Origin of the sequence: Brucella pseudogrignonensis, assembly GCF_002252525.1 — a bacterium.
GTDB classification, from domain to species: domain Bacteria; phylum Pseudomonadota; class Alphaproteobacteria; order Rhizobiales; family Rhizobiaceae; genus Brucella; species Brucella pseudogrignonensis.
On the sequence record NZ_NNRM01000022.1, the window covers coordinates 112,411 to 170,081 of the forward strand.

Consider the following 57,671-nt stretch of genomic DNA (forward strand, 5'->3'; position numbering starts at 1 on the left):
GGAAAATTGAATGATATAGAGACGCGCGCTTTCGAGAGGCGGTTCAATATCTGAGGCGAATTTAGTGCGTTCGGTGGAATGCACTTCGGTTCAGAGGCGGATATGGCGAAATTGGTAGACGCACCAGATTTAGGTTCTGGCGGGAGACCGTGGGGGTTCGAGTCCCTCTATCCGCACCAACTGCCTTAAGGCAAAAGAATTTCTCTCCCGCGACGAGGCACAAACGCCGGAAACGGCGGGACAATGACAAGAAGTGAAGGTTTGAACATGCAGGTTACCGAAACGCTCAATGAAGGGCTGAAGCGCGAGATTAAAGTCGTGGTTCCGGCCGGAGATCTCGAAGCCAAGCTCTCTGAGCGGCTCGAAACTGCCCGTGGTCGCGCCAAGATCAATGGCTTCCGTCCAGGCAAGGTGCCAACGGCACACCTGCGCAAGACCTACGGCAAGTCCTTCATGGCTGAGATCGTGAACGAAATCCTCAATGATTCGTCGCGTTCGATTCTTGCTGACCGCAATGAAAAGTCGGCAACACAGCCTGTCGTTTCGATGTCGGAAGACGAAAAAGAAGCTGAACAGGTTCTGGACGGCAAGGCCGATTTCGTTTTCTCGCTGACTTACGAAGTTCTGCCAGCGATTGAAGTCAAGGACTTCTCGAAGATTGCAGTGACCCGTGAAGTCGTAGACATCTCGGACGAAGAAGTTGACGAACAGGTTAAGCGCGTTGCTGCTTCGACCCGCACTTTTGAAGCCAAGAAGGGCAAGGCAGAAAATGAAGATCGTGTAACGATCGACTATCTCGGCAAACTCGACGGCGAGCCATTTGAAGGCGGCGCAGACACCGATGCGCAGCTCGTTCTCGGTTCGGGTCAGTTCATTCCAGGCTTTGAAGAACAGCTCATTGGCCTCAAGGCTGGCGACGAAAAGGTTATCAACGTAACTTTCCCTGCTGAATACGGTGCCGCGCACCTCGCAGGTAAGGAAGCAACCTTCGACATCACCGTTAAGGGCGTTGAAAAGGCTGGCGAACTCGTTCTCGACGACGAAACCGCTAAGAAGCTCGGCATCGAGTCGCTTGAGCGTCTGCGTCAGGTTGTTCGTGAACAGATCGAAAGCCAGTACGGCCAGATCACCCGTCAGAAGGTAAAGCGTCAGATTCTCGACGCACTCGATGGCGATTACCAGTTCGAAACGCCAGAAAAGCTCGTTGAAGCAGAATTCAACAACATCTGGCAGCAGATCAACTTCGATCTGCAGCAGGCTGGCCGCACATTTGAAGACGAAGAAACCACTGAAGAAGCTGCTCGCGAAGAATACCGCAAGCTTGCTGAGCGCCGCGTTCGCCTCGGTCTGGTTCTCTCCGAAATCGGTGAAAAGGCAGGCGTAGAAGTTTCTGAAGAAGAACTGCAGCGCGCTGTTTACGACCAGGTACGTCGCTACCCAGGTCAGGAAAAGGAAATCTACGAATTCCTGCGCAAGACGCCGGATGCAGTTGCTAACCTTCGCGCACCTATCTTCGAAGAAAAGGTCGTTGACCATCTGCTCGCAAACATCAACGTGACCGACAAGAAGGTCTCGAAGGAAGAGCTGACTGCAGAAGACGAAGATGCAGCTTCGGAAGCAAAGCCAGCCAAGAAGGCTGCTGCGAAGAAGAAGGCCGCTCCTAAGAAGAAGGCAGAAGAAAAGTCCGACGAGGCTTAATTCTTCCAAGTCTGAACTATTCGAGAAGGCCGCGCACTGCGCGGCCTTTTCATTTGAAGCTTAGTTCGTCCGTTAAAGGTGTGACATGAATGGATTGCCATATCTCCATTTGGAGCTGACGATGCAGGAAGAGCCACGCCAACCCGCATGGCCAGCCGATGTCAGTGTAGTTACCTTCTCTGATGAATATGCACGAGCTGCCCATGATTTGCTGCTTCGGGGCTATGCCAGCGGCGGCGGTTCGGTCACTGATTTCGACAACTGGTACAATGGTTTGATAGCCGATAGCGAATATGATCCGGAACTGGCCGTTCTGGTTCTCGATCAGGTCCGTCGCCCTGTAGCATTTGTGCAGTGTTGGAATAGTGCTTTCATAAAGGATTTGGTTGTCGATCAAAGCAGGCGGCGGGAAGGGGTCGGCGAAGCGCTTTTGCTTTGTGTGCTTCGGCTTTTCTTTCAACGTAATCAGACAACGATTAGTTTGAAAGTGGAGCAGAATAACCCCTCTGGAGCTGAAAAGCTTTACAGGCGTATCGGCTTTAGCGAAGTTTCAGTGACGAAACTGCCTATGAAACCTTGAGCAAATTACACTGAAGGGCAGAGAAGGCTTGCCAGTCCTCGCCGTTTGTTTTAGCCAAAGTCAGATAGAATTTTTGCTGCGCATTGCGTCGCACAGGAAGAGATAGACGAGTTACTATGACCCTTATTGATACGCGTACGCCTGAACCAAAACGTTTCATCTCTGGCGCCACCGGCGACTGGGAAATCGTCATTGGCATGGAAGTCCACGCTCAGGTCACGTCCGAGTCCAAGCTATTTTCCGGCGCTTCCACATCCTTCGGTGCAGATCCGAATGCGAATGTGTCTCTGGTGGATGCCGCGATGCCGGGCATGTTGCCTGTCATTAATATTGAATGCGTCAAACAGGCTGTGCGTACCGGCATTGGCCTGAATGCTCAGATCAATCTGAAGTCGGTTTTCGATCGCAAGAACTATTTCTACCCCGATTTGCCGCAGGGCTATCAGATTTCGCAGTTCAAGCAGCCAATCGTCGGCGAAGGCAAGATCATGATCTCCGTTGGTCCTGACAATAAGGGCCAGTTCGAAGACGTAGAGATCGGTATTGAGCGTTTGCATCTGGAGCAGGATGCGGGCAAGTCGCTGCACGACCAGCATCCAACGATGTCCTATGTCGATCTCAATCGTTCCGGTGTGGCGCTTATGGAAATCGTTTCCAAGCCAGACCTGCGTTCGTCGGATGAGGCCCGCGCTTATCTGACCAAGCTGCGCACGATTGTCCGTTATCTCGGCACTTGTGATGGCAATATGGACGAAGGTTCGATGCGCGCAGACGTGAACGTTTCCGTTCGTCGTCCGGGCGGCGAATTCGGCACCCGTTGCGAAATCAAGAACGTCAACTCGATCCGCTTCGTTGGTCAGGCGATTGAATATGAAGCGCGCCGTCAGATCGCTATTCTGGAAGACGGTGGCTCTATTGATCAGGAAACGCGCCTGTTTGATCCTGTGAAGGGCGAAACCCGTTCGATGCGCTCCAAGGAAGAAGCGCATGACTATCGCTATTTCCCTGATCCAGATCTTCTGCCACTCGAATTCGATCAGGCCTTCGTTGATGCGCTTGCCGCAGATCTTCCTGAGCTACCGGATGTCAAGAAAGACCGTCTGGTCGAAAAACTCGGTATCTCGGTTTATGACGCGTCGATTCTGGTCTCGGAAAAGGCCATTGCGGACTATTACGAAGCAGTATCCGATGGTCGTGATGGCAAGCTGGCTGCAAACTGGGTCATCAACGATCTACTTGGTGCGCTGAACAAGACGGGCAAGGACATTGAAACATCGCCTGTTTCACCGGTTCAGCTCGGCGCGATCATCGATCTGATCAAAGATGGTACGATTTCCGGCAAGATCGCTAAGGAACTGTTTGAAATCGTCTGGAATGAAGGTGGCGACCCGAAAAGCCTCGTTGAAGAACGCGGCATGAAGCAGGTTACGGATACCGGTGCGATTGAAAAGGCCGTTGACGATATTATCGCAGCCAACCCGGATAAGGTCGAACAGGCCAAAGCCAAGCCAAGCATGGCTGGCTGGTTTGTCGGTCAGGTGATGAAGGCAACGGGTGGCAAGGCCAACCCGCAGGCCGTTAATGATCTGGTCAAGTCCAAGCTCGGGATTGAAGAATAATGTGGGTTCGCAGCGCCAGTGAGGCAGATCTTAAGGCCGTGCACGAATTGCTGGTCTCGACCTGGCACGCGACTTTCGACGATATTCTTGGCCGGGAAACGGTGAATGCCGTCACCGGCAAATGGCACTCGGTTGCGGCGCTGAAAGCCAATCTCAAGAAGCCGTATTCTGAATTCATCGTTGCAGATAACGGCGAGGGCGGTATCGACGGCATGGCTTTTGCGAGCCAGACCGGAGAGGGCAAGGCCTCGCTCCATCAGCTCTATGTGCGTCCTGAATCGCAGGTGCAGGGCATCGGCACAATGCTTCTGGCGGAAGTCGAAATGGCTTTTCCGGGCGTAAACACGATGCGGCTTGAAGTGATCGAACGCAATGAGAAGTCGGTGCGCTTTTACGAGCGCAAAGGCTATGCCCGCGCGGGCCGCAGTGAAGATTGGGGCGATCCCAATTGCAAGGAGCCCGTGCTGATTATGGAAAAGTCTCTCGAAGGCTGGAGTATGTAGTCTTTTGCTTTAACGCGCATCATATCCGAAAACCACTTCACACTTTTCGGGATGCGCTTCATACTCTTGTGACAGCGGCAACTTGCCCCTTGCCTTGGGCCTTTGATAGGGCCATAAGCGTTGAAAACCCGGCAGTTAATCTGCCTGTGGCAATAACGGATCTGGATAGGTCATGAAGAAATTTCTTACGCAAGTCTTCACCTGGTGGAATGGCCAAACGCTTGGCACCCGCCTTCACACCTGGCGCAAAGGCGAACGGGTCGGCGAAGATGAGTTCGGCAATGTCTACTATCAGGGTGGCAAGGACTCTGAAGGTCGCACCCGCCGCTGGGTCATTTTCAATGGCTATACGGAAGCAAGTGCTATTCCTCCGGGCTGGCATGGCTGGATGCATCACCGCGTTGATACGCCGCCAAGCAAGGAAGACTACAAGCCGCGTGACTGGCAGAAGCCACACCTGCAGAACCTGACTGGTTCGTCGCTGGCTTATCGTCCGAAGGGATCGATCGCGATTCCGGGAACCACTCCTGCCGAGCGCCCACGCGTAACCGGCGAATACGATGCCTGGACACCGGGCAGCTGATTTGAGGCTTTAAACCGGCATGGATTTCATGCCGGTTTTTCTCTTTTGCGGTATGAGAGCACAATTCGACCGGAGTGAAACGAGGGTCGATAAGATTATGCTCAACATCAAAAATTTTAGAGCGCCGATTTGATTCATTCAGATCGAAACGGCGTTTAGCGCAAAAGGTTTGAGGATAGTTGGATCGCACATACGGTAGCAAAGCATTGCTGCTTGCAGCTGGGCCACGAATCGTCACAATTGACGATTAGGAGTTGTTCCGGCTCATTATTTAACCAGATTAATACGGATATCCGTTTTGACGAAGCATTCCACCGGCACGGCTATTAACGGAAAGAACTGGTTCAAGCAGGCAGCAAAGGTGGCTTTGCTTACTCTGCTCGCCGGCACTTCAAGCTTTAATGCAGCTTATGCTGAACGTATTTCCAATCCTGTTGCAGAATTTTCGGGTCTCGACAAGATCACCGGCCGCATCACCAGTTTCGATGTTTACATCAATGAAACTGTGCAGTTCGGTGCGCTTCAGGTAACGCCGAAGGTTTGCTATTCGCGTACCGAAAACGAAGCGCCGCGCACAGACGGTTTTGTCGAAGTTGATGAAATCACCCTCGACCGCAAAATTCGCCGTATCTTTACCGGATGGATGTTTGCCGATAGTCCGGGTCTCAACGCTGTTGAACATCCGATTTATGACGTGTGGCTTAAAGACTGCAAGCAGAAGTCCGACGTTCCGCCGCCAGATCAGCGCAAATAATCTTTCATTTCAGAAAATGGCGACGCCCTGGAGTGCTTCATCGAGAAGCCCTTCATATTTTTTGCGCCTCACTTCGATTGCACCGAAGCGCTCCAGATGGGCTGTCGTGAACTGCGTATCAAGCAGTACAAATCCCTGTCGTTTCAGATGCTCGACCAGATAGGTGAGGCAGACTTTTGAAGCGTCGCGCTTACGTGTAAACATGCTCTCGCCAAAGAAGGCGCGTCCGAGCGTGACGCCATAAAGCCCACCCACGAGTTGGCCGTCATGCCATGCTTCGACTGTGTGGCAATGACCAGCGTCAAAGAGTTTCCGATAGGCTTCGCGGATCGGCGCGTTGATCCATGTCCGCGCACGTTCGCCGGTACCGCTTGCGCAGCCGTCGATAACGCCCTCAAAGTCATTATCGAGCCGGATTTCAAAAACTGCTTGTCTGATGGTTTTCTGCAGGCTTTTCGGAATGTGAAAGCCATCGAGCGGGATGATACCGCGCTTTTCAGGACGAACCCAGAAAATCTCAGGATCGTCTGCTTCTTCGGCCATCGGGAAAACCCCGGTGGCATAGGCCCGCAGGAGCAGCTCCGGTTCGATTGTATAGTCGTCCGGTGAGGCTCCTGCGGTCACTTTATCTATGCACCCATGTTCTTATGTATTTGGAGTTTCTGACTGCTTGGCCAGATACTTTTCCAGCCAATGGATGTCGTAATCACCATTGGCAATGTCCTGATTGGAAATCAGGTCCTGGAACAGGGGCAGGGTCGTCTTGACGCCATCGACCACGAACTCATCAAGCGCACGACGCAGACGCATCATGCATTCAACGCGGTTGCGGCCATGTACGATCAGCTTGCCGATGAGGCTGTCATAATATGGCGGGATGCGGTAGCCGGAATAAACACCTGAATCCACGCGAATACCAAGGCCACCTGGCGTATGGTAATGGGTGATCAGGCCCGGTGAAGGCGTGAAGTTACGCGGGTCTTCCGCATTGATGCGGCATTCAATGGCATGGCCATGGAAGCGTACATCTTCCTGCTTGACGGAAAGGCCCAAGCCTGCTGCAACACGGATCTGCTCGTGAACGAGGTCGATGCCGGTGATTGCTTCGGTAACTGGGTGCTCCACCTGAAGACGGGTGTTCATTTCGATGAAATAGAACTCGCCGTTTTCATAAAGGAACTCGATCGTGCCTGCACCGCGATAGCCCATATCAGCAACAGCATTGGCACAGATCATGCCGATCTTGTCGCGTGCTTCGGCATTCAATGCTGGAGAGTTGGCTTCTTCCCAGACCTTCTGGTGACGACGCTGCAACGAACAATCGCGCTCACCCAGATGGATTGCATTGCCTGCACCATCGCCCATGACCTGCACTTCGATGTGGCGCGGCTTTTCGAGATATTTCTCGATGTAAACGGCATCATCACCAAATGCTGCACCAGCCTCGGTACGCGCGGTAGCAAGCGCTACGGCCAGATCTTCTTCGGTCTTCGCAACCTTCATGCCGCGACCACCACCACCGGCGGATGCCTTGATGATGACCGGATAGCCGATTTCTTTTGCGATACGCTTGGCTTCGTTTTCATCGGTTACGCCACCGTCCGAACCCGGAACGACTGGAATGCCAAGGCGCTTTGCAGTGCGCTTGGCTTCAATCTTGTCGCCCATGGTGCGGATATGCGAAGAGGTCGGTCCGATGAAAGTAATGCCGTGTGCTTCAAGAATTTCAGCAAACTTGGCATTTTCCGAAAGGAAGCCGTAGCCCGGATGGATTGCATCCGCGCCGGTGATTTCGCAAGCAGCAACGATTTGATGAATATTCAGATAGCTGTCGCGTGATGGAGGCGGTCCAATGCAAACGCTTTCGTCCGCAAGGCGAACATGCATCGCATCGGCGTCGGCTGTGGAATGAACTGCGACCGTCTTGATGCCCAGTTCTTTACAAGCCCTGAGCACACGAAGAGCGATTTCGCCACGATTGGCTATGAGTATCTTTTGAAACATTGCGCTTTGCTGCCCGTTCATTGAATAAGCCTGAATTCTACTGACCAATGGGTCGTCTTATTCAATGACGACAAGCGGTTCGCCGAATTCAACAGGCGCTGCATCTTCAACCAGAATAGCCTTGACCGTACCGGCGCGAGGCGCGGAAATCTGGTTCATAGTCTTCATGGCTTCGATGATGAGAAGGGTCTGGCCTTCCTTGACCTGTGTGCCAACTTCGATGAAGTTGCGTGCGCCAGGAGCAGGGGCGAGATAGGCGGTACCGACCATTGGCGAAGGAACAGCATTTTTGCTGAGTTCTGCCTTTGTTGGTTCTGCTGCAACAGCAGCAGCCACCGGCGCTGCAACTGCGGCTGGTGCAGCCTGCATCACAGTAGCCGCAGCCTGAACCGTTACATTGCGCGAAACGCGGATACGCAATTCACCATGTTCGACTTCGATGTCGGTCAGGTCGGTTTCATTGAGAATGTTCGCGAGATCGCGAATGGTTTCTTTGTCGATGACGGAATTTTTGCTGGACATATAAAGGCCCCTTTACGCTTGCCCGTTGTTTTCTTCTTCTTTGGCAATTGCCGCGAGTGCGCGCAGGCCGAGCAGGTATCCTTCCGCGCCAAAGCCGCAGATGACGCCTTTGGCGACTGCGGAGACATAGGAGTGATGCCGGAAAGCTTCACGCGCATGAATGTTCGACAGATGCACTTCCACGACCGTAACTTTGGCCGAACGGATGGCATCGTGAATAGCAACCGAAGTGTGGCTGTAAGCTGCGGGATTGATCAGGACATAAGCGTTCTTATCGCCCGCTTCCTGAATCCAGCTAACCAGATCACCTTCGTAATTAGTCTGGCGAAAATCGACAGCAAGGCCCAATTGTTCAGCCTCGCGCTTGCAGCCCGCTTCGATATCTTCGAGCGTTGCCACACCGTAGATGCCCGGCTCGCGCTTCCCAAGAAGATTGAGATTGGGGCCGTTCAGAACAAAAACCGTTTTCACCATATTCGTCCGTGATCGATAACGGGCCTATTACGAAAATTCAATTACACTTCGCATTTCATATAGAGGGCTTGGACGCAAGTCGAAACCCTCTAATTTAATGCTAATGTTTCACCACAGCGTTTTTCCCGCTATTCTTTGTGGAATGAACGCTATTTGTGGCAAAAATAGTCATTTATCACTTCTGATTTATTGAATGTACCTTGCCAATAATCAACAAGACGCGATCTCAATCAGATCAGCTTTTTTTGGCTGAGCGCGCTGCAGCGATTCTTTCAATCAGGCCTTCTGCGCCGATTGCACCGGGAACGAGGTCGTTTCCGATGATGTAGGACGGCGTGCCGGTGATGTTGAGCTTCTGGGCGAGCTGATAGGTTTCCTGAAAGGCATTGGTGATTGCCGGGTCTTTCATCTTCTCGCGAAGTTGTGCTTCATCTGCGCCGAGCTTGACCGCATCAGCAATCGCCGAAGCTTCTGTTGCGCGTTCCTGCGCACCGAGAAGAACTTCGTGATACTCGGCATATTTCTCCGGCATAAGGGCTTTAAACGCCTGCGCTACAATGTGGGCGCGCATGGAGTCCGGTCCGAGGATCGGGAATTCCTTCATAACGAAGCGGACGTTTGGATCGTTCTTCAGGATTGCTTCCATGTCTGGAAGCGCGCGCTTGCAGTAGCCGCAATTGTAATCGAAGAACTCGTAAACGGTGACATCGCCGTTTGGATTGCCGAAGACAGCATCGTGTGACGGATTGAAAAGCTGATCCTGACTTGATGCCAGAACCTGCTTGACCTGCTCCTGAGCAGCTTCCGCCTGCTTGGTTTCAAGTGCGGTCTGCACCTCAACCATGATCTCTGGGTTCTTCAGCAGATAATTGCGAACGATTGTCTCTACCGCCTGCTGGTCCAATTGCGGCGCAGCAGCCATTTCCACAGGTGCAACTGTAGGGGCTACGGGCGCTGGCTGATGTGCGGTGCCGGCATAATAGCCGAGTGCAAGTGCAGCTGCACCGACGACGGCACCACCGATTGAACCAAGAATGACGTTCTTCATACCGATCACTTTCATACGTTCTGAAATCTCACTTAAAGTGCGGCTTGGGTAGCCTCTTAAGTGGCTTACTTTTTAGCTTTGGCGTTGATGATGTCCTGCGCACGCAGCCAGTCGGGAGTTCCTGACTTCATTTGCTTTTGCGCGCGAATGGCAAATATCTGGGCCTGCTGCAGCTTCCCGGAATAGTAGTTCATGTCGGCTGTGGCAAGGTCAGCGCGGGCCATATCGCCAGACTGGCCATAGGCTTGCGCTAGATATCCATATCCGCCGGGAAACTCTGGGTCGGCCGCAATACCTGCTTTCAGCTCCTTGATAGCATTGGGCATATTGGCCTTGGTGCCAGTAAGCATCAAGGCGCGGCCGTAGCTCATGCGCAGCAGTGGAGACTTGCGCGTATCAAGAGAAACTGCACGTTGGAAAGCTTTTGCAGCACCTTGTGGGTTGTTAGCCTTAATCAGCACTTCGCCCATCATTTCCTGGAAATATGGATTCTTTGGCTGTTCTTTGATGAGTGCCTCAAACTTCGGGAGTGCGGCACGGGCCGAGCCATTCAGATAAGTGGTGATTGCGCTGCCATAACGGGCCGGTAGGCCACCGGGATTACCGCGGAACATGCGCTGCAAAGCGCCCATATTGTTGGAGTAGGCTGCGATCTTGGCGCGTGCCATATCATGTCGGAGTTGCAGCGCTGCGGAATCCGTCTTGTTATAGTTCGGGCTTTTTTTGGCCAGTTCTTCAAGGTTGGAAATTCGCTCGCGGGGCAACGGATGGCTGATACGATACTGATCGATCTGGGTGCCGGACAGTGAAAGTGCCGACGCGAAGCGCTGGAACGTATCAAGCATTCCTTTTGTCGACTGGCCAGTGGCATTGAGATAATTAACAGCCAGACGGTCGGCGGTCATTTCTTCGGTACGCTGATAGCTGAGCAGGCTGCGCATTGCCATTTCCGTACTGCCCATTGCAATGCCGCCACCTGCACCCGCAGCAGCACCGCTGCCTGAAGCTGCACCGGCAACGCCTGCGCCGACGCCCAGAAGCATACCAATAACTGCCATGGTGCGTGCGCGGCTCAACTGTTCACGCAAGCGATCCTGATGCCCGCCAGCGATATGACCGGCTTCATGCGCAATGACGCCGATGATTTCGTTCGGTGTTTCTGCCTGCATGATGGCGCCTGTATTAATGAAAATACGACGGCCATCGACAAAGGCGTTGAAGCTCTGGGAATTGACGAGAATAACGCGGACACCACGTCCGCCTAATCCGGCGACTTTGAGGATCGGAGCTGCATAATCGGCGACAAGCGCTTCGATTTCAGCATCGCGTACGATTGGAACGCCGCCACCGCCACGCGATTGCGCCTGTGCAGGCAGGACGCCTGTAACGGCAACAGCTAGGGCTGCAAAGGCAGCAACTGAACGGCGCATCACATTCTGAAAAGAAAACGCTTTGGTCGTGAAAGTTGCAGTCATGCTCCCCATAGTGCTCCTCATCCTGCTCAAACGAAACAAAAGCGAATCTTACAAATCCGGCCTAGTTTAAGGGCTTTATATCAATCTTCATCGCTGTTTTTACTACAGCGCTGTTGCTTTACCAATCCGGCGATTATAGGGCGGGTGAGTTGCATTGCATTACCCGCTTTTCTGGAGGCTAAGTTGAATACTCTTTCCAACCGTAGCGCAGTCGAACCGTTTCACGCCATGGATGTTCTGGCAGAGGCCAATCGTCGTCGCGCTGCGGGCCATCCAATCATTTCGATGGCAGTCGGGCAACCGGCAGACCCCGCACCGCAAATCGTGCGGCTGGCTGCAGAACGCGCCCTGAAAGATGGCCGTATCGGTTATACCGATGCTCTAGGGCTGATAGAGCTGCGTGAAGCAATTGCCGCGCATTATGCTGACAACTATGGCGTAACCGTCTCGCCGGAACGCATTGCGATTACGACAGGGTCATCGGCCGCGTTCAATCTGGCGTTTCTTGTCTATTTCGATCCAGGCGATCGCGTTGCAATCACGCGCCCGGGCTATCCAGCCTATCGCAATATTCTGACAGCGCTTGGCCTCGAAGTGGTTGAAATCGCCAATGAAGGCGGCGCATCAGGTGCACTGACCGCTCAGGCATTGGCTGCCGCTCATGCCGAGAAACCGTTGAAGGGCGTACTTTTTGCAAGTCCCGCCAATCCAACCGGCGCTGTGATTGACAAGCCGGAACTCAAGGCCATCATTGAAACTGCGCGCGATCTTGGTATCCGCGTAATTTCTGACGAAATCTATCACCGTCTTTCATATGAGAGCGAAGATGTGACGGCACTGCAGATCTCGGACGATGTCACCATCATCAATTCATTCTCAAAATACTACTGCATGACCGGCTGGCGTATTGGCTGGATGGTTCTGCCAAGTGCTGATGTGCGTGCCATCGAACGCCTCGGCCAGAGCCTTTATATTTCCGCGCCTGAACTTTCGCAGCGCGCGGCAATTGAAGCGTTTCACGCCACCGCAGAGCTGGAACGCGTGAAAGACCGCTATCGGCAGAACCGACAAATCCTGCTCGAACACCTGCCGCGCATGGGGCTAAGCCTCGCCGCGCCCATGGACGGCGCGTTCTATGCCTATTGCGATGTTTCGCGCTTTACCAATGACAGCATGGAATTTGCGCGACGCATGATTGCCGAAACCAACATTGCGGCTACTCCGGGACAGGATTTTGATCCGATCGACGGGCACCGCACCATGCGCTTTTCTTATGCAGGCAGCATAGAAGAAATTGAGGAAGTGGTTCGCCGTCTTGAAGAGTGGCTTCCACAACAGCGCGCCTGATAGCTAGAGCATTTCCTGTTTTAATTGAGTCATTGGAAATGCTCTATCTATTTGTTTTTGCGCGCATCTTGTTCCGAAAACCGCTTCGCACTTTTCGGGATGCGGTCTAGAGCGGTTCCAGTTAATATTGAATCGTGGAACCGCTCTATCTTTCTGTTTTATGCATTATCCTTGCGCAGAACCGCTTCGCACTCTTGCGGGAATGCTTTAATTGCTAAAACAAAAAGAAAACCGGCGTTTCCGCCGGTTTTCTTATATTCTACATCAGAAGTGAGCAGGGCTTAGAAAAAGCCCTTCTTCTGCCACCAGCCGCCGCGCTTCGGCTTCTGCTCTTCCGTATCGCTGGAGGTGACGACAGGCTCGGTAACCTTCTGCGCTTCTGCAACAGGCGCTGCCTCTGGTTCCACCGCAACTTCCTCAACTTCCGGCTTTACAGCAGCCTTGCGTGTACGACGCTTAGGCTTTGCGGTTTCTGCATCTTCAGCTGGAGCTGCGACTTCTTCCTCAACAGCCTTCTTGCGCGAACGTGTTTTGCGAGCAGGCTTTGCAGGTTCTTCTGCTGGCTCTGCAACGACGACATCGTCATTCGCCGCTTCTTCGCTCTTTGCAGTCTTACGACCGCGTGGCTTGCGCGCTGGCTTCGCAGGCTTTTCGTCTGCAACTGTTTCAGCAGCCGGAGCAGCTTCAGTCGCTTCAACAGTGACGGTTTCAACCGCAACGGCCTCAGCAACAACCACATCAACAGGCTGTTTTTCTACCTTCGCAGGAATGACAGGCGTGTAACCGACGAATTCAGGATCAGGTATTTTGTTGAACTGAATATCGTCTTCACGACGGTTCTTGCGACCGCCACGACGACCACGACGACGCTTCTTGCGACGATCTTCATCGCTCTGCGAGGCATTGCTCGAAGATGCGTTGTCTTCTTCATCGTCTTCGTCTGAATCGTCAGAGCCTGCTTCAACCTGCTCAGTCTGTTCGCGATTGTCGCGATCACGACCACCACGACGGCGACGGCGACGACGGCGCTTGCGATCGCCTTCTTCGCTGCTTTCTTCGCGAGCAGGGGCTTCAGCCTTGATTTCTTCTTCGGCGTCGTCGTCCTCAAGTGGAATCTCAGGATCTTCGATATCGTCTTCGTAAATCATCGGCTGTACAGGCTGGATGGTTACTGGACGTGTCGAAGGCGCACCCTTGTCGATGACAAAATGCTGATGTCCGACGCTTTCATCGGCATCGATGCTGATATTGGCACCGAAACGGCCTTCCAGATCAGCAAGCAGCTGGCGCTTGTGATTGAGGACATAGAGAGCAGACGCTGCAGGCGTGCGAACGACAATGTCGTAGCCCGAATGACGCAGCAGATAATCTTCGATGCCACGAATGATATGGAGCGCCATGGACGAGTCGGAACGGATATGACCGGTGCCGCCGCAATGCTGGCAAACCTGCATCGTGCTTTCGAGAACGGATGCGCGAATACGCTGACGCGACATTTCCAGAAGGCCGAAATGCGAGATACGGCCGACCTGAATGCGAGCACGGTCGTCTTTCAGGCAGTCCTTCATCTTCTTTTCGACAGCGCGATTGTTGCGCTTTTCTTCCATGTCGATGAAGTCGACGACGATAAGACCTGCAAGGTCGCGCAGACGCAGCTGGCGTGCAACTTCTTCCGCTGCTTCCAGATTTGTCTGCAGTGCAGTGTCTTCAATCGAATGTTCACGGGTCGAACGCCCGGAGTTCACGTCGATTGCAACCAGAGCTTCGGTCTGGTTGATGATGAGATAACCGCCGGATTTCAGCGTTACCTGTGGCAGAAGCATACGATCAAGCTGTGCTTCCAGACCATAGCGCGTGAAGACTGGCACTTGTTCGCGGTAAGGCTGAACGACCTTGGCGTGGCTCGGCATGAGCATACGCATGAAGTCCTTCGCTTCGCGATAACCGGTTTCACCCGATACGAGAATCTCGGTGATGTCTTTGTTATAAAGATCGCGGATCGAGCGCTTGATCAGGCTGCCTTCTTCGTAGACGAGGGAAGGCGCTGTCGACTGCAATGTCAGCGTGCGGACATTTTCCCACATGCGCATCAGATATTCGTAGTCGCGCTTGACTTCCGCCTTGGTGCGGTTTGCGCCAGCGGTACGAAGGATCACGCCCATGCCCTGCGGCACTTCGAGTTCCTTGACGATTTCCTTCAGGCGCTTGCGATCCTGCGGATTGGTGATCTTGCGCGAAATGCCGCCACCGCGCGCGGTGTTTGGCATCAGAACCGAGTAACGGCCAGCAAGCGACAGATACGTGGTGAGAGCTGCGCCCTTATTGCCGCGCTCTTCCTTAACGACCTGAACCAGAATGATCTGGCGGCGCTTGATGACTTCCTGAATATTGTACTGACGACGGCTGGTGCGGCCATGCGAAGGAAGTTCTTCCATCGCATCTTCCGAGCCGACCGATTCAACGATGTCTTCTTCGTTCTCAACATCATTGTCGTCATCATCGTCACCATTGTCGGTGTCGATTGCTTCGGAAATGACATGTCCAGCCTGCTTCATCAATACGATGGCAGGAGTGCCAGGAACGTAATTTTCAAAAGCCGGTCCGACAGGTTCAGCTGCAGGCAAGCCGCTATTCGAACTGCCTGAATGCGAATCACCGTTCTGGCCATCACGACGTCCGCGACGGCGATGACGGCGCGAACGGTCGTTCTTTGCCTTTGGCTCTTCATCTTCATCTTCTGCGCGCGCAGCTTTTGCTTCCGCTTCGAGCAGGGCCAGACGATCAGCAACCGGGATTTGGTAATAATCCGGATGAATTTCAGAGAATGCGAGGAAGCCGTGGCGATTGCCGCCATATTCCACGAACGCAGCCTGAAGAGATGGTTCGACGCGGGTAACGCGTGCGAGATAGATATTACCCTTCAGCTGCTTCTTATGTTCCGACTCGAAGTCGAATTCTTCAATCTTGTTCCCACGCGTTACGATAACGCGCGTCTCCTCCGGGTGGGAGGCATCTATAAGCATTTTGTTGGACATTATTGTCTTTCCTGCCGGCGCTAAGACGCAAGCCGCGTGCGCCGGACGAAACCCTGAAGGCTGTCGTCCTGGCTGGGATGCGTCTGCCGGATGATAATGGGTTCGTCGGAATAAAAGCTGCTGTCCTTGCGCGCGATGGCCTCATGGCGATCACGGTCTTCAGGCTTGCGATGGTCAGTCTTGCTTGACCCATAGCTGTTCCGAACGAAACGACCTCATATATGACCCGAAAAAGCCGGGCCGACCTCTTTGCTCTTTTCAGAGCACTGGCGACAGCGCGTATCAGTACGCAGTCGGCCGATTAAAAAACGGAGGCGGCAGGGGAGCCGTATTCCGTTGAATTCTGTGCGGGCTATTGGAGCAACAAACGTATATGCCACTGTTTTCGCTGCTTTTAGTAACGGTTCAAATTGAGAACCGGCAAACGATTCTGGCAGTTGCTCCATAACCTAACTAAGCTTTTATGGCGTCAATTGAACTATGACAAGTACGAATATCAGTTGACACCTTCATCGTAATTTTGCCGAAAGATGATTATAGGGCTCAAAATGCCCTGCTAGTGGTCTGATTTCGACATTTGCGTCCCTCTGATGCAGGCGCCGAGCAAATGTCGAAATCGCAAAGACCACTAGTAACTTTAAGCATCTACTGGATTTTTCGCATTTGACGTTTGAAACAGCATCTCATTCAGCGGGGATTCAAGCGTCAAATTCAATCCAATCGAGCCATCAAATGCGAGCGGAAAAGTGTTCATTAACTATAATTTTGTACGGGTAGATTTATGAAGTGCGCGCAATCATAGGTCTTGGCTGAAATGTCAGGATTTGAGATTATTCGATAATATCTGGATCGCGATTACGGATGCATTGTCTGAGCTTTAAAAACGCAGCAAACAAAATTTCGGCAGTTCGAAGCACGCTCGCGCTTCTGGCGATGGTTTTTGCCGCTATTTTCCATGTTGGTTCGGCAGTAGCAGCTGACGAAGCGCCACTTTCTGCTCTTACATATCGTATGGCGGGGGACGATCTGCGAATGCGGGTCGTTGTGATGTTTGATCGTAAGCCCGAAGTTTCGACGTTGCTGCTCGACAATCCGCATCGCCTGGTTTTTGATCTTCCAGAAACGCGTTTCGGCTTTGATGAAAAAAGCCTGGAGGCGAGGGGGATTGTATCGCGCGTGCGCTATGGCCTGGTTGGAAAAAGCCGGTCACGTCTTATTCTCACCTTGCGTGGACCATTCAACGTCGAAAACGTTCAGGTGATCCAAAACGAAACAACGTCGGGTTATCGGCTTGTCGCGGATATCATTGCGTCCTCTGATCGCGAGTTTTCTGAAAGGCTCAAGTCGCAGCATGAGGTTACTGGCTCAACTGAGCGTAAGTCCGCAACGGCTGCTAAGGCACTTGCATCTGAATCCGGCGGGGCGCGGCCATTCATCGTGATGTTAGATCCCGGCCATGGCGGTATCGATAGCGGTGCTGAAAGCCTGAGTGGTATTAAAGAAAAAGATCTGACACTTGCCTTTGGTCAGGAGCTGCGCGATCGGTTGGGTAAGGAGAAGAATATCAAAGTCATGATGACGCGAGATGACGACACATTCCTGCGTCTCTCAGAGCGCGTGCGACTGGCTCGCCAGTACGAGGCTGATCTTTTCATTTCCATCCATGCCGATACGATCAATCAGGGCGATATACGCGGGGCGACGGTATATACAATTTCCGACAAGGCCTCTGACTCCGTTGCGCGAGCTATGGCTGAACGTGAAAATAAGTCGGATAGCGTTGCGGGCGCCGTTCCAGAAGAACTCCCGGAAGTTGCCGATATTTTGCTCGACCTGACTCGCCGGGAAACGCATACATTTTCGTTGAGCTTTGCCGAGAAGGTCATCAGTTCCCTGCAGGGTGAGGTAAACCTCATCAATAATCCGCATCGCTTTGCCGGTTTTCAGGTTCTGCGTGCGCCTGATGTGCCATCAGTGCTTATCGAAATCGGATACCTCTCCAATGCTGAAGACGAAAAACTAATCAGTAATCCTGAGTGGCGTCGCAAATTGGCTGACCGTATTGCCCGGGCGGTAAAAGCGTTCGAAATCCAAAAACATCCGGACACTTTGTCAAAAGGCTAGAATTATGTAATGTTTAGTGGGGGCTCATATTCATCCCTGCTGATAAGATGCATGGTTGCAACAGTTTCTTGGATTTTTGTCGCTGCCCGGCATTTGCATGCGTTAAATTGGTAAAAACATAGAAACGATCTTGCCTTTGACGCATTTGATGGTCACTAAACCAGCTTGTTGCCAATGCGGCATAGGTCGACGGGTGCTCGTTTTGATTGCCCCTAAATATATGCGAATGATCTGAAGGCAGGATCCCGGATTTATGGTAAGGCTTATCGGATATTTCTTCGGAATTGGTACGGTTCTGGCACTTTTGGTTGCTGGCGGCGTTGCCGTCTATATCGGTAGCGTCACAAAGGAACTGCCTGATTACGAAGTGCTCGCAAAGTACGAGCCTCCTGTCATGACGCGTGTTCATGCATCTGACGGTAGTCTGATGTCGGAATTTGCGCGTGAACGCCGAATGTATTTACCGATTCAGGCCGTGCCAAATCGCGTCAAAGCTGCTTTCATTTCTGCTGAAGACAAAACATTCTACGAACACCATGGTCTGGATTTTGGTGGTCTCGCGCGGGCAGTGCTGACGAATGTTAAGAACATGGGTTCTGGCCGTCGCCCGGTTGGCGCATCGACCATCACGCAGCAGGTCGCAAAGAACTTCCTTCTAAGCTCTAACCAGACCTATGACCGCAAGATCAAAGAAGCGATTCTTGCGATGCGCATCGAGCAGGCCTATTCCAAAGATCGTATTCTCGAGCTCTATCTCAATGAAATCTTTTTTGGTCTCGGTTCCTACGGCATCGCCAGCGCTGCACTCACTTATTTCGACAAGTCTGTTGGTGAGTTGAGCATTGCTGATAGCGCGTATCTCGCCGCACTGCCAAAAGGTCCAAACAACTATCATCCGTTCCGCTACCCAGATCGCGCGATCGAACGCCGCAACTGGGTTATCGATCGTATGGCCGAAAACGGCTACATCACGATGCAGGAAGCGGATGAAGCGAAGAAAGAACCGCTCGGCGTAAAGACCCGTACTGCTACCCATTATCTGTTTGCTTCGGAATACTTCAGTGAAGAAGTGCGTCGCCAGATCATCCAGAAATATGGCGTCGATGCCCTTTATGAGGGTGGTCTTTCGGTTCGTACAACTCTTAACCCAACCATGCAGGTCGAAGCGCGCAAGGCGCTGCAAGCAGCTCTGCTCCGTTACGACGAAGCACGCGGCTGGCGCGGCCCTGTAAAGCACGCCGAGCTTGGTAGCGACTGGGCTTCTGCCTTCGGTGATTTGCAGGCATATCCTGATGTGCCTGAATGGCAGCTCGCAGTTGTACTCAATGTATCCGCTGCAGGCGCTGATATCGGGCTTCAGCCTGAAGTCGAAGGTTCTGGTTCCCGCAGCAAGGAGCGCACGCGTGCCTTTATTGCGGCTGATGACATGAAATGGGCAATGCGGGTCACCAATATCGGTGGCAAGCGCAGCAGCGCCAAGTCGCCGGAAGGTGTGTTAAACACTGGCGATATTATCTATGTATCCAAGGTCGGTGACGGCGGTTCGCGTTTCCGTCTGCAACAGCCGCCAAAGCTACAGGGCGCGCTTGTCGCGATGGACCCTCATACCGGTCGTGTGCTGTCGATGGTTGGCGGATTCTCATTTGGTGAATCTGAATTCAACCGCGCGACACAGGCCTATCGCCAGCCAGGTTCATCGTTCAAGCCGTTCGTCTATGCTGCTGCACTCGACAATGGTTATACGCCGGCTTCCGTTGTGCTGGATGGTCCGTTGGAAGTTAATCAGGGTGGCGCACTCGGTGTGTGGGCTCCGAAAAACTACTCTGGTAAGTTCTCTGGCCCTTCGACGCTCCGCTACGGTATTGAACAGTCGCGTAACGTCATGACCGTGCGCCTCGCGCAGGACATGGGCATGAAGACAGTTGCAGAATATGCAGAACGCTTCGGTGTTTACGACAAGATGTTGCCGGTTCTGTCGATGTCGCTCGGCGCTGGTGAAACAACGGTTCTGCGGATGGTTACGGCCTATTCTGTGATCGCAAATGGCGGACAGAGCATCACACCTTCGATGATTGACCGTATTCAGGATCGCTACGGCAAGACGGTGTTCAAGCACGATGGACGCCAGTGCGAAGGCTGCAATGCCCAGCAATGGTCCAATCAGGAAGAGCCAACTCTGATCGATAATCGCGATCAGGTGCTTGATCCGATGACCGCTTACCAGATCACATCCATGATGGAAGGCGTCGTTCAGCGCGGTACTGCTCAGCTTCTTAAGAGCCTTGATCGTCCACTTGCCGGTAAGACCGGTACGACCAACGACGAAAAAGACGCCTGGTTTGTCGGCTTCACGCCTGACCTGGTTGTCGGTGTATTCATGGGTTATGACACGCCAACTCCGCTTGGTCGCGGGGGAACTGGTGGTGGTCTCGCTGCTCCGGTCTTCAAGGAGTTTATGGGCCAGGCTCTGGCTGGAACGCCGAAGGTTGATTTCCGTGTCCCTGAAGGCATGACGCTGATTGCGATCAACCGTAAAACCGGTATGCGCACGAATAAGGGTGATCCGAACCTGATCATGGAAGCCTTCAAGCCTGGGACTGGACCGTCTGATACCTATTCGGTCATTGGTATGGATCAGTTCCGCGAAGGATCACCGGTTCAGCCGCAGTCGCCACAGGCAACCCGCGCTATCAATTCGGGTTCAGGCGGACTTTACTGACGTCAGCCTCTTTACACTGCGCCGCGTGCTAATTATGGTCCGCGGCGCTTGAATGGTTTTAACTTTAGCCATTCTGCGTTGAGGCAGAGCGCATCGCTTTGGTGGGATGCGCTTCAGAACAAAGCGGCTCGCTTCGAGCCTCTGTTCTCTCCATCCACGACTGAATTATTGAAGGAACGATTTGCCCATGCGCGCGGAAATCGAGACGCTGGTTGACGAAATCCAGCAGGCCATAAGCCTGCTGAGGAGGCATCTTTGACTGGGATCAGGCAATCAAACGTCTGGGCTATCTGAATCAGAGAGCTGAAGATCCGACCCTTTGGAATGATGCACAGGAAGCCCAGAAGCTGATGCGTGAGCGCCAGCAGTTGGAAGATAGCATCAATGGCATTAACGCTCTGAAGCAGACGCTTAACGACAGTATCGAACTCATCGCCATGGGCGAAGAAGAAGATGACAAGTCGATTATCGCGGATGCTGAAAACACCATTCGCGATCTGAAGAAGGAAGTCGACAGCCGACAGATCGACATGCTGCTTTCAGGTGAAGCGGATGCCAACGACACCTATCTTGAAGTCCATGCTGGTGCAGGCGGCACGGAAAGTCAGGATTGGGCGTCGATGCTTCTGCGTATGTACACACGCTGGGCCGAACGCAGCGGGCGTAAAGTTGAAGTGATGGAAGTGCATTACGGGGAAGAAGCAGGCATCAAGTCTGCAACGATCCTGATCAAGGGCCATAATTCATACGGTATGGCGAAGACGGAATCCGGCGTGCACCGTCTGGTTCGTATTTCGCCTTACGATTCGAATGCCCGTCGTCACACGTCGTTTGCGAGTATCTGGGTTTATCCGGTCATTGATGACAACATCGATGTGCAGGTAACGGAAGCGGATGTCCGTATCGATACCTACCGCGCATCGGGTGCCGGTGGTCAGCACGTCAATACGACTGACTCGGCCGTGCGTATTACGCATATTGCGTCGGGTATCGTGGTGCAGTGTCAGGCCGAACGTTCGCAGCACAAGAACCGCGAAAAGGCTTGGTCGATGTTGCGTGCGCGTCTTTACGAGGAAGAACTCAAGAAGCGCGAAGAAGCAACTGACGCGGCTAATGCTACCAAAACCGATATCGGTTGGGGGCATCAGATCCGCTCTTACGTGCTTCAGCCGTATCAGCTCGTTAAAGACCTTCGTACGGGCGTTGAAAGCACAAACCCGCAAGAAGTGCTTGATGGCGCGGTCACACCGTTCATGGAAGCAGCCCTCGCACATCGCATTCAGGGTGGTGGCGAAGCAATCGAAGATATTGATTGATCGCTTCCCGATGACGCTAAATAGAAAACCCGGCCTTGTGCCGGGTTTTTTGCATATGTATGTCAGATTATGCCGGGGAAACTTGCGGCCCTTACTAAGCGTCAGGAATCTTTTGACGCCGTGCGCTTGATCTCAGCTCTTGGCTTATAGGCCCGCGGACCAGTGATAATGGGATCAATACCCTGAACATTTGGCGCATTATCGGGAATAAGCAGCTCTTGCTGCGCAGAAATATTCGGCATGGGCTCAGATGGCATTTCTGGCAACGGCTGCATCGCCGAAGAACCTTTTAACAGCGACGCGAGCTTGCTGTTCTGCGGTTTATCCGAATTGCCACCATCAGTATTGAGATAGATACCAACGCCAAAGCAAAGGGCGACCGTAACAGCGCTAAATCCAAGAACTTTAGATCGAATTCCGAACATGCCGATTGCTTTCCATGCTTTCGAATCAACGAAATCCTATCATGGTAAACAAAGCTTATCCGAAGCTTTTGTGGTCAGATCGAAACAGGTGATTAGTTGCGATAAATGCGTGCGCCAGTTCATTGAACGGTGGCTGGAGGTCACTCGCGGAAATTGCCCTGATGGCATTTCCGCGCAGGAACTGTTCAGATGTTTGCATTTCAGAGTGCGCGTGCTGCCTCAAGAACGGCTTCAGCGTGACCTGAGACTTTTACTTTTTCCCAGACGTGGGCGACGCGGCCATCTGCATCAATAAGAAAAGTGGCGCGTTCAACGCCCATGTATTTACGGCCATACATGCTCTTTTCTACCCAAACACCGTAGGCTTCCAAAGCGGTTCGGTCTTCATCTGCTGCAAGCTCGACTGTCAGGTCATGTTTTTTGCGAAACTTGGCATGTTTTTCCGCGCTGTCGGGCGACAGACCAATGATGCGAGCGCCGATCTTGTCGAATTCAGGCTTTAGCTGCGAAAACGCAATCGCCTCTTTGGTGCAGCCGGATGTGTCGTCTTTCGGATAGAAATAAACGACAACTGGTCCGCCTTTAAGTGAAGACAACGAGATTGCACCATTATCGGATGGCAATGAAAAATCCGGTGCCAGATCTCCAACTTGGGGACGAGCCATATCTAGGCCTTTCTTTTATGGATAAACGGGGAAACTGCCTGTTACACTCAAATCTATCGCATTCGGGGTAAGCTCATGCAACCATTCAAGTGCAGCTTGCAGAGACCTTTGACGGGTGTTGATAATTCATCGGATTCGATCAAGAATGTTTCGGATGCGATGAGGAAGTGAAATAAAAACAGAAAGTTATTGAGCTCTTATAAACCGTCTCGTGAGGTCTTCCATTTGCGGAAATATGTAGTTCGGCTGGAATATTGACAGATAAACCGCGCCAGATCCGCTTTACAAAGCGGGAGATGAAAAGAATCGAACGCCTCGCAGCTGAAGGCGAGGATTGTGCTGCGCTTGGGCTAACGCGGCCTCGGCGCTCGTTTGTCACCTGGTGTTCTCACGCTTTTCTTTCTTTGTGCATCGTGCTCGTCCTCATCGGTGGCGCAGGATTTGTCATTTTACGTGGCGGCGTAAACAGCGATCTCTTGCGCGACGAAGCGCAAAAGAGCCTTAGCGGAATTCTCGGTGAAGAAGCATCGGCTTCCATTGCGAGTGCGGGTTTGTCGCTTGACCAAAACAGTCTGGTTGCACTTGAAGCGCGGGGCGTGTCAATTTCTGAGCCAAAGCAGGGGCTGGAGATCAAAGATATCAGATCGGTAAGATTGGGACTGGCCCCACTGCCGCTGTTGACGGGCAAAGTCCGCGTTGCAGAGCTTGAAATCGACGGTGCGAGTTTTGACCTACCTGAGCAGAAGGGCGCAGGTTTCTGGAAGTCTCTGCCTTACGACAACAACGGCTATATAGATTTTGATGCGGTTTCAAACGAGCTGTTCTCGACAATGCGCCGCAATCTCGAATTGCTGAGGGATCAGAATACTCAGGCAATTGGCCTTCTGAATACGACTATCCGATTTAAGACAGGCGACACGCAACAAAGTGTTGAAGTTAAAAAGCTTCGACTGGTCGAAAACAATGGCAAGATTTCAATCGAAGGCAGTGTTGTCTGGCAAAATAAAACCATAGCAATTGATGGGAATATTGATCGCAAAGGGCAGGAAAATGATCTTGACGCTTTCCAGATCAAGGTCAGCAACCTCCCGATTGACCTTGGTTCGCCCGAAGAAGTGGCGCCAATAATTGATGGAAATCGGGTTAATCCAGCTCATTTCGATTTGCAGGGTAAGGCGAGCCTCGCCCTGTCAGGCAAGGCAGCGAACGGTGAGAACCCAGAACGCATAACCGCCGATCTCGCCGTTGATGGCATCGAGATGGAAATTGGTCGCGTTAATGATGTGCTCGGTAAAGCGGCTCTCCGCATTGAGCATTCTGTTGGGAGTGGCAAACTTGAAATCAAGCCGTCCCGAATCCAGCTTGGCGGAATGAACGCGGCGTTTAACGGAGCGTTTGGACCAGATCCTGATTCTGAAAACAATGCGGGTGGTCCGAGCTATCGTTTTGAAGTCGTGACAAGTTCAGCCACCAGTATGCCAGCCGAATCGAGCGATCCTGAATTGCCGTTTGGTGTTAAAATTGCGGGTCGGTTTCTTGCCAATCAGCAACGACTGCAGTTCTCCAATCTGGATGTCAAGACTGAAACAGGGGAACTTTACGGGCAGGGCAGCATGGCCTTCGGCAATGGTTCGCCCGAGATGATTTTCATGCTGCGTATTCCCGAAATGCCTGTAGCGGACGCAAAACATCTCTGGCCGATTGATGTCGCTGACGGCGCGCGCGAATGGGTACTGAAGAACCTCTACGGCGGCATTCTGAAAGACAGCCGCATTGATATTTCTCTGGCGGGTGGACGTTTTAACGGTCCAGGCTTACCGCCTCCATTGACCGGTGAAGAGATCAAAGCAGACTTCAATGTGTCGGATACGCGCTTTGATGTGATCGGTGAATTGCCGCCCGTTCGCGATGTTACGGGGAACATCTCGGTGCGCGGTGCGCATACGACGATCAAGCTGGAAAAGGGTGTGGCCTACACACCGGATAATCGGAAGGCATCCGTTTCGGACGGCACGCTGATTATCCCATGGGGGCCGCAGCGCCCCGTTATTGCTGATCTTGATCTGTTGGTATCTGGGGATGCAGCGGCAATTGCTGAGATTGCAGGCAAAAAGCCGATTGATGTGCTGAAAAGCGTGCCGTTTGTGCCAGAAGATGTGACCGGCGATGTCAAGGCAAAGGTGAAAGTCGGGTTTGCTGTTTCCAAGGGCGCTCCTCCCGGAACATTGACATGGAATGCCGATATAGGATTCACCGACCTTGCGATTGCCAAGCCCGTTGGCGGCTCCAATGTGAGCGATGCGACGGGCAGCATCAAAGTTGATCAATCTGCTGCGCTCATAACAGCAGATGCAAAGCTTGATGGCGTCCCTGCCAAGATATCGATGACTGAGCCGGTGGATCGTTCTGGCCCCGTCAAGCGCGAGCAGAAGATTAAGCTTGAGCTCGATGATAGCTCCCGGGACAAGCTTTTGCCCGGATTAAAAGATCTCTTCTCTGGCCCGATATCCGTTGATCTCGGTATGGAGAATAACGGCCAAAGACGCGTTTCTGCGGATTTGGACAAGACACAAATAAGCTTGCCCTGGCTTGGTTGGCGCAAAGGTAGCGGCGTTCCGGCTAAGGCGACATTCGATCTGGTAAAAGCCAGCGGCACTGACGGCAAGCTTGATATCCGCAATTTGGTTCTGACGGGCGATGCATTCGGCGCGAAGGGCAATCTTTCGATATTGGGCGGCGATTTCCAGTCGGCTGACTTCAGCGAAATTCGACTAACGCGTTCGGACCGAATGAGTGTAAAAGCCACCAAAAGCTCCGGCGGCTATCGTGTGACCGTTCGCGGCTCGCAGTTCGATGCTCGTTCAATCATCAAACAGATATCTGATATCCAGAAGAAGAGCGAAAGTTCGGGGGGTAAAAGCCCACGCATTGTCGTCAGCGCCCAGGTTGATGAAGTGAGCGGGTTCAACGATGAAAAACTTCGTAACGTAGCTGTTTCTTATGAGAATGCAGGCAACAAGATTTCCGGCGTTTCCGTGAATGCCGTTACCTCATCTGGTGCAGCTTTCGTTGCGACAAACAACGATCAGGGTGATGCCCGTTCGGTCTCGCTGCAATCCAATGATGCCGGTGCAGTTCTGCGCTTTTTCGATTTTTATGACAAAATGCGCGGCGGGAAAATTACCGTTGGTCTTGCCGGCCAGGGCAATGGACCATTGAGTGGGCAGATTGATGCGCGTAATTTCGCGATTATCAATGAGCCGCGATTGGCCAAGATCGTTTCCAGCTCTCCTTCAAGCGGTGGCACCAGCCTCAATCAGGCAGTTAAGCGGGATATCGACGTCTCACGGGTTGACGTTGAACGTGGGTTCTCTCTGATCGAAAAAGGTGAGGGTTATCTCAAGCTTTCCAAGGGTGTGGTACGCGGCCCATCTGTAGGGACGACCTTCCAAGGCACGCTTTATGATCAACGTGGCAATATGTCGATCACCGGCACATTCATGCCCGCTTATGGCGTGAATCGTATTTTTGGTGAGGTTCCAATCTTCGGCGCGCTGCTTGGCAATGGCCGTGATCGTGGACTTCTCGGCATTACCTTCAAGCTTGAAGGCAGCGCTAAACAGCCGCAAGTAATGGTCAATCCAATCTCGATTATTGCACCGGGCATTTTCCGCTCGATCTTCGAGTTCTAAAGCGCATCCCGAAAAGTGCTAAGCGGTTTTCGGAACAAGATGCGCGTAAAGACAAATGTATAGAGCATTTCCAATGACTCAATCAAAACAGGAAATGCTCTAAGAGAGACCAAATCAGAGCATAAAAAAAGCCGGGCTTAGCCCGGCTTTTTTCGTTATGCGATAAGCCCTTACGCTGGGCGGATCAGAACGTGACGCTTCTTGCCGAGCGATACCTTGATAACGCCCTGATCGTTGAGAGCGGAAGCGTTGATCGTCAGGCGCGGATCGGTAACAGGCTCGTCATTGATGCGAACTGCGCCACCTTCGATGTGACGACGTGCTTCGCCGTTGGTTGCACAGAGTTCTGCAAGGACCATGAGCGCCAACACACCAATACCATCATTTAGCGTTGCTTTGTGGACGCCAACCGTTGGCAGATTTTCCGACAGTTCACCGTCTTCAAAGGTCTTGCGCGCGGTTTCCGCAGCTTCTTCGGCAGCGGTACGGCCATGCAGGATTGCGGTAATCTCGGTTGCAAGGATCTTCTTTGCTTCGTTGATTTCCGAACCACCCAGTGCTGCAAGCTTTGCAATCTCATCCATAGGCAGCGTCGTGTAGAGCTTCAGGAAGCGTTCTACGTCCGCATCTTCCGTATTGCGCCAGTACTGCCAGAAATCGTAGGCGCTGAGCATATCGGCGTTAAGCCAGATTGCACCACCTAGCGACTTACCCATCTTCTGGCCGGAAGCCGTGGTGAGCAAAGGAGAGGTCAGAGCGTAAAGCTGCGGCGTGCCCATGCGATGGCCGAGGTCAATACCGTTGATGATATTGCCCCATTGATCCGAACCACCCATCTGCAGGCGAATGCCATGACGCTTGTTCAGTTCTACGAAGTCGTAGGCCTGAAGGATCATGTAGTTGAATTCGAGGAACGACAGCGACTGCTCACGATCAAGACGTGTCTTTACCGAATCAAACGACAACATGCGGTTGACCGAGAAATGACGGCCGACATCGCGCAGGAATTCGAGGTAGTTGATGTTGCGCAGCCAGTCGGCATTGTTGACCATCATGGCGTCGTTAGGACCGTCACCGAAGGTCAGGTAATTTGCGAAAACGCGTTTGATGCCGGCAATGTTCTCGGCAATCGTGTCTTCGGTCATCAGCTTGCGTGCTTCATCCTTGAAGGATGGATCGCCAACCATGCCTGTACCGCCGCCCATAAGGGCTATGGCCTTGTGGCCGGTCTGCTGGAACCAGTGCAGCATCATGATCTGGATCAGACTGCCAACGTGGAGACTCGGCGCTGTAGGATCGAAGCCAATATAGGCCGTCACGGTTTCCTTGGCCAACAATTCGTCGAGGCCGCTTTCATCGGAAATCTGATGAATAAAGCCGCGCTCGGAAAGTGTGCGAAGAAAATCGGATTTAAAACCGGACATGCCCTTTTCCTGACTGATTAGGCGAGAATGGAAACAACAGTAATCAAGTGCTTACCGCCTTATGATATTTTGCCTTTAGCATCATTCAAGCGGGAATAACAAGGAAAGTCCGGTATGGCCGATTTGAAACGCGCAATAGGACTGATGAGCGGTACTTCGATGGATGGTATCGATATTGCGCTTCTGACCACCGATGGTGAAAATTGGGTCGAGCGTGGACCATCCAGTGCTGTGTCTTATTCGGAAGGGTTTCGTGGGCGCTTGAAGGCAGCGCTGGTTGATGCGCGCAGTATCAACAAACGCAGTGAACGCCCCGGGGTTCTTAAACAGCTTGAACACGACCAGACCCTTCTTCATGCGATAGCGATCCAGGATTTCCTATACGCGCATTCGTTAAGGCCTGATGAGATCGATGTGATCGGTTTCCATGGTCAAACCGTGCTACATCGTCCGCGTGAGGCGCTGACTGTGCAGATAGGCGATGGACAGCTGCTGGCTGAAGAGACGGGCATTCCCGTCGTCTATGATATGCGTGCCGAAGATATGCGGCACGGCGGCGAAGGTGCCCCTCTGATTCCGGCCTATCACGCAGCTTTAGCGGCCAATCTTCCGTTTGGCCTCGATGGGCCAGTAGTCTTCGTCAATATCGGTGGCATATCCAATCTGACCTATGTTGGCGAGGGCGGTGTGCTGATGGCCTATGACAGTGGGCCAGGCAATATGCTGATCGATCAGTGGATGGAGCTGCATGAACAGGGAAGCTTTGATCCAGGCGGCATCACGGCGATGAGTGGCACTGTGGATGAGACCTTGGCTTTGAAATATCTCGATCACGAGTTTTTCAAAGGGAATCATCGTCGTTCTTTGGATCGGGGTGATTTTGTCGTTCCTGCGAAAGATGAAGCGAACTTGGCAACAGGCGCACGCACGCTTGCTTATGTCAGTGCGGCCGCCATTCTGCGGTCGGCTTCGCATCTGCCGTCGAAGCCTCGAACCTATGTCGTCAGTGGCGGCGGACGTAAGAATGCAGCGATCATGGCTGAACTGAGTGCGCTTGCAGAGCGTGAAGGCGCACGCGTTTTGGATGCTGATAATGCGGGTTTTGATGGCGACGCAATGGAAGCAGAAGCATGGGCCTATCTGGCTGTGCGCTCAATGCGTGGGCTACCGCTCACCTATCCGACGACAACGGGCTGCGATAAGCCTGTTTCCGGCGGTGTTCTTGCACTTCCGCCAAACTAAAAGCCCGGTGAGAACAATCACCGGGCTTCAGTAGGATCAGCCTTTTAAGGCTTTTAGCGCAGACGCTTCTGGCGGACTTCAACCAGTTCGCCAGCAAGACGGCGCTCCAGATATTCCGAGCATTCGTCGATCAGCTGATCGCCCATGCCGGTGAAGAAGTGGTTCGCACCCGGGATGGTATTCTGGGTAATGGTGATACCCTTCTGCGTCTTGAGCTTATCAACGAGCCCCTGAACATCCTTTGGCGGTGCAACCTTATCCTGATCGCCATGAATGATCAGGCCCGAGGACGGGCAAGGCGCGAGGAATGCAAAGTCGTAGGTGTTTGGCTGCGGCGCGACCGAGATAAAGCCTTCGATTTCCGGACGGCGCATGAGAAGCTGCATACCGATCCACGAACCAAACGAATAACCGGCGACCCAGCAATTCTTCGAATCCGGATGCAGAGCCTGCACCCAGTCGAGCGCGCTTGCCGCATCCGACAATTCACCTGCACCGTGGTCGAACTCGCCCTGACTGCGGCCAATGCCACGGAAATTGAAGCGAAGCGTCGTAAAACCGCGCTGCTGGAACATGTAGAACAGATCATAGACGATCTTGTTGTTCATGGTTCCACCGAACTGCGGGTGCGGATGCAGGATAAGGGCTATAGGCGCATTCTTTTCCCGTGAAGGCTGATAGCGGCCTTCAAGGCGTCCGGCAGGGCCGTTGAAAATGACTTCTGGCATGTGTACTCCGCTGGTGATCGGAAGATCGGCTTCAGAGTGGCGAACTTGACGTGGGGGTGCGCCGCTTCTAGAACCGATTTGAAATTTCGTTAGACTGGACCGTAGTTCAGTACCTAATGTGGCTTAATAGGCTTTTCCTGATTGAAAATTCAAGAAAATTGCGCTTCTGGCCACTTTATGGTGTCGCTTAGGAGATAGTATCGGTGATCGGAACCGGCAAGAGGCTCTATCTGGACTATAATGCCAGTGCGCCTTTGCTTGATGAAGCGCGCAATGCAGTCATCGAGGCATTAGGCATAACCGGCAACCCTTCATCCGTGCATCGCGAGGGCAGGGCTGCCCGCGCGCTGGTCGAATCGGCTCGCCGTAGTGTGGCAGCACTCGTGAACGCCAAGCCAGAGCATGTCTTTTTCACATCTGGCGCCACCGAAGCCGCATCCACCTTGTTGACGCCGATCTATATGATGGGGCGTTCGCCGGTGCGTCTGTCGCATCTTTACGTAAGTGCAACTGAGCACCCCTGTATGTTGGCGGGCGGACAATTTGCTCCAGACAACATCACGGTTCTTCCGGTCGATGAAAATGGTATCCTTCGTCTGGATGCGCTTGAACAAGCGCTGAAAGCGCACGACAAGAGCGCGGGCTTGCCGCTGGTTGCTGTGCAGGCCGCCAATAATGAAACCGGAGTAATTCAGCCCATTCGCGAGATCGCAGCACTCGTCAAAACGTCAGGCGGTATCTTCGTTGTCGATGCGGTACAGGCAGCTGGACGTATTAAGATCGATATTACAGAGGGTTGTGGCGATTATCTCATAATCTCTTCACATAAGATCGGTGGTCCGAAGGGTGTTGGTGCCGTGATCGCAATCTCCGATCTCATGATGCCGAAGGCGTTGGTCCGGGGTGGCGGTCAGGAAAAGGGACATCGCGCAGGCACAGAAGCGCTTCCATTGATTGCAGGCTTTGGTGCGGCTGCGGATGTTGCAGCCACCCGACTGAATGGCAATGGCTGGTCTTTCGAAGCGCGTGACCGGCTTGAAACCGGTCTCATGGAGATTGCACCAAGTGCCACGATCCACGGTAAATCCGTTGATCGTCTCCCGAACACGACCTTCTTCTCGCTGGATGGACAAAAAGCTGAAACCGTTCAAATCGCATTTGACCTTGGCGGAATAGCTCTGTCGGCAGGATCAGCCTGTTCTTCGGGAAAGGTCGGACCAAGTCATGTGCTGGCTGCAATGGGCCTTGAGGAAGGGCCGGGCGCGATCCGTGTTTCGCTCGAACCAAACGCTCCAATAGAATCTGTTGATCAGTTTCTTGACGTTTTGCGCAAAATCGTTGCCCGTCACGAGCGCTCAAAGGCCAGTTAAACGCCTAATCGGGCCTAACCTCGTAAATTATTCTTGAATTTTACCAGCAAATTTAAAGCCGGGCTTGAAATTTAGTTTAGAGAGGTTTTAAAGAAGCGTCACGCACACTATATTGTGGCGAGGATAGCGACTATCATCGCCCTGACGTTTGCAACTGTCGAACCTTGAATTCGACGAGGATGGAGAACGCCAATGCCTGCAGTGCAGGAGACCATTGATCAGGTTCGCGGCTTGGACGTGGACCAGTATAAGTACGGCTTCGAAACAACGATCGAATCCGAGAAGGCCCCAAAGGGTCTTAATGAAGATATCATTCGCTTCATTTCCGCTAAAAAAGAAGAGCCGGAATGGATGCTTGAGTGGCGTCTGAAGGCCTATGAACGCTGGCTCACCATGGAAGAGCCATCATGGGCGCGCGTGGATTATCCAAAGATCGATTTCCAGGATGCGTATTATTACGCAGCCCCAAAGAATCAGACAGGCCCGAAATCGCTGGATGAAGTCGATCCGGAATTGCTTCGCACATATGAAAAGCTTGGTATTCCCCTGCGTGAGCAGGAAATCCTCGCTGGCGTGCGCAAGCAGGGCGATCCAAGCGAAATCGACGGCAATCCATCGGACAACGTTTATGCATCGGGCCGCGTGGCTGTTGATGCTGTGTTCGACAGTGTTTCCGTTGTCACGACCTTTAAGGCAGAGCTTGCCAAAGCGGGCGTGATCTTCTGCTCGATTTCGGAAGCCATTCGCGAGCATCCTGAACTGGTTCAGAAGTATCTCGCTTCGGTTGTTCCGGTTTCGGACAACTATTATGCGACGCTGAACTCGGCTGTCTTCACTGATGGTTCGTTCGTCTATGTACCAAAGGGCGTCCGCTGCCCGATGGAGCTTTCGACCTATTTCCGTATCAATGAGAAGAATACGGGCCAGTTCGAGCGCACGCTGATCATCGCGGAAGAAGGCGCCTACGTCTCCTATCTCGAAGGCTGCACCGCACCACAGCGCGACGAAAACCAGCTCCACGCAGCAGTCGTTGAACTAATCGCGCTCGATAATGCCGAGATCAAGTATTCGACCGTTCAGAACTGGTATCCGGGCGATAGCAGCGGCAAGGGCGGCATCTATAACTTCGTTACCAAGCGTGGCGATTGCCGTGGTGATAATTCCAAGATTTCGTGGACGCAGGTTGAAACCGGCTCCGCTGTAACGTGGAAATATCCTTCCTGCATACTGCGCGGTGACAATTCGCGTGGCGAATTCTACTCGATTGCCGTTTCCAACGGCTATCAGCAGATCGACAGCGGCACCAAGATGATCCACCTCGGTAAAAACACGTCGAGCCGCATCATCTCCAAGGGTATTTCGGCAGGCAATTCCAACAATACCTATCGCGGTCAGGTTTCAGCCCATCGTAAGGCTGAAAATGCCCGCAACTTCACCCAGTGCGACTCGCTCCTGATCGGCAACGATTGCGGTGCGCATACCGTGCCATATATCGAGGCGAAGAACGCCACGGCACAGTTTGAGCACGAGGCAACCACCTCCAAGATTTCCGAAGACCAGCTGTTCTACGTTATGCAGCGCGGCATTCCGGAAGAGGAGGCTATCGCCCTCATCGTCAATGGTTTTGTGAAGGAAGTTATTCAGGAACTGCCAATGGAATTCGCCGTCGAGGCGCAGAAGCTCATTGGCATTTCGCTTGAAGGCAGCGTCGGTTAATCCGGCGCGCTTTACTGCCTTATCACATCCGATTTTCTGGCCAGCCCTTTAACTGGCATAAGCAGCTCTTCGTGAGTCTGCGCTGAGAGACAAGGTTTATACCCATGCTTGAGATCAAGAACCTTCATGCAAAGATCGCTGACACGGATACAGAAATTATCCGTGGTCTGAACCTCACTGTGAACAAGGGCGAAGTTGCCGCCATCATGGGCCCGAACGGCTCGGGCAAGTCGACACTGTCCTACATCCTTGCTGGTCGCGATGATTATGAAGTGACCGAAGGCGACATTCTTTACAACGGCGAGTCGATCCTCGAGCTCGATCCGGCTGAACGCGCTGCCAAGGGCATCTTCCTTGCGTTCCAGTATCCGATGGAAATTCCAGGCGTTGCCACGATGGAGTTCCTGAAGGTTGCGATGAACAGCCAGCGCAAGGCGCGTGGCGAAGCGGAACTGAAGATTCCTGAATTCATCAAGCGCGTGAAGGAAGCCGCTGGCGGCCTTAACATCGACATGGACATGCTGAAGCGTCCGCTCAATGTCGGCTTCTCAGGTGGCGAAAAGAAGCGTGCTGAAATTCTTCAGATGCAGCTTCTCGAACCAAGCCTTTGCGTTCTCGATGAAACCGACTCTGGCCTCGATATTGACGCGCTGAAGATCGTTTCGGATGGCGTGAATGCTCTTCGTTCGCCAGACCGCGCCGTGATCGTGATTACCCACTATCAGCGTCTGCTCGATTACATCGTGCCGGATAGCGTCCATGTTCTTTACAAGGGACAGGTCATCAAGTCGGGTGATAAGACCCTCGCAAACCACCTTGAAGAAAATGGCTATGCCGACATTATCGGCGAAGTGGCCTGAGGAGCGGATTATGAACATCCAGACCTCTAAACCAAGGACACCAGCTGAAAGCGCGCTGATCGACAGCTTCGCCACTCGTATGGGCGAACTGCCGGGCAATGGCGATGTCGTCGTTGCACGCGACAACGCGCTGGAATCGCTGAAAGTGCATGGTCTTCCGTCACGCCGCATTGAAAGCTGGCACTACACGGATTTCCGTACGCTGCTTAAAGGCGTTGCTGATTTCAATCCGACTGCTGGAACCAATGCGCTTCCTGCACTTCTCGCAGGCTCGTCCATCATTGCTGCAAGCAATGGTGCAGCACTTGACGCAAAGGCTCCGGAAGGTGTGACCCTGACTGCTGTGCGCGACGCACTTGCTGATGGCTCGCTCGTTCCGCAGCTTACCGTTAGGGGAACCGATGACACGATCGGCCAGATCAACGCTGCTTATGTAAGCGATGGCTGGGCGTTGTCGATTGCCGATGACGTTGAGCTTGAAGCACCGCTTGAGCTGCAGAACATCCAGAAGACCGGGCAGGGCCACACGCGCTTCCCAGTCGAAATCGGTTCGAACGTCAAGGCAACGATCATTGAGCGTCAGTCAGGTGGTGAAGGCGATGCTTTCTCGACCTCTGTAAGCCATGTGAGCGTTGGCGATGGCGCTGATGTCATCTGGGTTATCCTGCGTGATTTTGGTCAGGCAACGCAGCTTGCCCAGTTCAACGCAACGATTGGCGCAGGATCGAAGCTTACGCTTTACATCGTCAATGCTGGTGGCAAACTGGTTCGTCAGGAAGTGCATCTGACTGTTGCAGGCGAAGATTCGGATTTTGAACTTCGCGGCCTCAATCTTCTGTCTGACGATTCCCACACCGACATCACAATGACGGTGGCGCATCTGGTCGAAAATACACGTTCGACCCAGATCATCCGCAACGTCGTCAAAGATCGCGCGCGTGGTGTGTTCCAGGGCATGATCCGTGTCGCACAGATCGCCCAGAAGACCGACGCCCGCATGGCCTGCAACACGCTGCTGTTGTCTGACGATGGCGAGTTTGATGCAAAGCCTGAGCTGGAAATCTTTGCGGATGACGTGGCTTGCGGCCACGGTGCAACGGTTACGGAGCTGTCGAAAGACTATCTCTTCTATTTGATGGCACGCGGCGTTCCTGAAAACGAAGCCCGCGGCCTGCTGATCAAGGCTTTCATCGCCGAGATCATTGAAGAGCTGGAAAACGAAGCTCTCGTTGAAGCACTGGAAGAAGTGCTCTCGAACTGGCTTGCAGCCCACGCTTGAGTAAATAAGGCGGAGTAATAATTGCTCCGCCTTTTCTGCCTGAATGGTAGAAGGAGCGATCATGGATCAGAAGAATCCAATTGTTGCGGCTTACGATGTCGAAGCGATCCGCAGAGACTTCCCCATCCTGTCACGACAGGTTCATGGCAAGCCGCTCGTTTATCTCGATAATGGCGCATCTGCGCAAAAGCCGCAAAGCGTCATCGACGCTGTTACGCATGCTTATGCGAATGAATATGCCAATGTGCATCGCGGCCTGCATTTTCTTTCCAATGCTGCAACCGATTCTTACGAAAAGTCGCGCGAAACGGTTCGTCGCTTTCTGAATGCCGGTTCCGTTGACGAAATCGTCTTCACCAAGAATGCGACTGAAGCGATCAATACGGTCGCTTACGGTTACGGTATGCCCAATATCGGCGAGGGCGATGAAATCCTTCTGTCGATTATGGAACATCACTCCAATATCGTTCCATGGCACTTCATCCGTGAGAGGCAGGGCGCAAAGCTTGTCTTTACACCGGTCGATGACGAAGGCGTGTTCCATATCGAGGAATTCGAAAAGCGTCTGACCGAGCGTACGAAGCTTGTTGCAATCACCCACATGTCCAACGCGCTTGGCACAGTCACTCCGATCAAGAAGATCGTTGAACTTGCTCATGCGCGCGGCATTCCCGTGCTGGTCGATGGTAGCCAGGGCGCTGTCCACCTGCCGGTCGACGTGCAGGATCTCGGCTGTGACTGGTATGTCTTTACCGGCCATAAAGTCTATGGCCCGTCAGGCATCGGCGTTCTTTATGGTCGCGCTGAAATGCTCGAAAAGATGCGCCCGTTTCAGGGTGGTGGCGAAATGATCGAGGAAGTGACAGAAGAAAACGTCACTTACAATCACCCGCCGCATCGTTTCGAAGCTGGCACACCGCCGATCGTTCAAGCGATTGGCCTTGGCGCTGCGCTTGAATATATGGAAAAAATCGGCCGTCATGCGATCGCAGCCCACGAAGAAGACTTGCGTATTTATGCGCATGAACAACTGGGCAAGATCAATAGCTTGCGCATTTATGGCAATGCTCCGGACAAGGGGGCGATCATCTCGTTTGCGCTTGATGGAATTCACGCGCATGACGTGTCAATGGTCATTGACCGGGCAGGGGTTGCGGTGCGTGCCGGCACGCATTGCGCACAACCGCTCTTGAAACGCTTTGGTGTCACCTCTACATGCCGTGCATCTTTTGGGATGTATAACACCCGTGCTGAAGTGGACGCGCTGGCAGAAGCCTTGGAAAAGGCAAGGAAGTTTTTCGGATGACCGAGATCGAACAAAAAGTTCAGGAACAGACTGAAACCAAGACGGACGATGCAAGCGCATCGGCAGATGGAAAGTCTGTTTTCTCCGCCTCTGCTATTCCGCAGGAAGAGCTGCTTCGGCTGACCGATGATATCATCAGCGCGTTGAAGACTGTTTATGATCCTGAAATACCAGCGGATATTTACGAGCTCGGTCTGATTTACAAGATCGACATCGAAGATGATCGCACGGTCAAAATCGAAATGACGCTGACTGCCCCTGGTTGCCCTGTTGCTGGCGAAATGCCGGGCTGGGTCGAGAATGCCGTTGGTGCAGTTGAAGGTGTTTCGATGGTCGAAGTAACCATGACATTTGATCCGCCATGGTCTGCTGACCGCATGTCGGAAGAAGCGCAGGTCGCTGTCGGCTGGTACTAAGAATGAAAAAGCCCCGCACAATGCGGGGCTTTTTATTTGGTCAGAAGCCTGTCGTGTTCGCGTAGTGCAGGGAATTCTTTCCGATACTTCCCTGTATGAGGCCAACTAGCCCGCCTAGCGCCGTGGCCGCTGATACGAGCCCTTGGCCGCCTCGGAAAGATATAGACAGTACGGCACCCATAAATTTGAGTGCACGGCCTACGATCTTCATTGGCAATTTTTTCAATGTCTTGTTCGGGTTTTCGCGATAACGAGCGCCGAACTCTGTGATGTTGTGGTCACGGTTGCGACGATAATGATAGCTCAGCGTCAGTCGAGACGACGGCACTGTTTCATAGACGATCGCATCGCAAGCCCAGCCGGTTCTTGCGCCAAGCGATTTTGCTTTCGCCCAGAGGTTCCAGTCTTCACCCCCGGTCAGCCCGAAATGGGAATCGAAACGCAGTCCGGTGTTGCGGAAGAAATCTAGTCGTCCCATCCAGCTGCCTGTGGCAACTTTGATGGAGTCACCGCGACCTGCAGCACATTTGCGGCGGCATCTTTTCTCAGCGTTATAACCACTGCGTTTAATACCCGACCAGACAAGCTTTTGAAGAATTGTCAGGTTCTCATCAAAAGGTTTTGGTCTTACCGGGGAGCCTATAATATCGAGCTCCAGTCGATCTCGTTCTGCGAGCAATGTCACAAGCCAGTTTGGCTCAACAAATTCATCGTCATCAACGTAGACTAGAAAGTCAAAACCCTGTTCGATTGCGTGATTCAACGCTCGATTTCGTGCCGAAGAAATGCCTAAAACACCTTCCACGATATAATCGATATGATCGCCTGGCATTTGCGCGCGAAACGTTTCGACGGTCTCATCAAGCGTCGGTAAAGAGTTATTCTCGACAATGAGAAATGAAACGTTGACGTTGTTAGGCTTCTGAATGAAAGCAAGTGATGAAAAAAGGTTGCAGAGCATTTTCGGTCTGCTGCGAGTTACGACGGAAACACAAATGCGCCGTTGACACATGATATATTAAACCAAAAAAGTTTATTTGCGATATTATGCAAGCTTAATATGTATTTGTTATGAATGCAATAGTTGTAAAAAAGAAACGTTGCAACCGCAGGAAAGAGAAAGCAGTCTCTTATTCTTGCAGCTATTTGAATTTGTAAGGGAAAAAAACGAGCATATGATAAATGCGCTAGTGGTGCCCCCAGAGAGACTCGAACTCCCGACCCCCTGATTACAAATCAGGTGCTCTACCAACTGAGCTATAAGGGCAGCACAGGCGTGGAATTAGCATAATTTTCAGCCGTGTAAAGCGAAAATTCACATTCAGCGGGTGATGGTAAGCAGGTTTTGCATATGATAGCCATCATGTCTGTGGAAAATGCACGCTTTGGCTCGCTGGAACGGATAAAAATGAACGATACATCCTTGGCGCTTCACTTCGTTTCTTCAGGGACAGAAGAATCACTCGCAGCTCAGAAAGAGCTGGTGAAGCGTTATGGTCATGTTGCTGCAGAAGACGCCGACACAGTTGTCGCGCTGGGTGGCGATGGTACAATGCTGCAGGCCTTGCGGGATTTCATGAACAGCGGCATTCCCGTTTACGGTATGAACCGTGGTTCAGTGGGCTTTCTAATGAACGAGTTCAGCGTCGAAGATTTGCCTGCGCGCATTCATGCAGCGCAGAAAGAAACAATTCGCCCTCTGGAAATGATTGCGGAAACGGAATCTGCTCCGCCATTCAAGGCTTTGGCAATAAATGAGGTTTCGCTTTTCAGGCAGTCCTATCAGGCCGCCAAGGTGCGGATCACCATTGATGGTAAGGTTCGGCTGGAGGAGCTCGTTTGTGACGGTGTGATGGTCGCGACGCCTGCAGGGTCCACCGCCTATAATCTTTCGGCGCAGGGGCCAATCCTTCCGCTGGAAGCGCCACTTCTAGCTTTGACACCCGTAAGCCCTTTTCGACCAAGGCGATGGGGTGGGGCACTTTTGCCAAAGCATGTAACCCTGCGCATGGACTTGCTTGAAACTGAAAAGCGACCAGTGAATGCAGTTGCTGACAATAACGAAGTTAAATCCGTGAAGGCAGTTACTGTGCGTGAAGACCCGGATAGTCGGGTTGCTATCTTGTTTGATCAAAATCATTCATGGGATGAGCGCATTCTGACAGAACAGTTTAGACATTAGTTGGCTATGAATTTAGTAGTTTCACGCTTTAGTGTTCGGTGAAACATAATAAAATACAAATAAATAAGCATTTTTATATTCTCTCCGGGTATTTTAGTTGACTTTTGCACGTTCTGGACGTAGGCGATGCTGCAAGAAAACGCGTATAGCGTTGCAGATGCCTTTTCTGCCTTGGTTCCTGCGCCGGATGACGCGGCTGCAATGACAGGATGGGTGGAACTCACTTCCAAACAGAGAGCTGCGCTTCCATTGACAACATTTGCCGAACTCGGTCTTTCCCCGAAAGTGCTCGCTGCTGTTGAAGCTGCGGGATACACCGCGCCTACGCCTATCCAAGCGGGAGCAATTCCTCCAGCGCTTGAGCGTAAGGATGTGCTTGGTATTGCACAGACGGGCACCGGAAAGACTGCATCTTTCGTTCTGCCTATGCTCACGCTTTTGGAAAAAGGCCGTGCTCGCGCTCGTATGCCTCGCACACTCATTCTCGAACCAACGCGCGAACTCGCAGCGCAGGTCGAAGAAAACTTTGTGAAATATGGCATTAATCAGCGTTTGAATGTTGCTCTGCTCATCGGCGGTGTTTCGTTTGACGAGCAGGAACGCAAGCTTGAACGCGGCGCAGATGTGCTGATCGCCACGCCTGGTCGTCTTCTCGACCATTTTGAGCGCGGCAAACTGCTCCTGACTGGTGTTGAAATTCTCGTCATCGACGAAGCTGACCGTATGCTCGACATGGGTTTCATTCCCGACATCGAGCGTATCTGCAAGCTGATCCCGTTTACCCGTCAGACGCTGTTTTTCTCGGCAACCATGCCGCCAGAAATTACCAAGTTGACCGAACAGTTCCTGCATTCGCCAACGCGTATCGAAGTTGCCAAGGCTTCTTCAACCGCAAAGACTGTGACGCAGCGTCTGGTCAAGTCGGGTAAGAAGGACTGGGACAAGCGCGCAGCTCTGCGTGATCTGATCCGCAGCGAACAAGATTCGCTCAAGAACGCGATCATCTTCTGTAATCGTAAGAAAGATGTGTCCGAGCTGTTCCGTTCGCTTGTTCGTCATGAGTTCAATGCAGGCGCTTTGCATGGAGATATGGATCAGCGCGCACGCATGACGATGTTGGCAAACTTCAAGGAAGGCAAGTTGCAACTGCTGGTTGCCTCTGATGTTGCTGCACGCGGCCTTGATATCCCTGATGTGAGCCACGTCTTCAATTACGATATTCCGATTCATTCGGAGGACTATGTCCATCGTATTGGTCGTACTGGTCGTGCCGGTCGTTCAGGCAAAGCATTTACGCTGGTAACCACTGCAGACACGAAGTATCTGACCGCAATCGAATCCATGATTGGTGAAAAGATCGAATGGGTGGACGGTGATCTTTCTACATTGCCAGCGGCTGACGAATCTGAAGATACGTCACGCAAGGGCAAGAATGCCCGAGGTAAAGGCAAAGATGCCAAGGGTAAGTCGAAAGACAAACAGAAGGTCGAGGCACCTGTGATCGTTCAGGCCGATGAACCGCAACCAGTTATCAATGAAATAAAAGATCGCCGCGATGCAATCCGTCATTCAAATGACGACCGTCGCGGCAAGCCGCAGCACGATAATCATAAGCGGCGCCGTGATCGCGATGATGATGATGGTCCAGTGCCGATTGGCTTCGGTAACGACATTCCAGCATTCATGCTGATCCCGACAGGGATACTGGCGTAAGGCTTAGAAGAAACAAAAAGCCGCTCAATTCAGTGAGCGGCTTTTATTTTTTTGCTTCTGATCTGAGGCTGGCTGCAAATGCAAGTCGCGCCCATTCGGTCATGATTTCCGGATCATCATAAGCTTCGTCCGGCACACTCCAATAGGGCATTGCAATGGTTTTTCCGTTCTTGCGGCCGTCGTAAGTCCACTGTGTCGATCCCGCAGCGATGAAAGCCGGTGCGCTTTCCTGATCTACCTTTAAAAGCAACTCATCCTGAACAACAAGCGCTACGATCAAACCTTGATGGTATATACCTTTGCCGCCAAACATGCGGCGGATGCTGATCGTCCCTAAGCCTTCAAAAAGGTCTCGTAGAGATTGATCATCCATGGAATGGGTAATCCTGAACGGTTAAGCAGCGCCCTGCATCTGGCGAAGGCTTTCTGGTGACGCTGCTGTGAGCTCGACAGACTCACCGCAACCGCAAGCCGATGTCTGGTTTGGATTATTGAAAACAAAACCAGTGCGCAACGTGGTCACTTCGAAATCCATTTGAGTGCCAAGCAGGAATAACACGGCTTCTGGAGCAATATAGACCTTAGCTCCGTTCTTTTCGACGGAATCATCACCGGCCTTTGGCTCAGTGACGAGATCAATCGTATATTCCATGCCAGCGCAGCCGCCTTTTTTTACGCCTACGCGGATACCGAGGGCACCGTCACGGGAAGCCATGATTTCATTAACGCGCGCTGCGGCTGCATCGGTAAGCGTCAAGACTGAGAAACGGCCCATGTTCATCTCTTCCGGTGTTATGCTGGTTTGTGACTGAAGAATCATCCAGTCTGTTCGCAACGTTGCGCTTTTCTGCGCGATTGCCACGTTTTTACTATAGTTAGTGTTGTAACATCATTACTGCAAGACACCAAATCAGTCGTTGTCCTGGCTGGCAAACACATCTTGGTGTGCTGCAACCAAAGAATTGCTGGAAGAGGAGACGCGTATGTTGATTGAACGCATGAAGCCTTTGATGCTTGCCGGGATTGCTGGCGTTTTCAGCACGATGATTTTGGTCTCTGGCACGCAAGCGCAGGAAGCGCCTAAGAAAGCAGCTCCTGAGCAGGAACAGACCAAGCCGGTCGAAGAGACAAAACCGTCTGAGCAGACGCAGGACGCGTCTGATGGCGTTACGGTGCCTGATTATCGCGATGATAGGTCCACGCCGCAGGCGTTAATGGAATCCTATTATAATGCGATCAACCGCAAGGAATATGCTCGCGCTTATAGCTATTACTCGGAAGAAGGACGTGAACCGGACTTTAAGGTCTTCGTTAAAGGTTATGAGAAAACTAAGAGCGTGAAGGTTGCAGTTCGTAAGACTGATCCAGATCCGGGGGCAGGGCAGATTTACTGGAGTCTTCCGATTGCAATCGAATCCGAAAGCGATGATGGCAAGAAGGAAGTTTATACCGGCTGCTATACAATTCGCCTTACCAATCCCGGTATGCAGGAAGAGCCACCATATAAGCCCATGCAGATTATGACCGGTTCGCTCACCAAGTCGCCGCTTGAAATTGAGAAAAGCGTTCCGGAAAGCTGCGAAGCGCCATAATGAAAGATGTTGCTTGACCTTACCACGATGGGAAGCTGCATTGTGGGTATAGTGAAAGCAAGGAGTGATTTGAATGGTTACGTTTTCAATTCCCAAGATGAAATGTGGCGGTTGTGCTGAGAGCGTTACAAATGCACTGCACAAGATCGATGGAGCATCCACGGTGGATATTGATCTCGATAAGAAAGAGGCCAAATTCGTAAGCAAAGCTTCAAATGACGATGCACTCAACGCACTTGCTGCAGCGGGCTATCCAGCAACGATCACGCAATAATGTGATCAACCTCACAAGCGTTTTGATAATGCATGACTTGTAAGACGCTTATCCAAAGCCTAAGTGCCGGACGCAGATGCGCCCGGCATTTTTGTTTTGATAGAATGATATACGGTGCGGAGAGGCGACCAAGTGCTGCAGCTGGGCCTGCAAAACTTGTGTTTGATTGACTGGAAGGCCGATTTTTGCCACATCAGCGGCAAATCTCGTTTATGGTGCCCCGTAACGACAGCGAACTGAGATGATAGCATTGGATGCGTTATCCAGGCTCTGTTCATAAAGGGTGCCAGAAGGCATAATCATCGCGTTATCGCGATATAGAAGGATGTAGGGCATGGCTATGGCAGCCGATTTCCAGGATCTTCGCACGAAGATGGTCGATAACCAGATCCGTACCACGGATGTAACGGACCTTCGGGTCATCGACGCTTTTCTGACCGTTCCGCGCGAAGTTTTTGTTCCGGCAAACCGTCAGGTGCTTGCCTATATCGACGAAGACCAGCTTCTCGAAGGCGAGGGCAGTGCACCACGCTATCTGATGGAGCCGTCACCTTTTGCAAAGCTTATTCAGCTCGCAAAGGTAAATAAGAACGACGTCGTTCTCGATATCGGCTGTGGCACTGGTTACTCTTCGGCCATCCTTTCTGAGCTGGCAGGTTCGGTTATTGGTCTTGAAAGTGATTCCTCTTTGTCAGCTATTGCAGCGGCTCGTTTGCAGGAATTGGGCCATGACAATGTTGTGATCGTTTCAGGCGATTTGAAAGCAGGCTACCCTTCTGAAGCGCCTTACGATGTGATTTTCATCGAGGGTGCAGTTGATTTTGTACCGGAAGTACTTTTCAATCAGCTAAAGGAAGGTGGTCGTTTGATCGCCGTCGAAGGCCGTGGAAACGCCGGAGTTGCAAGGATTTACGTGAAAGAAAACGGCGTGGCTTCTGGTCGTAGCGTTTTCAACACTGCAGTTCGTCCGCTTCCAGGTTTTGAGCGTGTTGAGCAGTTCGAGTTCTAATCCAGAGCATGGGGCAATTCTGCAACGATGCGGAAATTGTTTGTGAAAGCACTGGCGGGAAAGATGGAAATAGCGGAATTTACACGTTATTAAGTCTTCCCGAACCGATCGGTTCGATTATAGATTCGTTTGTTCTTATATGAGGTATACGGTGTTCAAAGCGTGCAAAGGACTTATGGCGGCGGCAATACTCCTGTCGGGCACCGTTTTATCGGGCCAGGCCGCTTTGTCAGAGACGCTGAACGGCGCTCTCATGAAGGCGTATAAGAACAATGCTACCCTGAACTCATCGCGGGCAGGTGTGCGTATTCAGGACGAAAATGTTGCGATTGCAAAATCCGGCTATCGTCCACAGATCACCGGTAGCTATAACGTAGCTCGTGGCAAGTCGCCTACCTCTGATTATAGAACGACCGGCACTTACGGCATTGAGCTGAACCAGATGTTGTTCGATGGTTTTCAGACCAAGAACAACGTTGCTTCAGCAGAAACCACAGTTTTTGCTCAGCGCGAGAATCTCCGAAATGACGAACAGAACACGCTCCTAGAGGCCGTTCAGGCCTATATGAACGTGTATCAGCTTCGCCAGATTGCGGCTTTGCGCGAGAAAAATCTGGCCGCTATGAATGAGCAGGTACGCGCCTCGCGTGCTCGCCTTGACGTAGGTGAAGGCACTCGTACCGATGTTGCTCAGTCAGAATCGCAGCGTTCTACTGCAATCGCGCAACTCAACTCTGCTCGTGCAGACGTTAAGTCTGCCGAAGCGACCTATGTTCAGGTTATCGGCTCACAGCCAGATCGCCTTTCTACGGCACCAGCTGCAAAAAATCTGCCACGTTCACCAGACCAAGCCTACGCGAATGCAGTGACTGTGCATCCTGGTATTCTTGCCACTCAATATGCAGTTAACGCGCAAGGCTTTAACGTCAAGGCCAAGGAAGGCGCTTTGCTGCCGACTGTCGGTCTGACGGCAAGTGCCAGCCATCTCGACACCTATGCCGGTACGAGTGTAGGCGACGGTAACTCTGCTTCGGTCGGTGTAGGTGTAAGCATTCCAATCTATACCGGTGGCCGCACTTCTGCGCAGGTCCGCCAGGCAAAGGAACAGCTCGGTCAGGCACGTATCGAAGTCGATATCGTTCAGGATAAAGTTCGTCAGGCAATCAGCTCTGCTTGGTCGCAGCTTGAAGCAGCTCGTGCATCCGTGAAAGCGAACCGCGATGGCATCGCTGCAGCTCAGCTTGCTCTTGATGGTGTGATTGAAGAACGTAAAGTTGGTCAGCGCACGACGCTAGACGTATTGAATGCTCAGAATGATCTCGTCAGCGTACAGATCGCACTCGTTCAGGCTGAACATGACTCGATTGTTGCAAGCTATGCGCTTCTGAATGCCAGTGGACGTATGACGGCACAGGACATGCAGTTGCAGGTCGCTCAGTACAAGCCTGAAGAACATTACAATGCAGTCAAGGACAAATGGTTCGGTTTGCGTACACCGGATGGTCGCTGAGCCCTATCATAAGCATTAGTAAAAACGGCGCCCTCATCGGCGCCGTTTTTGTATGATTCGTCTTTCGGTTCGTAATTCTTAATAAAATGATAAAGCTGTGGGTTCGGATCACACATACCTGTGCAGGGATTCTCAAATCGCTGCATGTCCGATACCCTTAATCCATTGATTCTCTGCCTGTGTGAGTAATTGGCAAAAAGGGAAAGACGGACAGCTATGGCACAAACATCCAGCGCAGCACGCGAACCGTCGATGGAAGAAATCTTGGCTTCCATTCGCCGGATTATCGAAGATAGCGATGTTACGCGTCATCCGGCGCCTGCCGCATCCGCATTTCCTTCTCGTGGTGAGGTTGCCAAATTCCGCCGACCTGCAACGATAGAAGAGCAACAGCCTGAAGCCGTGGAGAAGCCGGTGGCAAAAGCCCCGATTTTCTCTGAGGAACCAATCCTGCGCGGCCCGATTGCCGAACCTGCAAAAGAGGTTTCTGTTGTTGACGAAACTGTCGATGCTGACGAGGAAGAGGCTGATTTCATTCCTGACGCGCAAAACGATGACAATCGTAGCGGAATCGTCGAAGCCACTGCTGAGATAGACAATACCGTGTCCGCTGAAGCTCAAGTTGACGATAAGATCAGTGCGTCATGGACCGAAGACGTGTCAGAACCAGAGGCTGAAGTGGCTCCAGTTGCTGAGGCGCAGCCTGCTGACTTGAAAGCGCAGGGCGCAGCACATATTTTGTCGGAAGGCACAGGACGTAAAGTAGCTGCAGCATTTCAGGATTTGAATCACGCTGTTCATTCCGAACCGCGCCGTTCCTTTGATGAAATCGCATCAGATCTTTTGCGTCCAATGCTACAAGATTGGCTCGATACCAATCTGCCTCCGCTTGTCGAGCGACTTGTTCGCGAAGAAATCGAACGTGTGGTGAGAGGCGAACGCTAACCGTCGCACGTCAGATTGGACTCTTTAACCCGTCTGTCATGCAGGCGGGTTTTCACTTTTAGGGTGATTTGTCGGCTGTTAGTTGCTATTCACCCGTCAATCAATTCATTCCGCATAAAGACCGGACGTTTCCATGCTTGAGAAGACTTATGACGCCGCGGCCGTAGAGCCGAAAATCGCTGAACGCTGGGAAGAAGCTGGCGCATTCAAGGCGGGTGCAGGTTCAAAGCCTGGCGCCGATCCATTTGCTGTGGTTATTCCTCCGCCGAATGTGACGGGGTCGCTTCACATGGGCCACGCGCTCAACAATACGATTCAGGACATCATGGTCCGTTTTGAACGTATGCGCGGCAAGAACGTTCTTTGGCAGCCAGGCATGGATCATGCGGGTATTGCCACGCAGATGGTTGTTGAGCGCCAGCTCGCTGAGCGTCAGGAACCAAATCGCCATGCCATGGGCCGCGAAAAATTCATTGAACGCATCTGGCAGTGGAAGTCGGAATCCGGAGGCTTGATTTCCAATCAGCTTCGTCGCCTCGGCGCATCATGCGATTGGTCGCGTGAACGTTTTACGATGGACGAGGGGCTGTCACGCGCTGTTCTTGAAGTGTTTGTCTCTCTTTACAAGCAGGGACTGATTTATCGCGACAAGCGCTTGGTCAACTGGGATCCGAAGTTGCTTACCGCAATTTCCGATATTGAAGTCGAATCCCGCGAGATCAAAGGCCACCTGTGGCATTTGCGTTATCCGCTGGAAAACATTCCTTTCGATCCAGAAAACCCACATACATTCATTGTTGTCGCCACCACGCGGCCTGAAACAATGCTTGGTGATACGGGTGTTGCTGTTAATCCGAAGGATGAGCGTTATCACGCTTCAATTGGCAACAATATCGTACTGCCACTCGTTGGCCGCCGTATTCCGATTGTTGCGGATGATTATGCTGACCCGGAAGCAGGTTCCGGTGCGGTTAAAATTACGCCTGCTCATGACTTCAACGACTTTGAAGTTGGCAAGCGTAATGACCTGCGCGTCATCAATATTCTCACGCCTTCTGCTGCGATCACTCTCAAGGGCAACGTTGATTTCCTTGAAGGTCTGGAAGTAACGCCTGAGCTCAATGCGCTTATCAACGAGTTTGAAGGACTAGACCGTTTTGCTGCGCGCAAACGTCTTGTCGAAACGCTTGAAGAGCGGGGTTATCTCGAAAAGATCGAGGATCACACGCATGCGGTTCCGCATGGTGATCGCGGTGGCGTACCGATTGAGCCTTACCTGACCGACCAGTGGTATGTGAATGCGGCTGAACTTGCAAAGCCAGCTATGGCTGCGGTTCGTGATGGGCGCACGCAGATTGTGCCGAAGAACTGGGAAAAGACCTACTTTGACTGGATGGAAAACATTCAGCCATGGTGTGTTTCGCGTCAGCTCTGGTGGGGCCATCAGATCCCGGCATGGTATGGACCAGATGGAAAGTGGTTCGTCGAGAAGAGTGAAGAGGAAGCCAAAGCTGCGGCTCTCGCACATTACGGCGAAAACGTTGCTCTGGAACGCGATACGGACGTTCTGGATACCTGGTTCTCATCAGGTCTCTGGCCGTTCTCCACACTCGGCTGGCCTGACAAGACACCTGAACTCGCGGCCTATTATCCAACCAGCGTTCTGGTAACTGGTTTCGATATTCTGTTCTTCTGGGTTGCCCGCATGATGATGATGGGCATGCACTTCATGGAGGAGATTCCGTTCCACACGGTTTATCTCCACGCACTCGTGCGCGATAAGCACGGCGCAAAGATGTCGAAGTCCAAGGGCAATGTTATCGATCCGCTTGAGCTGATGGATGAGTATGGCGCAGATGCTCTGCGCTTCACACTTGCGATCATGGCGGCTCAGGGACGCGACGTGAAGCTCGATCCAGCGCGTATTGCTGGCTATCGTAACTTCGGCACCAAGCTCTGGAATGCAACACGTTTCGCGCAGATGAATGGTGTTAAGCTCGACCCGAACTTCAAGCCTGATGATGCGAAACTCGCTGTTAATCGCTGGATTCTGACTGAGCTTACGAAAGCAACAAGCGCAGTTACTGACGGCATTGCGAACTATCGTTTCAACGAAGCAGCAAGCGCTGCCTATCGTTTTGTCTGGAACCAGTTCTGCGATTGGTATCTGGAACTGCTCAAGCCGATCTTTATGGGCGATGATGAGGCTGCCAAGGCAGAAGCACAGGCAACGGCTGCCTACTGTCTGGATGAGATCTATAAAATCCTGCATCCGTTCATGCCGTTCATGACCGAAGAGCTTTGGACATTGACCGCAGGCGATGATGCAAAGCGCGATACAGTTCTTGCTTTGGCAGAATGGCCAGAACTGTCGTTTGAGGATGAAGAGTCCGCCGCAGATATCAACTGGCTGGTTGATCTTGTCATGGGCATTCGTTCTGTTCGTGCGGAGATGAATGTTCCGGCAGGTGCTGTTGCACCGATTGTTGTTCTCGAAGCGAATGAAACAACCATTGATCGTTTCGCGCGTCATGATGCTGCTATCAAGCGTCTTGCGCGTGTGGAATCGGTTTCCTTTGCTAATGAAGCACCAAAAGGCTCTGCTCAGCTGGTGCATGGCGAAGCCACGATTTGTCTTCCTTTGGGCAGTCTGATTGATCTGAAAGCTGAAGCCGCTCGCATGGCGAAGGAAGCAGGTAAGATCGCGGCCGAAATGGAAAAAATCGAGAAGAAGCTCTCAAACGAAAAGTTCGTGGAGAACGCCAAGGAAGAAGTTGTTCAGGCAGAACGTGAGCGGCTCGCTGAGCTCAAAGATGCGGCTGCACGCGTTGCAACCGCCGAAGCACGTATCCGTGAAGCAGGCTGATTTCGGCAGTTAGCAACAGCTTTACCTCGAATCACAAGCCCGGCAATTTCGCATTGCCGGGCTTTTCTGTGTCGGTGGGTCACAATTAGCTTGTTTCAAGGCGCTCTAAAGTTCATCGAACCGCCGTTTCGATTGTTTTTCCGCGCTGTTGCGCTTTAGCAACAAGGCGTGATTTGGGCCGAAAAGTGGCTAAAATTGGCGTTTTAAAGGAGGTTAGAACCAAGAAATTTAGAAGAATTCGCAATTAGCATGCTAATTTTGTGCTTTTCGCCAAAACACATCTTCGCTACTCGCTGTTCTCCCAATTTATCTATCTTGCGGGCTGAATCCTTCCTGATTTACGTTTGCGTCAAAGTAAATTGCTGAAGTTCATTGCATTCTGTTTGGGAGGACACTTTATGAAACTGCAGCGCATGAAAGCTGTCGGAATCGCAGCCGGTCTGTTGGGGAGTGCCGTAAGTGCACATGCAGGCGGTTTGGAGCGTAGCTCGCAGGATTTTGATATCCTGTTTGAGCAAGGAACCGTGATCGACACGACGGGGACTTTCGTTTCGCCACAGCGTAAGCTGAAGAACATTCGTGGTCCAATTGGCGACAGAACCGGTAACATCAACCCGTTGAGCGGTCGTCCTTATTCCTCTGACGTCGATGAGGCCAAGAGCTATTGGGTTCCGAAGTTTTCGGCAAAGGTTGATCTTACTGACGATCTCGCTTGTGCGGCCCAGTACCGTCAGCCTTGGGGTATTCATACGGATGTTGGTACAGACAACCTTCGTATGTTTACGGCAATCGAGCAGAAGATTTCCTCCAACGATTACGGCCTGAACTGTTCTTATCGGTTCAATGCGGGGGAAAAGGGTTACTTCCGTCTTCTCGGTGGCGTTAGCTATCAGGAGCTGAAGGGTGAGCAGACCCGTATGATCCCTCCGGGTTCAGCTTTCGGTGGCACGTTCCGTGTCGCTTCTCTTGATGTTGAAGACAAAGCTTTTGGCTGGCGTATCGGTGCTGCCTACGAACTTCCTGAATACGCAATTCGCGCAAGCGTCGTGTATCAGTCTGAAGTCAAGTACAATCTGGAAGGCACTATTGATAACCTGGCTCTGAGCCCGCTCACTGGGCGCTCGCTTCCAATCGCTGTCGCAGGTGATGTTGCTACGCCGCAGTCTGTAGAGTTCAAGTTCCAGACGGGTATTGCTCCTGACTGGCTCGCATTCGGTTCGGTCAAGTGGACCGATTGGTCGAGTGTTGAAACTGTTGCGTTCGACTCTTCTGCCAATCTTCAGCTGGCGCCTGGTGTAATTGTTCCTAAGGGAACGAATATCACAAACCTGAACCTCTACTATCAGGATGGCTGGACTGTCAGTGGCGGTGTTGGTCACAAGTTCAACGAACAGTGGTCTGCTGCTGCAACCGTTACCTGGGATCGTGGAACGACAACCGGTTTGACATCGCAGACCGACCTCTGGCTCTTTGGTCTGGGCACAAACTACAAGGCAACGGAAAACTTTGAAATCCGTCTCGCTGGTGCTGCTGGCTGGCTCACGTCGGGCGAAATGGACGATACCATCGTGAACGGTAAGCCAAACGCTACCGGCTCGAAGGGTGAGTTTGGTAATGATTTCGTCGGCGGTCTGTCGCTGACGGCCAAAGTTAAGTTCTGATCGTCTGAACACCACAATGAAAAGCCCGGCTTCGAGCCGGGCTTTTTTGTTTCAAGCTTAGTATCTTATTGCTCAAGTCGAGCGAGCAGAGAGGAGGTATCCCAGCGACCGCCGCCGATCTTCTGCACTTCTTTATAGAACTGATCAACAAGGGCTGTTACCGGAAGAAGCGCGCCGTTGCGGTTGGCTTCCTCAAGGCAAATCCCAAGATCCTTGCGCATCCAATCAACAGCGAATCCAAACTCATATTTGCCTTGGTTCATCGTGTTATGACGATTTTCCATCTGCCAGGAGCCTGCAGCACCTTTGGAAATAACGGCAACCAGTTTCTCGATATCGAGACCAGCTTTTTTACCAAAGTGAATACCTTCCGCCAGTCCTTGCACCAGACCTGCGATGCAAATCTGATTGACCATCTTGGCAAGTTGTCCAGAGCCAACAGGCCCCATAAGCCCGACCGAGCGCGCATAGGATTCAATGATCGGCTTTGCTTTTTCAAAGACCGCCTCTGATGCGCCGACCATAACCGTAAGGACGCCGTTTTCAGCTCCAGCTTGACCGCCGGAAACTGGCGCATCTATGAAGTGAAAACCGCGCTTTTGCGCTTCCCCGTCAAGCTCGCGTGCAACTTCGGCTGAAGCTGTCGTGTTATCGATGAACACGGCATTCTTTTTCATTGTTGCAAAGGCGCCGTTCGGCCCGGTTGTCACTTCACGTAGATCGTCGTCATTGCCCACGCAGCTGAAAACAAAATCTGCATCACGAGCTGCTTCCGCCGGGGTGGCCGCATGATTTCCACCAAACTGTTCTGCCCACTTGGAAGCTTTTGCACTTGTTCGATTATAAACGGTAACGTCGTAGCCGCCCTTGGTTTTCAGGTGACCAGCCATTGGATAGCCCATCACGCCGAGGCCGAGGAAGGCCACTTTAATTGCTGTCATTGTCAGATACCTCCGGAGGGAATGCGTAGAAACATCGATTAGGTGAGGGGTGTCATCACTGCCTTACGATAGGCTGCACGCTGCGTAAGACGCTGATACCAGCCTTCAAGGCGCGGCATTGAGGGGCGTGTGATGGGTAATTCGAACCAAGCATAGGCATAGCAACCAAGTGGAATATCACCTATGCCGAAATTATCGCCGGAAAACCACGGTTGTACGGCAAGTGCTTCTTCCGCAATTTGGAGCGATCGAGCCATGCCTTCAATGCCGCGCTGCAAAATCGCTGGATCGCGCTTGTCTTCAGGTAAACGGATCAGATGCATCATCACATCTCGGAAATCGCCAAACAGGGTGGTCGACGACCAATCCATCCACTTTTCAGCTTGGGCGCGCTTGGCAGGATTTTCGATCCATAAGCTGCCATTGGCGCGGCTAGCTGCAAGATAGCGTACAATGACGTTGGATTCCCAAAGTGTTGTGTCACCATCCTGTAGAAGTGGAATGAGGCCGTTGGGGTTTAGCGCAAGAAAGTCGGCATCCTGTAAGCCGCCAAATGGACCGCCAATGTTGACCTGTTCATATTCAAGGCCAAGCTCTTCAGCCGCCCAAAGCGCTTTTCTTACATTGGTGGAATTAATTCGACCCCAGATTTTCAGCATGATGTAGCCTATCGCATTGCTATGAAAACGCGCGAGCAGCGCATTTGAATAAGTATGCATTTAAAGCAGATCGCCCCCGGTAGCTGCAAGGCTAACGGGGGCGATAAATTTTCTTTTGTTCCGATGATTAGCGGACCAAATGTCTTGTCAGTCGCCGTTCAATGAAATCCCATATATGTCGCAAACACTCGACGATCAGCAGATAAATAACTGCCGCCCAGAGGTAGGTCTGGAAGTCGAATGTGCGCGAATAAGCACGGCGCGTTTCACCCATTAGATCAAGGATCGTGATGATCGAGACAATCGCAGAACCTTTAATCATCAGAATGATTTCATTGCCGTAAGGACGCAGAGCCACGATCAGTGCCTGAGGCAGAATGACCTTCCAGAATGTCACGCGTTTGGAAATACCAAGCGCTGCTGCACCTTCCCATTGCCCGAGAGCCACACTCTGAATCGCACCGCGAAGAATTTCGGCCTGATAGGCAGCTGTATTGAGCGAGAATGCGAGGATAGCGCAATTCCAAGCATCCCGGAAAAACACCCAGAGACCAATGCTTTCGAGAAACGGACGGAACGTACCGAAGCCGTAATAGATCAAGAATGTCTGCGCGAGCAGTGGCGTGCCGCGGAAGAAGTAGACATAGCCAAACGCAATGCCACGCAACCAGCGATTATTGGACATACGCGCTGCGGTAATTGGCAGGGAAAGCAGTGCACCGATGACGATAGACACTGCAACCAGTTGCAGCGTCGTCAGCAGACCCGACCAATAACGCGGTGCATAGGTTTCAAAAAGATCGATGCGCCACGTATTATAAAGATAAATGGCAAGTCCTGCGAAAAGCAGAGCCCAGAAGGCCACGATGAGGTGGCCAGCGATGCGGATGCCTGTCCAGCTTTTAACGACTGGCGGCGGTGCGAGAACTTCTGCTGCGCCTCGTGATGTGATCTCACTCATGATCATGCACCCCGCGACGCATTGTTGCCGGCATCAGCCCAACGAGCGATGCGGTTGATGAAGTAGGACGAAATGATCGCAAGGCCGAGATAGAGAAGACAAGCCACGCCGAAGAACAGGAATGGCTCTTTCGTAACGCGTGCTGCAATCGAAGTCTGGCGCAAGATGTCTGACAAAGTGATCACGGACACCAGTGATGTATCCTTCAGCAGAACGAGCCAGAGATTGGCGAGACCCGGAAGGGCGATACGGATCAACTGCGGCAGCACGACTTTGCGCATGGTCTGCCAATGGGAAAGACCGACAGCATAGCCGCCCTCATATTGACCGCGCGGGATCGCACGAAATGCGGACAGGAAGACTTCACTCGAATAGGATGAGAACACGAAACCAAGCGCCACCATACCGGCGGCAAAAGCATTGATTTCAACATTTGCATCAACGCCAAACAGACTAAGTAGGCGCTGCAAGCCCAAAGATGCACCAAAATAAACCAGGAAAAGCGTCAGAAGCTCAGGCAGTCCGCGGAAAATGGTGGTGTAGATATTGCTGGCGAGTCGGATGGATGGTTCTTGCGATTGTTTGCCCAAGGCAACAAGAAATCCGAGCGCCAGGCCGACTGGCAGAGTTGCTATTGCCAAAGATATCGTGACCAGAAGGCCCCAGGCAATACTCATCCCCCAACCGTCGGGACCGAAACTTAACAAGGTGGCGTAGTGTTCCATGCGCCTAATCTCTTCCTAGGGCTTCTCAGGTCTGCTGGTAGCAAAGCCCGATAACTTTTGAAGTTTCTCTTTATAGCCCAAATAGTTACGCCGGCTTACTTGGGAGTAAACCGGCGTTTTGATGTTAAAATATCTTAGTTTTCTGCACCGTAAGCGTCGAAATCAAAGTACTTGTCGTTGACTTCCTTGTACTTACCGTTTGCGCGGATCGCTTTGATTGCTTCGTTGAACTTTTCAATCAGCTCAGGGCGACCCTTTTTGAAGGCAACGCCGGCACCAGGACCGTGAATCTCGATCACTGGAGGGAAGGTGCCAACCATCTTACAGCAAGCGCCATCTGGCGTCTTCAGCCATTCAGCCAAGGTCACGCTATCATCGTTGACGGCATCGAGACGACCATTCGCGAGATCAAGACGATATTCTTCGGCCGTCGGATAAGCCTTGATGGTGCTGTCGGTGAAGGTCTTTTCCGAATAGTTTGCGTGCGTGGTCGAAACCTGAACACCAATCGTCTTGCCAGCGAGATCTTCCTTGGTCACGCCCTTGATGTCCGTGTCCTTAGGTGCGGCGATACCTGGAGGTGTGTTGTAATACTTGTTCGAGAAGTCGACCTGCTTCTTGCGCTCATCCGTAATGGACATGGATGCGATGAAGGCATCGAATTTGCCGGACTGAAGGGCTGGAATAGCGCCGTCCCACTCCTGGGTGACGAACTCGCATTCAGCCTTCATTTCTTCGCAGAGCGCTCTGGCGATATCGACGTCGAAGCCCGACAGCGTGCCATCTGGCTTGATAAAGTTAAACGGAGGATACGCACCTTCCGTGCCGATCTTGAGCTTCAGTGGTTCCTGAGCGGTCGCAGTGCCTGCGGTCATGGAGCCAATGGTAATTGCAAGTGCTGCAACTGATGCTGCTGCGGCGATACGCTTTAATACGCGCATTCTAAGTCCTCTCGTTTGTTAAGGCTGGTTCCCTGATTATTCTTCTGGTTCAGCCGCTTCAAGGTACACTGTCATTCTAAACTTTAAGTAGCAATTCTGACAGTGAATCCCTTGTTGTCTACAATTAGATGCTAGAGCTGACAACGCGCAATATTTTTTCGCACTTATGCCCAATCATCCGCCCGTAATCTGATATTCCCACCATTTTCCATGTCATGGCAATACGGCTAGAGTAATTTAATTGTGCATGCAAAAAGGCTGATTTAAAAGGATATCCGTGCCATATCTGCGCGTGGTAGAATTTTACCCTATAGTTTAACGTTTAGATGGGGAAATTCTCAAAGCTCCATCAGCTCTACGATGAAATCGGCAATTTCTTCAATTTTATCGATATGGAAAACGGGCAATCTTTCATCATTGGAGAGATGGTCACTGGCCAGTGCAACGATGCTCGGATCATCATCAGAAAGCGGTGGTCCATCATGCCCGCCGATACGCCTCAGCTCGATCTTCCTATGAGATTCGCGCTTATAGCCCTCGATCAAAACGAGATCGCATGGGGCCAGCTTGCTAACGATGGCTTGTAGTGAAGGTTCTTCTTCACCCATGTTTTCATGCATAATCGCGTAGCGAGCTGATGAGACTATGGCGACTTCGGAAGCTCCGGCATTTCTGTGTCGCCACGAATCCGTACCGACGTGATCGATATCGAAGTTATGGTGGGCGTGTTTCACGGTCGAAATTTTATAACCGCGCTTGGTCAGTTCCTGAACCAGCCGTTCGGTCATGGTGGTTTTGCCCGAGTTTTTCCAGCCGGTGATACCGAATAGTTTATGGGTCATCTCAGAGCCTCATTCAGCCGTTTTGCTTCAGCAAGATCGTCTGGTGTGTTGATGTTGAAGAATGGATCAAATGTTTCGCCATTGGCAAGTTCTACCAAAGGGAACTCTACCTCTTCAAAACCGATATGCCGTGCGAAAGCAAAGACACTGGCTCTTTCAGCCTGTGCCAACCAGTCATTGAGCGGCTGCGCCAAATCAGTTTTCCATAGCCCGAAGATTGGGTGAACACGTCCGCCGGAACTTGCCAGCACGATAGAAGCACCGGTTTTCTTTTGCCGTTCACAAAGTCGAGTCGCAAGATCGAGCGGAAGAGAGGGGCTGTCAGCTGCGACGCTCAACAGAAATGGAAAACCAGATGCATATTCGAATGCTGTTCGAAGACCGACAAGCGGCCCGCCATGAGTGGAGGGCAAATCTGAGACAATCGGAATATTAAGCTTTGCTAGACGGTTAGGGTCGCCATTTGCATTGACAAAGAGATTGCTCACCTGCGGCGAAAGCCTTGAAGCGACGTGTTCAATTATCGTTCGGGAATCAAGTGATTGGAGAAACTTGTCGCCTGCGATGCCACCTTCCTGCATACGGCTGGATAAGCCACCTGCGATGATAACCCCTGCAAGTCTGATCCCGTCTGGTGTCACGACGGCTCTACTCCTGTCGGTGTTGTGGCCAAGGTGCTCTTGTTCTGTTCGCGTCTTTTGCGAATGTTCTCGCGGTAAACCATATAGATACCGCTGCCAACGACAAGGATTGAGCCGGCAATTGTGTAGGAGTCCGGGGCTTCGTTGAAAACGACGGTGCTCAACAAAATGGCCCATAACAGGCTCGAATAACGGAATGGCGATACGAAAGAGATTTCGCCTTCACGCATCGCCATGATGATAAAATGATAACCTACCAGCAATAGCCCGGCGGCCAGCGCCATAATCAGCACTGGTCCAATACCAACCGGTTGCCATCCGCCCATCGGGTGAATGAGCCCTCCGCCTGTCAATGCTATGGCGCCAGCAGTCAGCGTTGAGAGATAAAGGGTAGGGACATGCGCTGGCACGCGACGCGTTGCGATATCCCGCATAGCCGCGAAGCAAACGCTGGATAGCAAAATTCCGACGGCTGCGAGACTTGCTGAGCTATCGGTGCCGGGGCGGATGATGATGATAACCCCCACAAGGCCAAAGGAAATACACATCCAGCGCCGCCAGCCGACTTTTTCGTTGAGGAAAAGAACAGCGCCAAGGGTTACGACCAAAGGGGTTGCCTGAAAAACTGCAGAGCAGAAAGCCTGCGAAAGGTGACCAAGAGAAAAGATATAGGTGACTGTCGCTAAAACCTCGCCGAGAACGCGAAGAACGGTCATTAAATCCAAAGAAAGGTTGCGAAGGGCGCCGTTGCGCCAGGCGAGTAAGCCAATTGCAATTGTCGCGAATATGCCCCGGATGAACATATACTGACCGCTATTCATCTGGGTCAGCAGATATTTCGTCATAGTATCGCCGATGGTGAATGTACCCATAGCGAGAAGCATAAAAATACTTGCACGGAAGTTTGCTGACTGCGGCACGATATGAAATCCGGTTTAGGATTGTATATCGCTATCGTATCATTTGGATTCGGTCCAATTTATACTTGTTGCAAATCCATCTAAATTATTTATCCGCCGGTAAGGCTCATATGGCGTGCGACTGCCGGGCGATTATGGTCGCGATCAATAATGAAATCATGGCCCTTGGGCTTACGTGAGATTGCCTCGTCAATCGCATCGTTTAGAACGCTGTCACCTTCACTTGCACGCACCGCCGCACGCAAGTCTGCATCATCATTCTGGCCAAGGCACATATAAAGCATACCTGTGCAGGTGAGGCGCACGCGATTGCAGCTCTCGCAGAAATTATGCGTAAGCGGCGTGATGAAACCGAGACGCCCGCC

The 57,671-nt window shown here is 52.2% G+C and carries 51 protein-coding genes and 2 tRNA genes (1 of these 53 running past the window's edge); 29 read left to right on the forward strand and 24 right to left on the reverse strand.

The window, feature by feature from the left end:
* Positions 1-96 precede the first annotated feature (96 nt).
* The 7 genes from CEV34_RS13565 to CEV34_RS13595 all read left to right on the forward strand — a co-directional run bounded on the left by CEV34_RS13565 (position 97) and on the right by CEV34_RS13595 (position 5,737).
* Positions 97-179 (forward strand) — tRNA-Leu (locus CEV34_RS13565).
* A gap of 88 nt (positions 180-267) precedes the next feature.
* A complete protein-coding gene (gene tig, locus CEV34_RS13570) occupies positions 268-1,698 on the forward strand; it encodes a trigger factor (protein ID WP_268877849.1) in 1,431 nt (476 codons plus the stop codon).
* A gap of 121 nt (positions 1,699-1,819) precedes the next feature.
* Entirely contained in the window at positions 1,820-2,278 is a 459-nt protein-coding gene (locus tag CEV34_RS13575; RefSeq protein ID WP_007874714.1) for a GNAT family N-acetyltransferase, read from the forward strand.
* Positions 2,279-2,394: 116 nt separating this feature from the next.
* Positions 2,395-3,897, forward strand: a complete 1,503-nt coding sequence (gatB, locus tag CEV34_RS13580) for an Asp-tRNA(Asn)/Glu-tRNA(Gln) amidotransferase subunit GatB (RefSeq protein WP_007874716.1) — start codon at positions 2,395-2,397, stop codon at positions 3,895-3,897.
* Entirely contained in the window at positions 3,897-4,400 is a 504-nt protein-coding gene (locus CEV34_RS13585) for a GNAT family N-acetyltransferase (RefSeq protein WP_007874717.1), read from the forward strand. Before gatB ends, CEV34_RS13585 begins: the two co-directional genes overlap by 1 nt.
* Positions 4,401-4,572: 172 nt before the next feature.
* Positions 4,573-4,983, forward strand: coding sequence for an NADH:ubiquinone oxidoreductase subunit NDUFA12 (locus CEV34_RS13590; protein WP_007874719.1), 411 nt, complete (start codon positions 4,573-4,575; stop codon positions 4,981-4,983).
* A gap of 283 nt (positions 4,984-5,266) precedes the next feature.
* Positions 5,267-5,737 (forward strand): DUF2155 domain-containing protein, encoded by a 471-nt coding sequence (locus CEV34_RS13595; RefSeq protein WP_039859697.1) that lies wholly within the window; start codon positions 5,267-5,269, stop codon positions 5,735-5,737.
* Between the two features lie 9 nt (positions 5,738-5,746).
* On the opposite strand, the gene aat is transcribed toward CEV34_RS13595, so the two are convergent.
* From aat to CEV34_RS13620, 6 genes are all read right to left on the reverse strand, one after another.
* Positions 5,747-6,316, reverse strand: a complete 570-nt coding sequence (aat, locus tag CEV34_RS13600; RefSeq protein ID WP_039859710.1) for a leucyl/phenylalanyl-tRNA--protein transferase — start codon at positions 6,314-6,316, stop codon at positions 5,747-5,749.
* Between the two features lie 66 nt (positions 6,317-6,382).
* Positions 6,383-7,741, reverse strand: coding sequence for an acetyl-CoA carboxylase biotin carboxylase subunit (gene accC / locus CEV34_RS13605; RefSeq protein ID WP_094543770.1), 1,359 nt, complete (start codon positions 7,739-7,741; stop codon positions 6,383-6,385).
* Positions 7,742-7,798: 57 nt separating this feature from the next.
* On the reverse strand, positions 7,799-8,263 hold the full coding sequence (gene accB / locus CEV34_RS27045; RefSeq protein WP_007874737.1) for an acetyl-CoA carboxylase biotin carboxyl carrier protein: 465 nt from the start codon (positions 8,261-8,263) through the stop codon (positions 7,799-7,801).
* Positions 8,264-8,275: 12 nt separating this feature from the next.
* The gene (aroQ, locus tag CEV34_RS27050; protein ID WP_007874746.1) at positions 8,276-8,737 is read right to left on the reverse strand and encodes a type II 3-dehydroquinate dehydratase; all 462 of its coding nucleotides are present in this window, start codon (positions 8,735-8,737) and stop codon (positions 8,276-8,278) included.
* Between the two features lie 235 nt (positions 8,738-8,972).
* Positions 8,973-9,785, reverse strand: coding sequence for a DsbA family protein (locus tag CEV34_RS13615; RefSeq protein WP_007874748.1), 813 nt, complete (start codon positions 9,783-9,785; stop codon positions 8,973-8,975).
* A gap of 65 nt (positions 9,786-9,850) precedes the next feature.
* A complete protein-coding gene (locus tag CEV34_RS13620) occupies positions 9,851-11,269 on the reverse strand; it encodes a M48 family metalloprotease (RefSeq protein ID WP_039859719.1) in 1,419 nt (472 codons plus the stop codon).
* Between the two features lie 174 nt (positions 11,270-11,443).
* On the opposite strand from CEV34_RS13620, the gene CEV34_RS13625 reads away from it, so the two are divergent.
* Positions 11,444-12,607, forward strand: coding sequence for a pyridoxal phosphate-dependent aminotransferase (locus CEV34_RS13625; protein WP_007874767.1), 1,164 nt, complete (start codon positions 11,444-11,446; stop codon positions 12,605-12,607).
* A 281-nt stretch (positions 12,608-12,888) separates the two neighbouring features.
* On the opposite strand, the gene CEV34_RS13630 is transcribed toward CEV34_RS13625, so the two are convergent.
* Positions 12,889-15,642 carry an Rne/Rng family ribonuclease gene (locus CEV34_RS13630; protein ID WP_007874768.1) on the reverse strand — a complete coding sequence of 918 codons (2,754 nt, stop codon included), beginning with the start codon at positions 15,640-15,642 and terminating at the stop codon, positions 12,889-12,891.
* A 2-nt stretch (positions 15,643-15,644) separates the two neighbouring features.
* On the opposite strand from CEV34_RS13630, the gene CEV34_RS13635 reads away from it, so the two are divergent.
* The 4 genes from CEV34_RS13635 (at position 15,645) to prfB (ending at position 21,801) form a co-directional block, all read left to right on the forward strand.
* Complete coding sequence (locus tag CEV34_RS13635; RefSeq protein WP_007874769.1) at positions 15,645-15,830, forward strand: hypothetical protein; 186 nt, start codon at positions 15,645-15,647, stop codon at positions 15,828-15,830.
* A gap of 745 nt (positions 15,831-16,575) precedes the next feature.
* Positions 16,576-17,766, forward strand: coding sequence for an N-acetylmuramoyl-L-alanine amidase (locus CEV34_RS13640; RefSeq protein WP_113485305.1), 1,191 nt, complete (start codon positions 16,576-16,578; stop codon positions 17,764-17,766).
* Positions 17,767-18,019: 253 nt separating this feature from the next.
* Positions 18,020-20,485, forward strand: coding sequence for a penicillin-binding protein 1A (locus CEV34_RS13645; RefSeq protein WP_064320527.1), 2,466 nt, complete (start codon positions 18,020-18,022; stop codon positions 20,483-20,485).
* Between the two features lie 187 nt (positions 20,486-20,672).
* A protein-coding gene (gene prfB, locus CEV34_RS13650) for a peptide chain release factor 2 (RefSeq protein WP_112812385.1) occupies positions 20,673-21,801 on the forward strand; the annotation gives its coding sequence in 2 pieces (ribosomal slippage) (positions 20,673-20,741 and positions 20,743-21,801; 1,128 coding nt in all).
* Positions 21,802-21,902: 101 nt separating this feature from the next.
* Here prfB and CEV34_RS13655 read toward each other — a convergent pair.
* Both CEV34_RS13655 and bcp read right to left on the reverse strand, forming a co-directional pair.
* Positions 21,903-22,226, reverse strand: coding sequence for a hypothetical protein (locus CEV34_RS13655; protein WP_007874773.1), 324 nt, complete (start codon positions 22,224-22,226; stop codon positions 21,903-21,905).
* 200 nt (positions 22,227-22,426) lie between these two features.
* Positions 22,427-22,891, reverse strand: coding sequence for a thioredoxin-dependent thiol peroxidase (gene bcp, locus CEV34_RS13660; protein WP_007874774.1), 465 nt, complete (start codon positions 22,889-22,891; stop codon positions 22,427-22,429).
* A 296-nt stretch (positions 22,892-23,187) separates the two neighbouring features.
* Here bcp and CEV34_RS13665 point away from each other — a divergent pair, with 296 nt between their 5' ends.
* Positions 23,188-26,583, forward strand: a complete 3,396-nt coding sequence (locus tag CEV34_RS13665) for an AsmA family protein (RefSeq protein ID WP_039859721.1) — start codon at positions 23,188-23,190, stop codon at positions 26,581-26,583.
* 170 nt (positions 26,584-26,753) lie between these two features.
* Here the strand turns inward: CEV34_RS13665 and tyrS are convergent, their stop codons facing one another.
* Positions 26,754-28,007, reverse strand: coding sequence for a tyrosine--tRNA ligase (gene tyrS / locus CEV34_RS13670; protein ID WP_007874779.1), 1,254 nt, complete (start codon positions 28,005-28,007; stop codon positions 26,754-26,756).
* Positions 28,008-28,121: 114 nt separating this feature from the next.
* Between tyrS and CEV34_RS13675 the strand changes: the two genes are divergently transcribed.
* Positions 28,122-29,249 (forward strand): anhydro-N-acetylmuramic acid kinase, encoded by a 1,128-nt coding sequence (locus CEV34_RS13675; protein WP_007874781.1) that lies wholly within the window; start codon positions 28,122-28,124, stop codon positions 29,247-29,249.
* A 53-nt stretch (positions 29,250-29,302) separates the two neighbouring features.
* On the opposite strand, the gene CEV34_RS13680 is transcribed toward CEV34_RS13675, so the two are convergent.
* Complete coding sequence (locus CEV34_RS13680; RefSeq protein WP_007874783.1) at positions 29,303-29,977, reverse strand: alpha/beta hydrolase; 675 nt, start codon at positions 29,975-29,977, stop codon at positions 29,303-29,305.
* A gap of 203 nt (positions 29,978-30,180) precedes the next feature.
* On the opposite strand from CEV34_RS13680, the gene CEV34_RS13685 reads away from it, so the two are divergent.
* The 6 genes from CEV34_RS13685 to CEV34_RS13710 all read left to right on the forward strand — a co-directional run bounded on the left by CEV34_RS13685 (position 30,181) and on the right by CEV34_RS13710 (position 36,924).
* Positions 30,181-31,347 (forward strand): cysteine desulfurase family protein, encoded by a 1,167-nt coding sequence (locus CEV34_RS13685; protein ID WP_007874784.1) that lies wholly within the window; start codon positions 30,181-30,183, stop codon positions 31,345-31,347.
* Positions 31,348-31,539: 192 nt separating this feature from the next.
* Complete coding sequence (gene sufB / locus CEV34_RS13690; RefSeq protein WP_007874786.1) at positions 31,540-33,063, forward strand: Fe-S cluster assembly protein SufB; 1,524 nt, start codon at positions 31,540-31,542, stop codon at positions 33,061-33,063.
* Positions 33,064-33,167: 104 nt separating this feature from the next.
* Positions 33,168-33,923, forward strand: coding sequence for a Fe-S cluster assembly ATPase SufC (gene sufC, locus CEV34_RS13695; RefSeq protein ID WP_007874788.1), 756 nt, complete (start codon positions 33,168-33,170; stop codon positions 33,921-33,923).
* 10 nt (positions 33,924-33,933) lie between these two features.
* The gene (gene sufD / locus CEV34_RS13700; RefSeq protein ID WP_007874790.1) at positions 33,934-35,202 is read left to right on the forward strand and encodes a Fe-S cluster assembly protein SufD; all 1,269 of its coding nucleotides are present in this window, start codon (positions 33,934-33,936) and stop codon (positions 35,200-35,202) included.
* Between the two features lie 61 nt (positions 35,203-35,263).
* Complete coding sequence (locus CEV34_RS13705; RefSeq protein ID WP_007874791.1) at positions 35,264-36,508, forward strand: cysteine desulfurase; 1,245 nt, start codon at positions 35,264-35,266, stop codon at positions 36,506-36,508.
* On the forward strand, positions 36,505-36,924 hold the full coding sequence (locus CEV34_RS13710; protein ID WP_007874794.1) for an SUF system Fe-S cluster assembly protein: 420 nt from the start codon (positions 36,505-36,507) through the stop codon (positions 36,922-36,924). The genes CEV34_RS13705 and CEV34_RS13710 overlap by 4 nt, the downstream gene beginning before the upstream one ends.
* A 40-nt stretch (positions 36,925-36,964) precedes the next feature.
* Here CEV34_RS13710 and CEV34_RS13715 read toward each other — a convergent pair whose 3' ends face one another.
* Together CEV34_RS13715 and CEV34_RS13720 are read right to left on the reverse strand one after the other, a co-directional pair.
* Positions 36,965-37,936: a glycosyltransferase family 2 protein gene (locus CEV34_RS13715; RefSeq protein WP_039859723.1), complete on the reverse strand. Its 972-nt coding sequence runs from the start codon at positions 37,934-37,936 to the stop codon at positions 36,965-36,967.
* 179 nt (positions 37,937-38,115) lie between these two features.
* A tRNA-Thr gene (locus CEV34_RS13720) sits at positions 38,116-38,191 on the reverse strand.
* Positions 38,192-38,332: 141 nt separating this feature from the next.
* Between CEV34_RS13720 and CEV34_RS13725 the strand changes: the two genes are divergently transcribed.
* Positions 38,333-39,106 carry an NAD kinase gene (locus CEV34_RS13725; RefSeq protein WP_007874798.1) on the forward strand — a complete coding sequence of 258 codons (774 nt, stop codon included), beginning with the start codon at positions 38,333-38,335 and terminating at the stop codon, positions 39,104-39,106.
* Between the two features lie 249 nt (positions 39,107-39,355).
* Positions 39,356-40,819, forward strand: coding sequence for a DEAD/DEAH box helicase (locus CEV34_RS13730; protein ID WP_007874799.1), 1,464 nt, complete (start codon positions 39,356-39,358; stop codon positions 40,817-40,819).
* A 43-nt stretch (positions 40,820-40,862) separates the two neighbouring features.
* Here the strand turns inward: CEV34_RS13730 and CEV34_RS13735 are convergent, their stop codons facing one another.
* Both CEV34_RS13735 and sufA read right to left on the reverse strand, forming a co-directional pair.
* Positions 40,863-41,192, reverse strand: coding sequence for a TfoX/Sxy family protein (locus tag CEV34_RS13735; protein WP_007874801.1), 330 nt, complete (start codon positions 41,190-41,192; stop codon positions 40,863-40,865).
* A 21-nt stretch (positions 41,193-41,213) separates the two neighbouring features.
* On the reverse strand, positions 41,214-41,594 hold the full coding sequence (gene sufA / locus CEV34_RS13740) for a Fe-S cluster assembly scaffold SufA (RefSeq protein WP_007874803.1): 381 nt from the start codon (positions 41,592-41,594) through the stop codon (positions 41,214-41,216).
* A 208-nt stretch (positions 41,595-41,802) separates the two neighbouring features.
* On the opposite strand from sufA, the gene CEV34_RS13745 reads away from it, so the two are divergent.
* The 7 genes from CEV34_RS13745 (at position 41,803) to CEV34_RS13775 (ending at position 50,676) form a co-directional block, all read left to right on the forward strand.
* Positions 41,803-42,411: a Cif family virulence factor gene (locus CEV34_RS13745; RefSeq protein ID WP_007874812.1), complete on the forward strand. Its 609-nt coding sequence runs from the start codon at positions 41,803-41,805 to the stop codon at positions 42,409-42,411.
* A gap of 73 nt (positions 42,412-42,484) precedes the next feature.
* The gene (locus tag CEV34_RS13750; RefSeq protein ID WP_007874820.1) at positions 42,485-42,685 is read left to right on the forward strand and encodes a heavy-metal-associated domain-containing protein; all 201 of its coding nucleotides are present in this window, start codon (positions 42,485-42,487) and stop codon (positions 42,683-42,685) included.
* Positions 42,686-43,025: 340 nt separating this feature from the next.
* Entirely contained in the window at positions 43,026-43,694 is a 669-nt protein-coding gene (locus CEV34_RS13755; protein ID WP_007874821.1) for a protein-L-isoaspartate O-methyltransferase family protein, read from the forward strand.
* A gap of 139 nt (positions 43,695-43,833) precedes the next feature.
* Positions 43,834-45,204: a TolC family outer membrane protein gene (locus CEV34_RS13760; protein WP_079211819.1), complete on the forward strand. Its 1,371-nt coding sequence runs from the start codon at positions 43,834-43,836 to the stop codon at positions 45,202-45,204.
* 216 nt (positions 45,205-45,420) lie between these two features.
* Complete coding sequence (locus tag CEV34_RS13765; RefSeq protein ID WP_007874824.1) at positions 45,421-46,149, forward strand: PopZ family protein; 729 nt, start codon at positions 45,421-45,423, stop codon at positions 46,147-46,149.
* A gap of 133 nt (positions 46,150-46,282) precedes the next feature.
* Positions 46,283-49,015: a valine--tRNA ligase gene (locus CEV34_RS13770; protein WP_007874825.1), complete on the forward strand. Its 2,733-nt coding sequence runs from the start codon at positions 46,283-46,285 to the stop codon at positions 49,013-49,015.
* A 413-nt stretch (positions 49,016-49,428) separates the two neighbouring features.
* Positions 49,429-50,676 carry an OmpP1/FadL family transporter gene (locus CEV34_RS13775; RefSeq protein WP_268876929.1) on the forward strand — a complete coding sequence of 416 codons (1,248 nt, stop codon included), beginning with the start codon at positions 49,429-49,431 and terminating at the stop codon, positions 50,674-50,676.
* Between the two features lie 65 nt (positions 50,677-50,741).
* On the opposite strand, the gene CEV34_RS13780 is transcribed toward CEV34_RS13775, so the two are convergent.
* From CEV34_RS13780 to moaA, 9 genes are all read right to left on the reverse strand, one after another.
* Complete coding sequence (locus tag CEV34_RS13780) at positions 50,742-51,617, reverse strand: NAD(P)-dependent oxidoreductase (protein WP_007874827.1); 876 nt, start codon at positions 51,615-51,617, stop codon at positions 50,742-50,744.
* A gap of 38 nt (positions 51,618-51,655) precedes the next feature.
* The gene (locus CEV34_RS13785) at positions 51,656-52,276 is read right to left on the reverse strand and encodes a glutathione S-transferase family protein (RefSeq protein ID WP_007874828.1); all 621 of its coding nucleotides are present in this window, start codon (positions 52,274-52,276) and stop codon (positions 51,656-51,658) included.
* 127 nt (positions 52,277-52,403) lie between these two features.
* Positions 52,404-53,237 (reverse strand): ABC transporter permease, encoded by an 834-nt coding sequence (locus tag CEV34_RS13790; RefSeq protein WP_007874829.1) that lies wholly within the window; start codon positions 53,235-53,237, stop codon positions 52,404-52,406.
* Between the two features lie 2 nt (positions 53,238-53,239).
* Positions 53,240-53,962, reverse strand: coding sequence for an ABC transporter permease (locus CEV34_RS13795; RefSeq protein WP_039859731.1), 723 nt, complete (start codon positions 53,960-53,962; stop codon positions 53,240-53,242).
* 134 nt (positions 53,963-54,096) lie between these two features.
* A complete protein-coding gene (locus CEV34_RS13800; protein ID WP_007874831.1) occupies positions 54,097-54,903 on the reverse strand; it encodes an ABC transporter substrate-binding protein in 807 nt (268 codons plus the stop codon).
* A gap of 338 nt (positions 54,904-55,241) precedes the next feature.
* Complete coding sequence (gene mobB / locus CEV34_RS13805) at positions 55,242-55,745, reverse strand: molybdopterin-guanine dinucleotide biosynthesis protein B (RefSeq protein WP_007874833.1); 504 nt, start codon at positions 55,743-55,745, stop codon at positions 55,242-55,244.
* Complete coding sequence (gene mobA / locus CEV34_RS13810; RefSeq protein ID WP_007874835.1) at positions 55,742-56,386, reverse strand: molybdenum cofactor guanylyltransferase MobA; 645 nt, start codon at positions 56,384-56,386, stop codon at positions 55,742-55,744. The genes mobB and mobA overlap by 4 nt, the downstream gene beginning before the upstream one ends.
* Positions 56,383-57,270 carry a DMT family transporter gene (locus CEV34_RS13815; protein ID WP_051063913.1) on the reverse strand — a complete coding sequence of 296 codons (888 nt, stop codon included), beginning with the start codon at positions 57,268-57,270 and terminating at the stop codon, positions 56,383-56,385. Before CEV34_RS13815 ends, mobA begins: the two co-directional genes overlap by 4 nt.
* A gap of 125 nt (positions 57,271-57,395) precedes the next feature.
* A protein-coding gene (moaA, locus tag CEV34_RS13820) for a GTP 3',8-cyclase MoaA (protein ID WP_007874838.1) crosses the window boundary here: on the reverse strand, positions 57,396-57,671 show its final stretch. The gene runs 759 nt beyond the window's last position; the window shows 276 of its 1,035 coding nt (coding positions 760-1,035); its start codon lies beyond the right edge, outside the window — the gene reads right to left on this strand; its stop codon occupies positions 57,396-57,398.

Coding starts and splice junctions, on each gene's coding strand:
- tig (WP_268877849.1), top strand. CDS start 268: ATGCAGGTTACCGAAACGCTCAATGAAGGGCTGAAGCGCGAGATTAAA.
- CEV34_RS13575 (WP_007874714.1), top strand. CDS start 1,820: ATGCAGGAAGAGCCACGCCAACCCGCATGGCCAGCCGATGTCAGTGTA.
- gatB (WP_007874716.1), top strand. CDS start 2,395: ATGACCCTTATTGATACGCGTACGCCTGAACCAAAACGTTTCATCTCT.
- CEV34_RS13585 (WP_007874717.1), top strand. CDS start 3,897: ATGTGGGTTCGCAGCGCCAGTGAGGCAGATCTTAAGGCCGTGCACGAA.
- CEV34_RS13590 (WP_007874719.1), top strand. CDS start 4,573: ATGAAGAAATTTCTTACGCAAGTCTTCACCTGGTGGAATGGCCAAACG.
- accC (WP_094543770.1), bottom strand. CDS start 7,741: ATGTTTCAAAAGATACTCATAGCCAATCGTGGCGAAATCGCTCTTCGT.
- accB (WP_007874737.1), bottom strand. CDS start 8,263: ATGTCCAGCAAAAATTCCGTCATCGACAAAGAAACCATTCGCGATCTC.
- aroQ (WP_007874746.1), bottom strand. CDS start 8,737: ATGGTGAAAACGGTTTTTGTTCTGAACGGCCCCAATCTCAATCTTCTT.
- CEV34_RS13615 (WP_007874748.1), bottom strand. CDS start 9,785: ATGAAGAACGTCATTCTTGGTTCAATCGGTGGTGCCGTCGTCGGTGCA.
- CEV34_RS13620 (WP_039859719.1), bottom strand. CDS start 11,269: ATGGGGAGCATGACTGCAACTTTCACGACCAAAGCGTTTTCTTTTCAG.
- CEV34_RS13630 (WP_007874768.1), bottom strand. CDS start 15,642: ATGTCCAACAAAATGCTTATAGATGCCTCCCACCCGGAGGAGACGCGC.
- CEV34_RS13640 (WP_113485305.1), top strand. CDS start 16,576: ATGGTTTTTGCCGCTATTTTCCATGTTGGTTCGGCAGTAGCAGCTGAC.
- CEV34_RS13645 (WP_064320527.1), top strand. CDS start 18,020: ATGGTAAGGCTTATCGGATATTTCTTCGGAATTGGTACGGTTCTGGCA.
- CEV34_RS13655 (WP_007874773.1), bottom strand. CDS start 22,226: ATGTTCGGAATTCGATCTAAAGTTCTTGGATTTAGCGCTGTTACGGTC.
- bcp (WP_007874774.1), bottom strand. CDS start 22,891: ATGGCTCGTCCCCAAGTTGGAGATCTGGCACCGGATTTTTCATTGCCA.
- CEV34_RS13665 (WP_039859721.1), top strand. CDS start 23,188: ATGAAAAGAATCGAACGCCTCGCAGCTGAAGGCGAGGATTGTGCTGCG.
- tyrS (WP_007874779.1), bottom strand. CDS start 28,007: ATGTCCGGTTTTAAATCCGATTTTCTTCGCACACTTTCCGAGCGCGGC.
- CEV34_RS13675 (WP_007874781.1), top strand. CDS start 28,122: ATGGCCGATTTGAAACGCGCAATAGGACTGATGAGCGGTACTTCGATG.
- CEV34_RS13680 (WP_007874783.1), bottom strand. CDS start 29,977: ATGCCAGAAGTCATTTTCAACGGCCCTGCCGGACGCCTTGAAGGCCGC.
- sufB (WP_007874786.1), top strand. CDS start 31,540: ATGCCTGCAGTGCAGGAGACCATTGATCAGGTTCGCGGCTTGGACGTG.
- sufC (WP_007874788.1), top strand. CDS start 33,168: ATGCTTGAGATCAAGAACCTTCATGCAAAGATCGCTGACACGGATACA.
- sufD (WP_007874790.1), top strand. CDS start 33,934: ATGAACATCCAGACCTCTAAACCAAGGACACCAGCTGAAAGCGCGCTG.
- CEV34_RS13705 (WP_007874791.1), top strand. CDS start 35,264: ATGGATCAGAAGAATCCAATTGTTGCGGCTTACGATGTCGAAGCGATC.
- CEV34_RS13710 (WP_007874794.1), top strand. CDS start 36,505: ATGACCGAGATCGAACAAAAAGTTCAGGAACAGACTGAAACCAAGACG.
- CEV34_RS13715 (WP_039859723.1), bottom strand. CDS start 37,936: ATGTGTCAACGGCGCATTTGTGTTTCCGTCGTAACTCGCAGCAGACCG.
- CEV34_RS13725 (WP_007874798.1), top strand. CDS start 38,333: ATGAACGATACATCCTTGGCGCTTCACTTCGTTTCTTCAGGGACAGAA.
- CEV34_RS13735 (WP_007874801.1), bottom strand. CDS start 41,192: ATGGATGATCAATCTCTACGAGACCTTTTTGAAGGCTTAGGGACGATC.
- sufA (WP_007874803.1), bottom strand. CDS start 41,594: ATGGGCCGTTTCTCAGTCTTGACGCTTACCGATGCAGCCGCAGCGCGC.
- CEV34_RS13745 (WP_007874812.1), top strand. CDS start 41,803: ATGTTGATTGAACGCATGAAGCCTTTGATGCTTGCCGGGATTGCTGGC.
- CEV34_RS13750 (WP_007874820.1), top strand. CDS start 42,485: ATGGTTACGTTTTCAATTCCCAAGATGAAATGTGGCGGTTGTGCTGAG.
- CEV34_RS13755 (WP_007874821.1), top strand. CDS start 43,026: ATGGCAGCCGATTTCCAGGATCTTCGCACGAAGATGGTCGATAACCAG.
- CEV34_RS13760 (WP_079211819.1), top strand. CDS start 43,834: ATGAGGTATACGGTGTTCAAAGCGTGCAAAGGACTTATGGCGGCGGCA.
- CEV34_RS13765 (WP_007874824.1), top strand. CDS start 45,421: ATGGCACAAACATCCAGCGCAGCACGCGAACCGTCGATGGAAGAAATC.
- CEV34_RS13770 (WP_007874825.1), top strand. CDS start 46,283: ATGCTTGAGAAGACTTATGACGCCGCGGCCGTAGAGCCGAAAATCGCT.
- CEV34_RS13775 (WP_268876929.1), top strand. CDS start 49,429: ATGAAAGCTGTCGGAATCGCAGCCGGTCTGTTGGGGAGTGCCGTAAGT.
- CEV34_RS13780 (WP_007874827.1), bottom strand. CDS start 51,617: ATGACAGCAATTAAAGTGGCCTTCCTCGGCCTCGGCGTGATGGGCTAT.
- CEV34_RS13785 (WP_007874828.1), bottom strand. CDS start 52,276: ATGCTGAAAATCTGGGGTCGAATTAATTCCACCAATGTAAGAAAAGCG.
- CEV34_RS13790 (WP_007874829.1), bottom strand. CDS start 53,237: ATGAGTGAGATCACATCACGAGGCGCAGCAGAAGTTCTCGCACCGCCG.
- CEV34_RS13795 (WP_039859731.1), bottom strand. CDS start 53,962: ATGGAACACTACGCCACCTTGTTAAGTTTCGGTCCCGACGGTTGGGGG.
- CEV34_RS13800 (WP_007874831.1), bottom strand. CDS start 54,903: ATGCGCGTATTAAAGCGTATCGCCGCAGCAGCATCAGTTGCAGCACTT.
- mobB (WP_007874833.1), bottom strand. CDS start 55,745: ATGACCCATAAACTATTCGGTATCACCGGCTGGAAAAACTCGGGCAAA.
- CEV34_RS13815 (WP_051063913.1), bottom strand. CDS start 57,270: ATGCTTCTCGCTATGGGTACATTCACCATCGGCGATACTATGACGAAA.